Source organism: Brevibacillus sp. HB1.3 (assembly GCF_013186635.1).
GTDB classification, from domain to species: Bacteria; Bacillota; Bacilli; order Brevibacillales; family Brevibacillaceae; genus Brevibacillus; species Brevibacillus brevis_D.
Map to the genome: position 1 here is coordinate 459,340 of NZ_JABMIT010000003.1, position 57,671 is coordinate 517,010.

At 46.2% G+C, this 57,671-nt stretch carries 58 protein-coding genes (2 of these 58 only partly in view); all 58 read left to right on the forward strand.

Translation table 11 applies throughout. The features are described from left to right. Positions 1-826: the 3' portion of an AlbA family DNA-binding domain-containing protein gene (locus HPY31_RS09895; protein WP_015891771.1), read on the forward strand. It extends 68 nt beyond the left edge of the window; only the last 826 of its 894 coding nucleotides appear in the window; the start codon falls outside the window, past its left edge; it ends in the stop codon at positions 824-826. A 36-nt stretch (positions 827-862) separates the two neighbouring features. Beyond that, the gene (locus HPY31_RS09900) at positions 863-1,918 is read left to right on the forward strand and encodes a hypothetical protein (RefSeq protein ID WP_172140478.1); all 1,056 of its coding nucleotides are present in this window, start codon (positions 863-865) and stop codon (positions 1,916-1,918) included. 186 nt (positions 1,919-2,104) lie between these two features. After that, entirely contained in the window at positions 2,105-3,265 is a 1,161-nt protein-coding gene (gene sucC / locus HPY31_RS09905) for an ADP-forming succinate--CoA ligase subunit beta (RefSeq protein WP_016743310.1), read from the forward strand. A gap of 152 nt (positions 3,266-3,417) precedes the next feature. After that, complete coding sequence (gene sucD / locus HPY31_RS09910; RefSeq protein WP_015891769.1) at positions 3,418-4,320, forward strand: succinate--CoA ligase subunit alpha; 903 nt, start codon at positions 3,418-3,420, stop codon at positions 4,318-4,320. 140 nt (positions 4,321-4,460) lie between these two features. Beyond that, positions 4,461-5,579 (forward strand): DNA-processing protein DprA, encoded by a 1,119-nt coding sequence (gene dprA, locus HPY31_RS09915; protein WP_172140480.1) that lies wholly within the window; start codon positions 4,461-4,463, stop codon positions 5,577-5,579. A 106-nt stretch (positions 5,580-5,685) separates the two neighbouring features. Beyond that, complete coding sequence (topA, locus tag HPY31_RS09920) at positions 5,686-7,764, forward strand: type I DNA topoisomerase (protein WP_172140482.1); 2,079 nt, start codon at positions 5,686-5,688, stop codon at positions 7,762-7,764. Positions 7,765-7,803: 39 nt separating this feature from the next. Further along, positions 7,804-9,117, forward strand: a complete 1,314-nt coding sequence (trmFO, locus tag HPY31_RS09925; protein ID WP_172140484.1) for an FADH(2)-oxidizing methylenetetrahydrofolate--tRNA-(uracil(54)-C(5))-methyltransferase TrmFO — start codon at positions 7,804-7,806, stop codon at positions 9,115-9,117. Positions 9,118-9,178: 61 nt separating this feature from the next. Then, positions 9,179-10,123, forward strand: a complete 945-nt coding sequence (xerC, locus tag HPY31_RS09930) for a tyrosine recombinase XerC (protein WP_172140486.1) — start codon at positions 9,179-9,181, stop codon at positions 10,121-10,123. Positions 10,124-10,138: 15 nt separating this feature from the next. After that, the gene (hslV, locus tag HPY31_RS09935) at positions 10,139-10,681 is read left to right on the forward strand and encodes an ATP-dependent protease subunit HslV (protein WP_015891764.1); all 543 of its coding nucleotides are present in this window, start codon (positions 10,139-10,141) and stop codon (positions 10,679-10,681) included. A gap of 20 nt (positions 10,682-10,701) precedes the next feature. Further along, positions 10,702-12,099, forward strand: a complete 1,398-nt coding sequence (gene hslU / locus HPY31_RS09940) for an ATP-dependent protease ATPase subunit HslU (RefSeq protein ID WP_371811699.1) — start codon at positions 10,702-10,704, stop codon at positions 12,097-12,099. Between the two features lie 40 nt (positions 12,100-12,139). Further along, positions 12,140-12,919 (forward strand): GTP-sensing pleiotropic transcriptional regulator CodY, encoded by a 780-nt coding sequence (codY, locus tag HPY31_RS09945; protein WP_016743316.1) that lies wholly within the window; start codon positions 12,140-12,142, stop codon positions 12,917-12,919. Between the two features lie 372 nt (positions 12,920-13,291). Further along, positions 13,292-13,702: a flagellar basal body rod protein FlgB gene (gene flgB / locus HPY31_RS09950; protein WP_172140488.1), complete on the forward strand. Its 411-nt coding sequence runs from the start codon at positions 13,292-13,294 to the stop codon at positions 13,700-13,702. A gap of 2 nt (positions 13,703-13,704) precedes the next feature. Next, a complete protein-coding gene (gene flgC / locus HPY31_RS09955) occupies positions 13,705-14,163 on the forward strand; it encodes a flagellar basal body rod protein FlgC (RefSeq protein ID WP_172140490.1) in 459 nt (152 codons plus the stop codon). A gap of 18 nt (positions 14,164-14,181) precedes the next feature. Further along, positions 14,182-14,478 carry a flagellar hook-basal body complex protein FliE gene (gene fliE / locus HPY31_RS09960; RefSeq protein ID WP_172140492.1) on the forward strand — a complete coding sequence of 99 codons (297 nt, stop codon included), beginning with the start codon at positions 14,182-14,184 and terminating at the stop codon, positions 14,476-14,478. A 30-nt stretch (positions 14,479-14,508) separates the two neighbouring features. After that, a complete protein-coding gene (gene fliF / locus HPY31_RS09965) occupies positions 14,509-16,098 on the forward strand; it encodes a flagellar basal-body MS-ring/collar protein FliF (RefSeq protein WP_172140494.1) in 1,590 nt (529 codons plus the stop codon). Positions 16,099-16,110: 12 nt separating this feature from the next. Further along, positions 16,111-17,124 (forward strand): flagellar motor switch protein FliG, encoded by a 1,014-nt coding sequence (gene fliG, locus HPY31_RS09970; RefSeq protein ID WP_007719331.1) that lies wholly within the window; start codon positions 16,111-16,113, stop codon positions 17,122-17,124. Continuing rightward, positions 17,108-17,926: a FliH/SctL family protein gene (locus HPY31_RS09975; protein WP_172140496.1), complete on the forward strand. Its 819-nt coding sequence runs from the start codon at positions 17,108-17,110 to the stop codon at positions 17,924-17,926. The genes fliG and HPY31_RS09975 overlap by 17 nt, the downstream gene beginning before the upstream one ends. Continuing rightward, positions 17,923-19,242 carry a flagellar protein export ATPase FliI gene (gene fliI / locus HPY31_RS09980; protein WP_016743320.1) on the forward strand — a complete coding sequence of 440 codons (1,320 nt, stop codon included), beginning with the start codon at positions 17,923-17,925 and terminating at the stop codon, positions 19,240-19,242. Before HPY31_RS09975 ends, fliI begins: the two co-directional genes overlap by 4 nt. A 1-nt stretch (position 19,243) precedes the next feature. Continuing rightward, on the forward strand, positions 19,244-19,690 hold the full coding sequence (fliJ, locus tag HPY31_RS09985; RefSeq protein ID WP_016743321.1) for a flagellar export protein FliJ: 447 nt from the start codon (positions 19,244-19,246) through the stop codon (positions 19,688-19,690). A gap of 12 nt (positions 19,691-19,702) precedes the next feature. Beyond that, on the forward strand, positions 19,703-20,611 hold the full coding sequence (locus tag HPY31_RS09990; protein ID WP_172140498.1) for a MotE family protein: 909 nt from the start codon (positions 19,703-19,705) through the stop codon (positions 20,609-20,611). A gap of 62 nt (positions 20,612-20,673) precedes the next feature. Next, a complete protein-coding gene (locus HPY31_RS09995; RefSeq protein ID WP_172140500.1) occupies positions 20,674-21,891 on the forward strand; it encodes a flagellar hook-length control protein FliK in 1,218 nt (405 codons plus the stop codon). A gap of 24 nt (positions 21,892-21,915) precedes the next feature. Next, positions 21,916-22,311: a TIGR02530 family flagellar biosynthesis protein gene (locus tag HPY31_RS10000; protein ID WP_172140502.1), complete on the forward strand. Its 396-nt coding sequence runs from the start codon at positions 21,916-21,918 to the stop codon at positions 22,309-22,311. Between the two features lie 101 nt (positions 22,312-22,412). Then, complete coding sequence (gene flgG / locus HPY31_RS10005; RefSeq protein ID WP_172140504.1) at positions 22,413-23,228, forward strand: flagellar basal body rod protein FlgG; 816 nt, start codon at positions 22,413-22,415, stop codon at positions 23,226-23,228. 69 nt (positions 23,229-23,297) lie between these two features. Next, positions 23,298-23,519 carry a flagellar FlbD family protein gene (locus HPY31_RS10010; RefSeq protein WP_172140506.1) on the forward strand — a complete coding sequence of 74 codons (222 nt, stop codon included), beginning with the start codon at positions 23,298-23,300 and terminating at the stop codon, positions 23,517-23,519. 15 nt (positions 23,520-23,534) lie between these two features. Continuing rightward, complete coding sequence (locus tag HPY31_RS10015; protein ID WP_015891748.1) at positions 23,535-23,990, forward strand: flagellar basal body-associated FliL family protein; 456 nt, start codon at positions 23,535-23,537, stop codon at positions 23,988-23,990. A 39-nt stretch (positions 23,991-24,029) separates the two neighbouring features. After that, a complete protein-coding gene (gene fliM / locus HPY31_RS10020) occupies positions 24,030-25,025 on the forward strand; it encodes a flagellar motor switch protein FliM (protein ID WP_172140508.1) in 996 nt (331 codons plus the stop codon). Continuing rightward, positions 25,018-26,385 carry a flagellar motor switch phosphatase FliY gene (gene fliY, locus HPY31_RS10025; protein ID WP_172140510.1) on the forward strand — a complete coding sequence of 456 codons (1,368 nt, stop codon included), beginning with the start codon at positions 25,018-25,020 and terminating at the stop codon, positions 26,383-26,385. Before fliM ends, fliY begins: the two co-directional genes overlap by 8 nt. A 36-nt stretch (positions 26,386-26,421) precedes the next feature. After that, positions 26,422-26,784 carry a response regulator gene (locus tag HPY31_RS10030; protein WP_007719294.1) on the forward strand — a complete coding sequence of 121 codons (363 nt, stop codon included), beginning with the start codon at positions 26,422-26,424 and terminating at the stop codon, positions 26,782-26,784. After that, positions 26,784-27,464 (forward strand): flagellar biosynthetic protein FliO, encoded by a 681-nt coding sequence (locus HPY31_RS10035; protein WP_172140512.1) that lies wholly within the window; start codon positions 26,784-26,786, stop codon positions 27,462-27,464. The genes HPY31_RS10030 and HPY31_RS10035 overlap by 1 nt, the downstream gene beginning before the upstream one ends. Continuing rightward, positions 27,461-28,222: a flagellar type III secretion system pore protein FliP gene (gene fliP, locus HPY31_RS10040; protein WP_016743328.1), complete on the forward strand. Its 762-nt coding sequence runs from the start codon at positions 27,461-27,463 to the stop codon at positions 28,220-28,222. Before HPY31_RS10035 ends, fliP begins: the two co-directional genes overlap by 4 nt. A gap of 30 nt (positions 28,223-28,252) precedes the next feature. Then, positions 28,253-28,522 carry a flagellar biosynthesis protein FliQ gene (fliQ, locus tag HPY31_RS10045; protein WP_007719290.1) on the forward strand — a complete coding sequence of 90 codons (270 nt, stop codon included), beginning with the start codon at positions 28,253-28,255 and terminating at the stop codon, positions 28,520-28,522. A 3-nt stretch (positions 28,523-28,525) separates the two neighbouring features. Then, entirely contained in the window at positions 28,526-29,308 is a 783-nt protein-coding gene (gene fliR / locus HPY31_RS10050) for a flagellar biosynthetic protein FliR (RefSeq protein WP_016743329.1), read from the forward strand. Continuing rightward, positions 29,305-30,402 carry a flagellar biosynthesis protein FlhB gene (gene flhB / locus HPY31_RS10055; protein WP_016743330.1) on the forward strand — a complete coding sequence of 366 codons (1,098 nt, stop codon included), beginning with the start codon at positions 29,305-29,307 and terminating at the stop codon, positions 30,400-30,402. The genes fliR and flhB overlap by 4 nt, the downstream gene beginning before the upstream one ends. An 18-nt stretch (positions 30,403-30,420) precedes the next feature. Continuing rightward, positions 30,421-32,463 (forward strand): flagellar biosynthesis protein FlhA, encoded by a 2,043-nt coding sequence (gene flhA, locus HPY31_RS10060; RefSeq protein ID WP_172140514.1) that lies wholly within the window; start codon positions 30,421-30,423, stop codon positions 32,461-32,463. Further along, positions 32,460-33,806, forward strand: a complete 1,347-nt coding sequence (gene flhF / locus HPY31_RS10065) for a flagellar biosynthesis GTPase FlhF (RefSeq protein ID WP_172140516.1) — start codon at positions 32,460-32,462, stop codon at positions 33,804-33,806. The genes flhA and flhF overlap by 4 nt, the downstream gene beginning before the upstream one ends. 4 nt (positions 33,807-33,810) lie before the next feature. Continuing rightward, the gene (locus HPY31_RS10070; protein ID WP_172140518.1) at positions 33,811-34,674 is read left to right on the forward strand and encodes a MinD/ParA family protein; all 864 of its coding nucleotides are present in this window, start codon (positions 33,811-33,813) and stop codon (positions 34,672-34,674) included. Positions 34,675-34,705: 31 nt separating this feature from the next. Further along, on the forward strand, positions 34,706-35,821 hold the full coding sequence (locus HPY31_RS10075) for a protein-glutamate methylesterase/protein-glutamine glutaminase (RefSeq protein WP_016743333.1): 1,116 nt from the start codon (positions 34,706-34,708) through the stop codon (positions 35,819-35,821). 21 nt (positions 35,822-35,842) lie between these two features. Beyond that, on the forward strand, positions 35,843-37,867 hold the full coding sequence (locus HPY31_RS10080; protein ID WP_172140520.1) for a chemotaxis protein CheA: 2,025 nt from the start codon (positions 35,843-35,845) through the stop codon (positions 37,865-37,867). Between the two features lie 16 nt (positions 37,868-37,883). Then, on the forward strand, positions 37,884-38,360 hold the full coding sequence (locus HPY31_RS10085; RefSeq protein ID WP_015891736.1) for a chemotaxis protein CheW: 477 nt from the start codon (positions 37,884-37,886) through the stop codon (positions 38,358-38,360). A 5-nt stretch (positions 38,361-38,365) separates the two neighbouring features. Continuing rightward, the gene (locus HPY31_RS10090; protein ID WP_015891735.1) at positions 38,366-38,992 is read left to right on the forward strand and encodes a chemotaxis protein CheC; all 627 of its coding nucleotides are present in this window, start codon (positions 38,366-38,368) and stop codon (positions 38,990-38,992) included. Next, the gene (locus HPY31_RS10095) at positions 38,979-39,464 is read left to right on the forward strand and encodes a chemotaxis protein CheD (RefSeq protein ID WP_015891734.1); all 486 of its coding nucleotides are present in this window, start codon (positions 38,979-38,981) and stop codon (positions 39,462-39,464) included. Before HPY31_RS10090 ends, HPY31_RS10095 begins: the two co-directional genes overlap by 14 nt. A 3-nt stretch (positions 39,465-39,467) precedes the next feature. Further along, positions 39,468-39,851, forward strand: coding sequence for a hypothetical protein (locus HPY31_RS10100; protein WP_172140522.1), 384 nt, complete (start codon positions 39,468-39,470; stop codon positions 39,849-39,851). A 16-nt stretch (positions 39,852-39,867) separates the two neighbouring features. Beyond that, positions 39,868-40,656 (forward strand): FliA/WhiG family RNA polymerase sigma factor, encoded by a 789-nt coding sequence (locus HPY31_RS10105; RefSeq protein WP_015891732.1) that lies wholly within the window; start codon positions 39,868-39,870, stop codon positions 40,654-40,656. A 31-nt stretch (positions 40,657-40,687) separates the two neighbouring features. Continuing rightward, positions 40,688-42,106 (forward strand): flagellar assembly protein A, encoded by a 1,419-nt coding sequence (locus tag HPY31_RS10110; RefSeq protein ID WP_172140524.1) that lies wholly within the window; start codon positions 40,688-40,690, stop codon positions 42,104-42,106. Positions 42,107-42,152: 46 nt separating this feature from the next. Continuing rightward, entirely contained in the window at positions 42,153-42,491 is a 339-nt protein-coding gene (locus HPY31_RS10115) for a hypothetical protein (RefSeq protein ID WP_015891730.1), read from the forward strand. Positions 42,492-42,523: 32 nt separating this feature from the next. Further along, on the forward strand, positions 42,524-43,045 hold the full coding sequence (locus tag HPY31_RS10120) for a DUF6115 domain-containing protein (RefSeq protein WP_216675550.1): 522 nt from the start codon (positions 42,524-42,526) through the stop codon (positions 43,043-43,045). After that, positions 43,020-43,715, forward strand: coding sequence for a DNA polymerase III subunit gamma/tau (locus HPY31_RS10125; protein WP_172140528.1), 696 nt, complete (start codon positions 43,020-43,022; stop codon positions 43,713-43,715). The genes HPY31_RS10120 and HPY31_RS10125 overlap by 26 nt, the downstream gene beginning before the upstream one ends. Before the next feature lie 246 nt (positions 43,716-43,961). Further along, positions 43,962-44,672: a 30S ribosomal protein S2 gene (gene rpsB / locus HPY31_RS10130; RefSeq protein WP_015891726.1), complete on the forward strand. Its 711-nt coding sequence runs from the start codon at positions 43,962-43,964 to the stop codon at positions 44,670-44,672. A 137-nt stretch (positions 44,673-44,809) separates the two neighbouring features. Beyond that, complete coding sequence (tsf, locus tag HPY31_RS10135) at positions 44,810-45,697, forward strand: translation elongation factor Ts (RefSeq protein WP_016743341.1); 888 nt, start codon at positions 44,810-44,812, stop codon at positions 45,695-45,697. Between the two features lie 160 nt (positions 45,698-45,857). Then, positions 45,858-46,580, forward strand: a complete 723-nt coding sequence (pyrH, locus tag HPY31_RS10140) for a UMP kinase (protein ID WP_007719254.1) — start codon at positions 45,858-45,860, stop codon at positions 46,578-46,580. A 2-nt stretch (positions 46,581-46,582) separates the two neighbouring features. Then, positions 46,583-47,140, forward strand: a complete 558-nt coding sequence (frr, locus tag HPY31_RS10145) for a ribosome recycling factor (RefSeq protein WP_015891724.1) — start codon at positions 46,583-46,585, stop codon at positions 47,138-47,140. Between the two features lie 66 nt (positions 47,141-47,206). Beyond that, a complete protein-coding gene (locus tag HPY31_RS10150; RefSeq protein WP_172140530.1) occupies positions 47,207-47,977 on the forward strand; it encodes an undecaprenyl pyrophosphate synthase in 771 nt (256 codons plus the stop codon). A gap of 17 nt (positions 47,978-47,994) precedes the next feature. After that, a complete protein-coding gene (locus HPY31_RS10155) occupies positions 47,995-48,780 on the forward strand; it encodes a phosphatidate cytidylyltransferase (protein ID WP_016743343.1) in 786 nt (261 codons plus the stop codon). A 40-nt stretch (positions 48,781-48,820) separates the two neighbouring features. Beyond that, positions 48,821-49,969 (forward strand): 1-deoxy-D-xylulose-5-phosphate reductoisomerase, encoded by a 1,149-nt coding sequence (locus HPY31_RS10160; RefSeq protein ID WP_172140532.1) that lies wholly within the window; start codon positions 48,821-48,823, stop codon positions 49,967-49,969. Between the two features lie 43 nt (positions 49,970-50,012). After that, positions 50,013-51,278 (forward strand): RIP metalloprotease RseP, encoded by a 1,266-nt coding sequence (gene rseP / locus HPY31_RS10165; RefSeq protein WP_172140534.1) that lies wholly within the window; start codon positions 50,013-50,015, stop codon positions 51,276-51,278. Between the two features lie 55 nt (positions 51,279-51,333). Next, on the forward strand, positions 51,334-52,416 hold the full coding sequence (gene ispG, locus HPY31_RS10170; protein ID WP_015891719.1) for a flavodoxin-dependent (E)-4-hydroxy-3-methylbut-2-enyl-diphosphate synthase: 1,083 nt from the start codon (positions 51,334-51,336) through the stop codon (positions 52,414-52,416). 43 nt (positions 52,417-52,459) lie between these two features. Further along, the gene (locus HPY31_RS10175) at positions 52,460-54,205 is read left to right on the forward strand and encodes a proline--tRNA ligase (protein ID WP_172140668.1); all 1,746 of its coding nucleotides are present in this window, start codon (positions 52,460-52,462) and stop codon (positions 54,203-54,205) included. Between the two features lie 116 nt (positions 54,206-54,321). Next, a protein-coding gene (locus HPY31_RS10180; protein ID WP_172140536.1) for a PolC-type DNA polymerase III crosses the window boundary here: on the forward strand, positions 54,322-57,671 show its 5' portion. 955 nt of this gene lie beyond the right edge of the window; 3,350 of the gene's 4,305 nt are visible here — the first part of the coding sequence; it begins with the start codon at positions 54,322-54,324; its stop codon lies off the right edge, out of view.

The window sequence follows — 57,671 nt, forward strand, 5'->3', positions numbered from 1 at the left end:
TTACCAAGAAATCAGACGACGCAAGCCAGAACGTCAGATATTAAAGCATGATGTACGATTACCGCGTCATTATTTCGATTATTTAATTCATTCAGGAGTATTGGAAGTGGAAACAGATGCCCCTTACCAGCCGGGGAAGACCATGCCTGCTTCCATTGGTATGAACATACGCTCGCTCGGTGGAAACGTATTGTTTGACATGTGCTTTGCTCCGCAAACATATAAATTGTGGCAAAACACAGATGCAAGCATAGAAGACCTTTCTCTACCTGCTGATATATTTGAAGAGTATGTCTATCGCTTAGGCGCCATCAGTCGTTTTCGCTATTTAGGCCGAATTGATGATCCTGTAACAGCAACAAAGCTTGGTGAGAACGACATGATTGAATTCAAACGCGACTTTCTTTATTCGAAGACGGGAATTATTAAGTCTATTGTGGCGTTTGCGAATTCAAACAATGGGAATTTATTTTTAGGCATTACAGATGAGGGGACAGTGTGCGGGATTGATCATGAGATCGAGCAGTACGGAGACCCGGACAAATACATTCTAGCTATTACCCAATACATCCAAGATAAGACATCACCGTTTGTGACCCCATTTCCAAAAATTTCATTGAAAAAAATAGATGGGAAAACAGTGGTAGCTATCTTTGTAGAAGCCTCATCTGATTTGATCTGTGGTTTGGACAAAAACAATGAAAAGTATGTGGTAATTCGTACGAACAATCGCTCCGTTATCGTGAAAGATCCGCACCAAATTGGTGAAATTTACGTGAAACGAAAGCTAGGCAGTGAGATCAGCCGTCGATTGGGACTTCTGTAGCGTTATCTTACAGGAATACACGAGGAGGGTTGCTGCGTGATATCGTCTTTACGTACTTGTCTACTGGTTATGATGGTGAGTAGCTTGTTCATCACGGGCTGTGCACAGTCAGGCAAGGTTTCTGATGACATGAAAGATCATATCGAGACAGAGCTTGGTACGGTTGAAAAAGTAACAGTGATGTCAACGGATGGACAGGAAGTATTATTGGACTTGCGCTTGTTTTTGCAAGAACTGTCCGGACAGGGACAAGATTTACAAATATCATCCGAGCCTTTAAAGCAAGAAGATGTACGTTTTACGCTCGTCCTTTATCGAACACAGCAGGCTCCACTTATCGTGACGGTGGGTGAGTCGGCAAGTGAGTTTGGGGGACACACGTATCGTGGAGCGGGTGCCAGCTATTTTTATCAGTGGGTAAACAAGTTAACTGGCAAAGGAGTGCTCTCACAAAAAATTCAAAGCGTTCGTTTAGCTGCAGAGGACCTTGGGCAGGCGCGCGTGTTGAACGAATCAGAAGCAGAATACATCAGGAAAGTAATGGGATCGGCAGTCCCAGAGGTGGACAGTCGCAATAAGCAGTATCCACTCTACCCGAACTATCGGATGAGAATGAATTTTGCTGACAAGCCGGTCGAAGTGGCCATTTTAACGCCAACGCTGATTGCAGTTCCTTTTGGGAGAGAAACGTTTTTCTTTCACGTAGAGGGTAGCCTCTTTTCGCGGTTAACGGAATGGATGCCGCCAAGCAATCGTAAGGATGACAGGATTGACCCGTTATTTAAATCGACACGGATTCGCATCACAGCAAATGGCGAAATGAACGTCCAAGATACAAAGTTGGATGTCACCCAAACAACGATCGAGCAAGGAATTGCCCATCAATCTGTCCGATTTTTAAAAAATGCAGATCCACTCATTGTTCCACCAAAAGAACCGGGCAAAAAACAATATGAACTTCATTTTTTGGTCAATGATAAAGAACAGAGAATTGAACTATATCCACGCTATTTTAAGTACGAACAAACTTGGTACATTCACGATGAACTCGCTGAAAACGTGTGGAAATTGTTTCAATCTCTACGAAAATGAGGAATTTCCTCATGAAGTTTCGCATTTCTGGTCACGATAAAACGAACATATTACTACCACTTTTGCAGTTTTTGTCGTAGAATAGTTACGTTGCACTGATAGTGGAGGTTAAGACCGGAAGAAGACAGACGTCTTTGAACCGGTCTAAAAGCCTGCCGATCTTTATCTGCCATAGGAGGATGGAGAATGAACATTCATGAGTATCAAGGTAAAGAGATACTTAAGCAGTACGGTGTAAAAGTTCCTGAAGGACGCGTAGCTTTCACAGTGGAAGAAGCTGTTGAAGCAGCGAAAGAACTGGGCACCCAAGTAAACGTAGTAAAAGCGCAAATTCACGCTGGTGGCCGTGGTAAGGCTGGCGGTGTAAAGGTTGCAAAAAATCTTGATGAAGTTCGTACATATGCCAGCGAAATTCTTGGCAAAGTACTCGTTACTCATCAAACAGGACCAGAAGGTAAAGAAGTTAAGCGCCTTCTGATCGAGCAAGGCTGCGACATCAAGAAAGAATACTACGTTGGTGTAGTTGTTGACCGTGCTACTGGAAGTGTTGTAATGATGGCTTCCGAAGAAGGCGGTATGGACATCGAGGAAGTAGCAGCAAACACTCCAGAAAAAATCTTTAAAGAAGTAGTTGATCCAGTAACAGGTCTGAATGGCTTCCAAGCTCGTCGCCTGGCTTACGCAATCAACATTCCAAAAGAATTGATTAACAAAGCTGCCAAGTTCATGATGAGCTTGTACCAAGCTTTCGTTGATAAAGATGCTTCTATCGCTGAAATCAACCCACTGGTTGTAACTGGCGACGGTGAAGTAATGGCACTGGATGCGAAACTGAACTTCGACAGCAACGCTCTCTATCGTCACCCTGACATCGTAGCTCTGCGCGATTTGGATGAAGAAGATGAGAAAGAAATCGAAGCTTCCAAGTTCGATCTGTCCTACATCGCACTTGATGGTAACATCGGTTGCATGGTAAACGGTGCAGGTCTGGCGATGGCAACAATGGACATCGTGAAATTCTACGGTGGAGACCCAGCTAACTTCCTTGACGTTGGTGGCGGAGCTACTGAAGAGAAAGTAACGGAAGCGTTTAAAATTATTCTCCGTGACGAAAAAGTAAAAGGTATTTTCGTCAACATCTTTGGCGGCATCATGAAATGCGACGTTATCGCAAACGGCGTAGTAAATGCAGCAAAACAAATCAAATTGGACAAACCTCTCGTTGTACGTCTCGAAGGTACAAACGTAGATTTGGGTAAGAAAATCCTCAATGAGTCCGGTTTGAACATCGTAGCTGCAGAATCTATGGCGGATGGCGCTGAGAAAATCGTATCCTTGGTGAAGTAAGTTATTTCGAGTAGATACGTTAAGAAAACATCTATCGATGTAAACTCAGTGCTGAGCGACCGCGACTCTTCGGAAAGTTTTCATGCGCTCCGGAAATTTATAAGCTGAGCTTATAAATTCCTACACGTTAAAAAAGGTGGGAAAATTACGCGATGAGTATTCTCGTTAATAAAAATACAAAAGTAATTACGCAAGGGATTACGGGTGCAACTGGTCTGTTCCACACTCGCGGAGCCGTTGAATACGGTACACAAATGGTGGGCGGTGTAACACCTGGTAAAGGTGGAACCGAAGTTGACGGTATTCCAATTTTCAACACAGTAAAAGAAGCGGTTGAAGCAACTGGTGCAACTGCATCTGTTATCTACGTTGCTCCTCCTTTCGCTGCTGACGCGATCATGGAAGCAGTTGACGCTGAGCTGGATCTGGTAATCTGCATTACTGAAGGTATCCCAGTTTTGGACATGGTGAAAGTTAAGCGCTACATGGAAGGCAAGAAAACCCTTCTCGTAGGTCCTAACTGCCCTGGCGTAATCACTCCAGGTGAGTGCAAAATCGGTATCATGCCTGGTTACATCCACGTTCCAGGTAAAGTGGGTATCGTATCTCGCTCCGGTACCTTGACTTATGAAGCAGTTCACCAAACTTCTACTCGCGGCCTTGGACAATCCACAGCTGTAGGTATCGGTGGAGACCCAGTAAAAGGTATGGAGTTCATCGACGTACTGAAAATGTTCAACGAAGATCCAGACACAGAAGCAGTTATCATGCTGGGTGAAATCGGTGGTACTGCGGAAGAAGAAGCAGCAGAGTGGATCGCTGCTAACATGAAAAAACCAGTTGTAGGCTTCATCGGGGGACAAACTGCTCCTGAAGGAAAACGTATGGGCCACGCTGGTGCGATCATCTCTGGCGGTAAAGGTACAGCTGCTGAGAAAATCGCGAAGCTCGAAGAATGTGGTATTCGCGTAGCGAAAACACCTGCAGTTATCGGTGAAACACTTGTTGAATTGCTGAAAGAGCGCGGTATGCTCGAGAAAGTAATGGGCAAGTAAGCAGATCAGACAGAAGTGGACAGGCTTTAGGCTTGTCCACTTTTTTTATTTTTTTTGAAGCTGCCTCTTTCTTTCGATAGAATAAATTTCAGAAGTTGTCCGCTGTGACAATTGTGATCGGGATAAAGGAGGATTTTGGAGTGGAAAAGGCGAAGCTCGACGAGAGAGACTGGGTATATGTGTTAACGATGGTCTCAGGTTTGGGAAGAAAGAAAATCCGAGAAATCTTTGAAATCACAGGTTCTTTTCAGATTGCCATCGAGAACTGGCATGAACTGGCACGTGAGCTCAGATTGACTTCCTTGATCACTGGGCAGGTTGACAAGCAAAGCAATGAAGCTTCTGCTACGGCACTATTGGAAAAGCGTGAAGAAGAGGCAACGCGCTTCTTATGTCCTTTTGACGATGCTTATCCTGCTTCGCTCCGCAATATCCCCGATTCTCCCTGGACGTTGTTTTATCGTGGCGACCACACATTATTGGATAAATTGTCGATTGGCGTCGTTGGTTCGCGCAAACCGACACCATATGGAAGAGCGAGCTGTAGCTTTTTTGTCCGAGAACTGGTACAAGCAGGTCTTGTCATTGTCTCAGGGGTAGCGTATGGAATTGATGCGGAGGCTCACCAAGCAACCTTGAAAGCAGGTGGTAAGACTATAGGCGTACTCGGTTGCGGAATGAATCACGTTTATCCTTCTCGGCATCGAGAGCTTTATCACGAGATTGAATCTTTTGGCCTACTACTCAGTGAGTATCCTCCTCATATTCCACCTATTTCTGGATTGTTTCCAGAGCGAAATCGTATCATAAGTGGTCTTTCTATCGGTGTATTAGTGGTGGAAGCAGCAGAAAAAAGCGGATCCTTGATTACGGCAGACTGTGCACTTGAGCAGGGCAAAGAAGTTTTTGCGATTCCTGGTCCTATTTTTTCATTGATGAGTGCCGGGCCGCATAACTTGATCAAACAAGGTGCAAAGCTAGTAACGTGCAGTAACGATATATGGGATGAAATCAAACATCATCTTCCAGAAGCCAAGCAGATGCAGCAGGTCAAAAAAAGCAATGCAACCGATGTTATTCCCTTATCTAATGAAGAAAAAGCGATTGTGGAAGCTGTAACCTATGAAGGAATTCATTTGGATGAGTTAATGAGTAGCCTGGAAAAAGACCAACGCAAGATGCTACATCAGCTGGTCATTCGTTTGGAAGCAAAAGGAGCTATTGTGGCACTTCCTGGCGGTTATTTTGCGCGGAGATAGCATATCCGCTAGCTTTTTGGCAACGCCTAGAGGCACAAGTGTTTGACAAACCGGATGAGGGTATTTAATAATAGGGAAGATTCCTTACTAAAAGGGGAGGAAAAAAATGGCTGATACGCTAGTAATCGTAGAATCCCCTACGAAGGCCAAGACCATTGGAAAATACCTGGGTAGTAAATATATCGTGAAAGCGTCTATCGGGCATGTACGCGATTTGCCGAAAAGTCAAATGGGTGTAGACGTTACACATAATTTTGAACCCAAATACATAACCATTCGCGGCAAAGGCGATGTATTGAAGGGCTTAAAAGATGCCGCTAAAAAAGTAAAAAAAGTGTATCTCGCAGCCGACCCGGATCGCGAAGGGGAGGCAATTGCTTGGCATTTGGCGCAATACTTGGGTCTCGATTTGAATCAACCGCTTCGTGTGGTATTTAATGAGATTACCAAAGACGCCATTAAAGAAGCGTTCAAGCATCCACGACACATAAACATGGACTTGGTAAATGCTCAACAGGCACGTCGTATTCTCGACAGACTCGTTGGCTACAATATTAGTCCAATTCTATGGAAAAAGGTTCGAAAAGGCTTGAGTGCTGGACGTGTTCAATCAGTTGCGGTAAAGCTTATCATGGATCGTGAGCGGGAGATCCAAGAGTTTATCCCGGAAGAGTATTGGACAATTGCAAGTACATTAATTAGTGATGGAAAAGAAATTAACGCGAAGTTCTATGGTTATGGCGATGAAAAGGTGGAGCTTCATTCGGAAGATGATGTAGCAGCGGTATTGAAACGAATGAAGAACAAACCATATGTAGTACAAAAGGTAACCAAGCGTGAGCGCAAGCGCAATCCTGCACCTCCTTTTATCACGAGTTCTTTACAACAAGAGGCAGCGCGTAAGCTGAACTTCCGCACTTCTAAGACCATGCGAATTGCTCAAGAGCTCTATGAGGGGATCGACGTTGGCAATAAAGAAGGCGCAGTTGGTTTGATTACCTATATGCGTACGGACTCTACCCGCCTATCTGTAACTGCACAAAACGAAGCAAGAGATTACATACTTGAGAAATACGGTCCAGACTATGTGTTAACTGAGCCACGCAATCAGGCGAAAAACGAAAATGCTCAAGATGCTCACGAAGCGATTCGTCCAACTGGTGTGATGCGTACACCGGATGAAATCAAGGAATACTTGTCGAGAGATCAGTTGCGTTTGTATCGATTAATCTGGGAGCGTTTCCTTGCCAGTCAAATGTCATCTGCTGTTCTTGATACGATGAGCGTAGATATTGACGCAGGTGGAGTTACCTTCAGAGCAACGGGATCAAAAGTGAAGTTCCCAGGATTTATGAAGGTATATATTGAAGGAAACGATGATGGCACGGAGGAAGAAGGCTTCCTTCCGCCCATTGAAGAAGGACAAATCCTCGATCAAAAAGAAATCGAGCCGAGTCAGCACTTTACACAGCCACCACCGCGATTCTCCGAAGCACGCATGCTTAAATCGATGGAAGAGATGGGGATTGGACGTCCATCTACCTATGCGCCTACATTAGAAACCATTCAAAAGCGGGGCTACGTGGCATTAGAGGAGAAGCGATTTGTCCCAACCGAGTTGGGCGAGATTGTGATCACGCTTGTCGAGGAGTTCTTCCCGGAGATTCTTAACGTAGAATTCACTGCGCATATGGAATCGGGCTTGGATAACATCGAAGCAGGAACCACCAATTGGGTGCAGGTGCTGGACGATTTTTATCAAGACTTTGCGAAGCGCGTAGTTGTTGCAGAAGAAGAAATGAAGGAAGTAGAGCTGAAAGTCGAAGAATCGGATGAAACATGTGAGCTTTGTGGCCGTGTGATGGTTTATAAGCTTGGTCGATTTGGCAAGTTTTTAGCTTGTTCCGGATTCCCAGATTGCCGTAATACGAAGCCAATTGTAAAAGAAATCGGCGTAAAATGTCCGCAGTGTGAAACCGGAGAGATTATCGAACGTAAATCTAAAAAGAGCCGTATTTTTTACGGTTGCAATCAATATCCGGAATGCGATTTTGTATCGTGGGACAAACCGATTGCCAGACCTTGTCCAAAATGCTCCAGCATGCTCGTGGAGAAAAAGCGCAAGAAGCAAGGAGTTAGCATAGTTTGCACCAAGTGTGATTATCAAGAAGAGGCAGACTCTTAAGCAGCCTGATTCGATTTTGTAGTTTGGAGGATTAACAGCATGTCACAACCAACAATTACAGTAGTGGGCGCTGGTCTCGCTGGTAGTGAGGCAGCATGGCAAATCGCGCAGGCGGGTGTAAAAGTAAAGCTGTATGAAATGAGACCGAAGACACAAACGCCTGCACATCATACCGATAAATTTGCAGAGTTGGTATGCAGTAATTCATTGCGTGCTAATACGTTGACGAATGCAGTGGGTGTATTAAAGGAAGAAATGCGTCGACTGAACTCTGTCATTATCGAATCGGCAGATCGTTGCGCGGTTCCAGCTGGAGGCGCGCTTGCCGTAGACAGACACGAATTCGCGGCTCATGTTACAGATGCCGTTCGTAATCATCCTTTAGTTGAGGTCGTTTCGGAAGAGATTACCGAAATTCCTGATGGGATTGTCGTAATTGCGACCGGGCCACTAACTTCTCCAGCTTTGTCTACAAAGTTAAAAGAGCTGACGGGTGAAGAGTATCTGTACTTTTACGATGCAGCAGCACCCATTATCGAGAAAGACTCAATCGATATGAACAAGGTATTCGTTGCTTCCAGATATGATAAAGGTGAAGCAGCCTACCTGAACTGCCCGATGACAGAAGAGGAGTTCAATCGCTTCTATGATGCGTTGATTTCTGCGGAAACTGTTCCATTGAAGGAGTTTGAAAAGGAGATCTTCTTCGAAGGCTGCATGCCGATTGAAGTATTGGCAAAGCGTGGGCACAAAACCATGACATTTGGTCCCATGAAGCCTGTGGGTCTGGTTGATCCGCGTACAGGTAAAAAGTCTTATGCAGTTGTTCAACTCCGCCAGGACAATAGTGCTGCGACGTTGTATAACATCGTAGGCTTCCAGACCCATCTGAAATGGCCAGATCAAAAAAGAGTCTTTTCACTCATTCCTGGGTTGGAAAACTGTGAAATCGTTCGTTATGGTGTCATGCACCGAAACACCTTTATCAATTCGCCAAAGCTGTTGAAGCCCACGTATCAGTATAAAGATCGGGAAACACTTTTCTTTGCTGGTCAAATGACTGGTGTCGAAGGATATGTAGAGTCAGCAGCATCTGGCTTGCTTGCTGGGATAAATGCAGCACGACTCGCAAAAGGGGAAGAATTGATCGAGCTTCCGCCAGAAACAATTATGGGCAGTATGGCTCGTTATATTACAACGGCAGATCCAAAGCATTTCCAACCGATGAACGCAAACTTCGGGCTTGTACCGGAATGGCCAGAAAGAATCCGAGACAAGCGTTTGAAAAATGAAAAGCTCGCTGAGCGGGCGCTAGATACAATTCAGAATTTTACACAAGAACGACACAATTAACATTGATATCCGATTTTCGTCTGTGTTACTATATAGGTGCTTCGAGGAGGGTGCATCCCGTATGGACTTTTCGCAACAAAATTCTGCGGATATTGAGATGTTTACCCGCTATTTGCGAGTTGAAAAAAACGCCTCTCCTCATACGGTGAAGCAGTATGTGGCAGATATCAGCGAATTTGTCTCCTTTATGGAACAGCACCAAATCACCGTATTTGCTGCTGTTTCTTATTTGCATGGTCGCTCCTTTCTCGCGCAATTGGCTGGTAGGGGGCTTTCCCGGCGAAGTATTGCCCGCAAGCTATCTAGTTTGCGTAGCTTGTACCGATTTCTGTTGCGTGAAGGTCAACTGGAACAGAACCCATTTCAACTAGTCTCCACTCCCAAAATGGAGAAGAAACTTCCTTCCTTTTTATATCCGCAAGAAGTTCAAGCTTTTTTCGATCTGCCTGATACAACCACTCCGTTAGGAATTCGTGATCGGCTGATTTTTGAACTGTTGTATGCAAGCGGCATGCGCGTTACGGAGCTCACCACTTTATCTGTGAGTGATGTGAATCCGAGCATGGGAGTCGCCTTGGTTTATGGAAAAGGAGCGAAAGAACGATATGTGCCGGTTGGAAGTTATGCCTGCGACGTTCTTCGGCAATACCTAGAACATGGAAGAGAAAAACTGTTGGCTGGAAAAGTAGAACACGGCAATTTGCTGGTTAACTATCGGGGAGAACCGTTATCCGACCGTAGTGTTCGGCGGATTGTAGACAAATACGTAGAAACGTACGCTCTTCAATTGCGGGTTTCACCTCATACCTTTCGTCATACGTTTGCGACCCATATGTTGAATGGCGGCGCGGATCTGCGTACCGTGCAAGAATTACTGGGGCACGTTAATGTTTCGACGACACAGGTGTACACGCATGTGACCAAAGAGCGACTTCGGCATGTATATGACACCGCTCACCCACGAGCAAACCCGGGCAATACAGGTTCCGCCAATCGGACGACATAACGGGAGGAATCAGTGATGGAACAGTTTCACGCAACAACCATATTTGCTGTACAGCACAATGGGTCTGTAGCGATGGCCGGAGATGGTCAGGTTACTTTTGGCAACAGCATGGTAATGAAGCACGGTGCCAAAAAAGTAAGACGTCTATATCGCGGCGAAGTTTTAGCAGGATTCGCCGGCTCTGTTGCTGATGCCATTACGCTTTTTGAGAAGTTTGAAGGAAAGCTGGAGGAGTATCACGGCAATCTGCAGCGAGCTGCTGTAGAGCTGGCGAAAGAGTGGCGCATGGATAAAATTTTGCGTCGTTTGGAAGCTATGATGATTGTTGCCAATAAGGAGCATTTGCTGCTTATTTCCGGAAATGGCGAAATCATTGAGCCTGATGATGGGATTCTTGCAATTGGTTCTGGCGGTAGCTTTGCCCTTGCAGCAGGTCGTGCATTGAAAACATATGCGCCTCATCTCGGCGCACGTGAAATTGCGGAAGCATCGCTTCGTACCGCTGCTGAAATTTGCGTGTTCACAAATAACAATCTTGTTGTGGATGAGTTGAATTGAGCGAAAGGGAGGAACCTACTGTGCTGAATCTTGAGCAATTAACCCCGCGTACGATCGTAGAGCATTTGGATAAATACATTGTCGGGCAGGCACAAGCCAAGAAAGCCATTGCTGTTGCGCTTCGCAACCGCTACCGTCGCAGTCGTTTGCCAGAGCAAATGATTGACGAGGTTGTTCCAAAAAACATCTTGATGATCGGACCTACTGGTGTTGGAAAAACGGAAATTGCACGTCGGATTGCAAAACTGACAGGTGCTCCTTTTATTAAGGTAGAAGCAACGAAGTTTACGGAAGTCGGTTATGTAGGACGAGATGTGGAATCGATGGTCCGTGATCTGGTGGAAGCTTCTATCCGTACGGTCAAACAGGAAAAAGTAGAGTCGGAGAAAGAGAAAGCCGAAAAGCTTGCGAATGAAGCCATTGTGAACGTACTCGTTCCATCTCGCAAGCAGTCGAACTCATTCAAAAATCCGTTGGAGATGTTCTTCGGTGGACAGCAGCAACAGCAACAGGATACCACTGATCAAGAAGACGTATCGATTGAGCAGCAACGCAGACAAGTCATGTGGCAATTGACGAATGGCCAGTTAGAAGAGCAAATGATTGAGATTGAAGTCGAAGATCAATCACCTTCGATGTTTGACATGTTCCAGGTTCCGGGTACAGAACAAATGGGGATGCAAATGCAAGATATGCTCGGTAGCCTGATGCCTAAGCGGATGAAGAAACGAAAATTGCGAATAAAAGATGCGCGAAAGGTATTAATTCAGCAGGAAGCGCAAAAACTGGTGGATATGGACGAAGTTACGCAGGAGTCAATTCGTCGAGCTGAACAACACGGGATTATCTTCATTGACGAAATTGACAAGATTGCGGGTAAGGATGGGCGTGGCCCGGACGTATCTCGTGAAGGAGTCCAGCGTGATATTTTACCCATTGTGGAAGGCTCAACTGTCATGACCAAGTATGGTCCAGTCAAAACAGATTATGTTCTGTTTATTGCAGCTGGTGCTTTTCACATGGCAAAACCATCAGATTTGATTCCGGAATTGCAAGGTCGTTTTCCGATTCGGGTGGAGCTGACTAGCTTGCGTGTTGAAGATTTTGTCCGAATTTTGACGGAGCCTAAAAACGCGTTGCTTAAGCAGTACGTAGCCCTCTTGGAAACGGAAGGTGTGCAAGTTGAATTTACACCGGAAGCCATTCAGGAACTCGCTCGTCTCGCTGCTGAGGTCAATCAGAGCACAGATAACATCGGTGCTAGACGATTGCACACTATATTGGAGAAGCTGCTGGAGGATCTCTCTTTTGAAGCCCCAGAAATCCACCTGGAAGTTGTACAGATTACCCCCGATTATGTTAAACAGAAATTAGGAACAATCGCGGGGAACAAAGACTTGAGTCAATATATTTTATAAACATTGGATAGGCAGCACATATAATTAGGAGGAAATACAGATGGATCTACTGTCAAAAACAAGAAGAATTAACCGCATGTTGCAAAAATCCGCGGGTCATGCCGTGAACTTCAATGAAATGTCCCAAGTTTTGAGTGACGTTATTGAAGCAAATACTTATGTTGTAAGCCGCAAAGGAAAACTTCTCGGCTTTGCGATTCACCAAGAGATGGATAACAGCCGTATGCGCAAAATGCTGGAAGAGCGCCGCTTTCCAGAAGAGTACAGCATGGGGTTACTGAAAGTAGATGAAACATCTGCGAACCTGGATGTAGATAGCCCATACACAATTTTCCCTGTTGAGATGAAAGAAGTATTCCGCACAGGTTGGACGACGCTTGTTCCAATCATGGGTGGAGGGGATCGTCTCGGTACGCTGATTTTGGGTCGTATTAACGATCAATTTGTCGATGACGACCTGATTCTTGCAGAAGTAGGGGCAACCGTAGTAGGCATGGAAATCTTGCGTGAGCGTTCTGAAGCAATCGAAGAAGAAGCGCGTAGCAAAGCAGTTGTACAAATGGCGATTGGTTCCCTCTCTTATAGCGAGTTGGAAGCAGTTGAACATATTTTTGAAGAGCTCGAAGGCAAAGAAGGCTTACTTGTTGCCTCTAAAATCGCGGATCGCGTAGGAATTACCCGCTCCGTCATTGTAAACGCACTGCGTAAGCTAGAGAGTGCGGGTGTTATCGAATCCCGTTCGTTGGGAATGAAAGGTACCTTCATTAAGGTGCTGAATGAAAAGCTGTTGCCTGAGCTGGAGAAGCTCAAAACCTCGTAATATACCTTGCCAAAAGTTACAAGAAAGTAAACAAAAGGTGTAGCAACTCAGGTTGCTGCACCTTTTCTCATGGGACTATAGTCCTAGTGAAAGTAAAAAACGACACATTATTACCATAAAATATATATTGATTTTTAATGCATGCTTCGACAATTGCAATGGTTTGAATATGGTTTCCTTGTAAAATGCAGTAAAAAAACAGGAAGTATAAGGGATTTAGTCCCATTGAATCATTTTGAAAAACGTCATGAAAAGGGGCTTTTTTGTCCAAAATGATTTTGCTATGATTGAATCGTATTAGGGTGTCGAAAATACAGGAAATATAGGTGGTTTTAGGGAAAAGAATTGACTCATATTGGGGGAGAAGGAAAAATGCTGGATAGTTACCATCTGCAGGTCCTGGAGAGATCACTCGACGCTGCAACATTGCGACATAGAACGATCGCAAACAACCTTGCCAACATAGACACCCCTCAATTCAAAAGTCAGCAAGTCATCTTCGAGAGCTTTTTGCAAGATGAGTTGAACTCACGAGCGGGAAATGGCAAGTTAGAAGCGTATCGGACCAATCAAAGACACCTTCCCTTTGGAAATGCAGGCGTTGCAGCACCACAAGTTGTGTCCAATCCGAATTACTTCGTGCAGAACAATGGAAACAACGTGGATTTAGAAACAGAAACATCAGAACTGGCTAAAAACCAAATTTGGTACAGTGGATTAACGCAGTTGACTGCAGGGCATTTCCAAAAATTACGCAGTGTAATTGAAGGTGGAGGTAAATAAGAATGAGCTTGTTTCAAGGAATTAACACAAGTGCTTCTGCCTTAACAGCTAACCGCTTGCGATTGGATACGATTTCTTCCAATATTGCGAATGCGGAAACCACTCGAGCAAACTTCGTAGATGGGGCCTGGCAGCCATATCGCAGGAAAATGGTGGAGTTGTCACCTCAAACAAATGGAACATTTGATAACTTCCTGCAAGCAGCCGTTGGGATCGTCTCAGGAAGTCAGGGTGGACAAGGTGTGAAGGTCACAGCAATTCAAGAAGACAATACTCCGTTTAAACGAGTATATGATCCATCTCATCCAGATGCAGATCAAGACGGATATCTCTTGATGCCGAATGTCGACCCGATGAAAGAAATGGTGGACATGATCTCCGCATCAAGATCATACGAAGCCAATGTGACAGCACTGAACGCTTCCAAAGCGATGATGCTAAAAGCATTGGAAATTAAGTAAAGCGGGTGACAGTAAGGAATGGAAATGAGTGCAATCTCCCAACTAACGCCAATTCGTACACCGAGCGTGAACAAGCCAACCCCAGCTGAAGTTTCCCAAGAATTCTCATCGTTTCTATCGGATGCCATGGATAAAGTGAATCAGGCGCAAGTAGAATCGTCGAATCTTGCCGACAAGTTTGCAGCGGGAGAAATTACCGACGTGCACCAATTGACTGTTGCAGGTCAAAAAGCTACCGTGATGCTACAAATGACTATGCAGGTCAGGAACAAGATGATTGAGTCTTATCAAGAAATCATGCGCATGTCGATTTGATCGTTGTTGGTATCCTTTGAGAGGTGAAACATGAACGAACGTTTAGCAGTATACAAAGACCGGATTACGTCAAAATGGAACCAATTTTCCAAGAAACAAAAATGGATGATTCTCGGTATTTCGCTTTTCCTCTTGATCTCTCTAGGCCTATACATATACATCGCTTCTCAGCCGGTGTACAAACCACTTTACAATCAAAAATTGAGTGAACAAGAAATCGGGACGATCAAGCAAGAGCTGGAAGCTTCACAAATCCCATACCAGATCACGGGGAATGGTACAAGTATCGAGGTTCCAGAAAAAATGGCACAGGATGTCATTGTCGATTTGGCTGCACAAGGTATTCCGAGTCAAGCAGGAATAAATGCAGAAATTTTCTCCAGCACCCTTGGAGTGACGGATCGTCAATTTGATGTCATGAAGAAAGAGGCATTGCAGCAAGAGCTACGCAAGATGCTGGAACGTGTAAAAGGTGTACGCTCCGCACAAGTAATGATTACGTTGCCGCAGGAAAGCGTTTGGGTAACGGAGACTCCGGCTACAGCGACGGCTTCTGTTATCGTGGATGTTGAACCTGGAACAACGCTTGATCAAAAACAAATTAACTCACTTTATCTGCTTGTTTCCCGAAGCGTTCCGAAATTGCCGATGGAAGCGATCGCGATTACAGACCAGTATTCCAATCCACTGGAACGTTCCGAAGGTAATGAAAGCGAAGGAACATTGAGTAGCTTTAAACAACAGGAAACAATCAAAGCAGATGTTGAAAAGAAAATTCAACAGAACCTGTACAACTTGTTGGGTACAATCATGGGACGCGATAAAGTCATCGTCCATACGTTCCTCAAAATGAACTTTGACAAAGAAAACCGCGTAGAAAACATCGTTGAGGCACCCGACAAAGAGAATAACGAAGGACTTATCATTTCTTCTCAAAAATTATCAAAAGCCTTCTCTGGACAAGGTCAACCTCCAGGGGGAATTGCAGGGACTAATAACAATGCAGTTCCGAATTACCAAGGAAGTAGCCCACAAGGAAGTAACAGTCAATACGAAGAGTTGAATGATACGATTAACCGTGAAGTAAATCGCATCACGCGAAATGTTACATCAAGTCCTTACAAGATCGAAGACATCACAATCAACGTTGGCGTAGAACCGCCAGCTGGTGGAACGTTGGATGCTGCTACACTCGAGAGCATTAAACAAGTGTTGCGCAATGTTGTTCGTGTCACTTTAAGTGATCAGGTTACTGATTTATCGGATACTGAGTTGGACAAGCATATTTCTGTACTCCCTCGTCAGTTCTCAGGAAAAGCTGAGATTGAGGATTCCAGTGCGCTAAGTCCTGCTGTTCTTTGGACAGTCGGTGGTATTGCAGTCTTGGCACTTGCCGCTGTTGCCTTCCTCGTTTATCGCAGACGCAGTCAAGCGAAGCAGCAACAAGAAGAAGAGGAATTGCCAGATTTGCTGACACCGTTAAACGCGGGCGAAATACCAGACTTGATTTACCAAGAAGACGGAGACCAGGTAGTGGTCAGAAAGCAACTTGAAAAATTGGCGCGAAGCAAACCAGATGAGTTTGTTGTTCTGCTTCGTACATGGTTAGCAGAAGATTAAGGAGTGAATGGTATGGCTCGCGGCGCTAAAGAGTTGTCAGGACGACAAAAAGCAGCTATCCTCCTCATCTCACTCGGGCCGGAAGTTTCTGCCCAGGTGTTCAAGCATTTGCGTGAGGATGAGATCGAGCAACTGACATTAGAAATCGCCAATGTGCGAAAAGTGGATACGGATGAAAAAGATAAAATTTTATCTGAATTTCACCAGATTGCGGTTGCCAAAGAGGTAATTGCACAAGGCGGGATTACTTACGCCAAAGAAATCTTGCAAAAAGCTTTGGGTGAGACCAAAGCAATGGACATTATTAATCGCTTGACGGCAAACCTTCAAGTTCGACCGTTTGACTTTGCTCGAAAAGCTGACCCAGGTCAAATCCTCAACTTTATCCAAAATGAGCATCCACAGACGATTGCCTTGGTGCTTTCTTATCTGGAGGCTCAACAAGCAGCTATGATCCTGTCGGCTCTTCCGCAAGAACGTCAAGCGGAGGTTGCGAAAAGAATTGCGACTATGGATAGTACTTCACCGGAAGTAATCGCTCAAGTAGAACAAGTATTGGAGCAAAAGCTCTCTGCCACTGTTACCCAAGATTACACACAGGCAGGCGGGATCGAAGCGATCGTGGCTGTACTCAATGGTGTCGATCGTGGAACCGAACGCACGATTCTGGATTCCCTCGAAATTCAAGATCCAGAGCTGGCAGAAGAAATCAAGAAGCGTATGTTCGTCTTCGAAGATATTGCTACACTCGACAACCGTTCGATTCAGCGCGTTATCCGCGATGTGGAAAATGCCGATCTGCAACTTTCTCTCAAAGTATCCAGCGAAGAAGTTCGGGAAGTTATTTTCCGGAACATGTCCAAACGGATGGCGGATACCTTCAAAGAAGAAATGGAGTTTATGGGCCCAGTTCGCCTTCGCGACGTCGAAGAGGCACAATCTCGCATCGTTGCAATTATCCGTCGCTTAGAGGAGGCTGGTGAGATCATCATCGCCCGCGGTGGAGGAGATGATATCATTGTCTAGGATCATCAAAAGCGCCAATTATCGGCCTTCTGAGGAATCTTTTCTCCTCGCGGTAACGCCTGTACCACTTAAGACGGAAGAAGTTGCCGAAAGGTTGCAAGAAAATCAAGAAATTTTTAATCAAGCTGAGATTGAGGCGAAAGCGATCATCTCAGATGCAGAAGAAACCGCGCAAAACATCTTGCAGCAAGCTGCGGAGCAAGCAGAGCAACTAAGACAAGAGACGCTTGCTCAGATGGAAGAATGGTGGGAACAAAAACGTCAGGAAGCTGCGCAACTGTTTCAACAAGTGCAAGAGCAGGCTATGACGGAAGGGCAAGAAGCAGGTTTCGAAGCGGGTAAACGTGAGGCATACGAGGAGCAAACAGCTTCACTCGTCCAAGCAAAAACCATTTTGGAACAAGCATTTGCCGAGAAAAAACAAATTATCGCTGAGGCGGAGCCTTTTGTAGTGGAACTCAGCATAGAAATTGCGAAAAAAATCATTGGACAGGAAGTGCAACAGCATCCCGAGCAGGTCCTGGAAATGACCAAAAAAGCACTCCGTCGCTCCCGTGTTCATGGCGAGATTACAGTGTGCGTCAACCATAAGTACTTCGATTATGTGCTCGAGCATCGTGCTGGTTTTCTTGAATTGTTAGATGGACAAGCAGAGCTATCCATTTATCCTGACTATACCGTACAAGATGATGGATGTGTCATCCGTACAGCTTTGGGGAGTGTCGATGCTCGCATCGATACACAAATGGAGGAGATTAAGCAGGCGTTGCTTACGATTGCTAGAGGAAGTGAGGCTCCATGAGCATCCTAGATCTCTCGAAGTACAAGCACATGCTGCATGGATTAGATCCGATGCGCGTGAATGGCAAAGTGACACAGGTTGTTGGGCTCACTATCGAGTCGCAAGGGCCAGAAGTGAAATTAGGCGAGATATGCCATCTATATCCGGCTAACACAAAGGAACCGATCATCGCTGAAGTGGTTGGCTTTCGAGAAAACAAAGTGCTGCTAATGCCATTAGGCGAATTGACCGAAATTGGTCCAGGTTGTGATGTGGTCGCGACAGGACGTTCGCTAGATGTAAAAGTTGGACCTGAAATATTGGGTTCGATCCTCGATGGATTGGGGCGACCCTATCAAGGCTCACTGCCATTTGGGCTGACGTCCTATCCTACCAACAATATGCCGCCAAATCCTATCCTCCGACCGCGCATTCAAGAACCATTGAGTGTGGGAGTGAGAGCGATAGACGGTCTTCTTACCATCGGGAAAGGTCAGCGGGTCGGCATCTTCGCTGGATCAGGGGTAGGAAAAAGTACATTGATGGGAATGATTGCTCGAAATACTACGGCAGATATCAATGTGATTGGTCTCATTGGAGAACGCGGCCGTGAAGTCATGGAGTTTATCGAGCGGGATCTTGGGGAAGAAGGACTAAAGCGGTCTGTCGTTGTCGTAGCTACTTCCGATCAACCTGCCATGATTCGAATCAAGGGCGCGATGATTGCGACTTCCATAGCGGAATATTTCCGCGATCGAGGAATGAATGTCATGCTCATGATGGATTCTGTTACGCGCTTTGCCATGGCACAACGTGAGGTAGGCTTGGCGATCGGTGAACCGCCGGCTACGCGTGGTTATACGCCATCGGTGTTTGCGATGCTGCCAAAGCTGATGGAGCGCGCAGGAACAGCGGATAAGGGAAGTATTACGGCCTTTTATACCGTATTAGTTGATTCTGACGACATGAACGATCCGATTGCGGATGCAGCGCGGGGGATTTTGGACGGTCACATTGTTCTTGACCGGAAAATCGCTCACAAAGGTCACTTTCCTGCCATTGATGTGATGGCGAGTGTGAGTCGTGTCATGAATGAAATCGTCGATAGTAACCATTTGGATGCTGCTCGTCAGTTGAAAAAACATTTGGCTACGTTTCGTGAAGCGGAGGACCTCATAAATATTGGGGCGTATAAGCCGGGCAGCAATCGGGAAATCGATGCAGCCATCCGCTATCGTGATATCATTTCTGGTTTTACGGCACAAGGAACGCATGAACCGTCTACTTTGCAGGGCGCTATCCAAGCATTGACAGCTCATTTCGGAGGAGTGAACTAATGTGCGTGTGTTTCAGTTTCATCTCCAAAAGGTTCTTGATTTAAAGGAAAAAGAAAAAGAACAAGCAGAGTGGGCTTTCGGAAAGTCGATCCAGCGTAAAAACGAAGAAGAGTGGAAGCTTTCTCAACTAACCGAGCATCATGACGAGATGACGATGAGGCTCCAGGAAGTACAGATGCAGACATGCAGTGCTGCGCAGCTCATTTCCATTACGCAATATCAGCAATCTGTTGCGAGATCCATTCAAAATCAGCAACGTACCTTGCATGGTTGCGAACAGGATGTGGAACGCTGTCAGTCACGATTGACGGAACGTATGAAAGAGTCCCAACTATGGCAACGCCTTCGGGAAAAGTCGCTCCACCAATTTCTGGACGACCAGAAGCAAAGAGAGCAAAAAGAGTTGGATGAGATCGGTACGCAGCTCTATCTTCGCCGAAGCTACTGAGGGAGGTTCCAAATGGAAGAAATCCAAGAAGAACGGGAATACGGCAGGTGGGAATGGTTCTTTTATATGATTGTCATTCCTGCACTGTTTGCCAGCCTCCTTGGCGGTGTGCTCCTGAGCTTGCTCGGAGTAAACGTGTTAGGGACTGTTCTCCACTGGGCTAACTCCATACCGTACGTGGAAAAATTAGTCCCGGACGACTATGCAGCAACTCCCGGCTCAGAAGAACAACCTAACATGGACAAACAAGTGGCAACCCTACAGCAAGATCAAGCAAAAAACCAGCAGCAGATTACCGCTTTAAAAGAAGAGTCAGCAAAGAAAGATGCCACCATTGCGGCGCTGGAAAAGCAACTCGATGATGTAAACAAGGCAATGGAAGACAAGCGTGCTACTGAGGAAGAACGTCAAAAGCAGTTTGCGGATTTAGCGAAAGTGTACACAACCATGTCTGCAAAGAATGCAGCGGCCATCATCGGAAATCTAAAATTGCAAGAGTCAGTTGCCGTCATGACAAAAATGAAGCCTGCACAACAGGCTGACATTTTGGCCAAGATGGAACCGAAGAAAGCTGCTGATATTTCCATCTTGTTAAAAGATTCAGTAGTGAACAAAGATGATGACATCGCAGCTCTGCAACAACGTGTTGATGTTCTGACAAAGGCGTTAAGTGATACGCGTGATGGGTCTGAATCGAAAGAGGATCTAATGAAAACATTCACTCAATTGCCACCTGCGGATGCTGCTGCTATCATTCGTTCCCTCATGGTTACCAACAGTGGTCAAGCCATTGCCTTAATGAAAGATTTGCCTGCGGATAAACGGGCACAAACTCTCTCAGCGATAGCCAATGATGACAAGAAACAGAAAGAACCAGATAATCTGGCGGCTCGCATCACGACAGAGTTGCTTCGAAAATAGATGGAAATAATCATCTGTTTTCGTTCCTATAAGCAACAAATCAAAAAGAGGAGGTGAACGAGATGAATGTAGCCAATTTGACCCCCGCAGTAGGATCAGCAGGATCTGTTACCGCTACACCTGTAGCAAATGCGGAAGGAACGGGTTTAGGTCAAATGTTTTCTATGCAATTGATGCAGGTGTTGGATCAGAACCCAGAAGATACGACGGTGGCTCCAGAGGATTTAAGCGAAGAGGACATGCCAGCATTAGCTGATCTCATGGCATTATTTGCCCAACTGCTTGGCACTGGTCAAACTACGCAAGACGAATTACCGTCTGACGCTCAAGAAAAATTTGCAACTGCAATGGAACAACTCTTGGGCAAAGCGCAAGGAAATGCTGGTCAAGTGAGTGAGGATCTAAAGCAGATTCTAGCTAACCTGAAAAAAGGGGAAGCAACTCCAAACGAAATGGACAAGCTGGCAGCTCTTCTCGAATCCCTGAAGAATCAAAAAGGAAATGCTGAGGAGTCAAAACGAAGTGGACTGAACTTGCGATCCGATGTAATGACAAACATGAACACCACCCAACAGGATACGTTTAAGACAATATCTCCACTGCGGTTGAATCAAGGTCTCTCGGCTTACAAGCTAGAAGCAGGGATTCAGTCCCAGACAGTACAGTCAACCCTTCAAAGCGGCCTTTTGAATCAAGAGGGCAATCCAGAAGACGGAATGTTGAATGGTAATGGTCAGACACCAATTATTGCTTCATCTAATACACAGACACAATCTGTACAGACCTTTCAACAACAGTCTGTTCCAACACACCATGTAAACGCCAACCAACTGACACAGCAAGTCACACAGCTTTTCGTGTCCAAGATGCAGTTGACCCAACATAATGGCGTACATGAGGCAAAGCTGATTCTGAATCCACAATCTTTGGGTCAAGTAGATGTAACGATTACTTCCCAAAATGGCGTGATTACAGCACAGTTCCATGCTGAAACACAGGCTGGAAAGGATATGCTGGACAATCAGCTTCCACAGCTTCGAGCTGCTTTGACACAACAAGGCTTACAGGTGGATCGCTTGGAGGTAAACCAGCAGCAGGATACCGCTTTTAACTTCCAACAGCAGCGTGAACAAGCACGACAGCAACAAGAGAATCGACAACAGCAAGATAAAGACGAGCAAGAATTTGCTCTCGATGCCCTGGTAGACAGCAATGAATCATCAGAAGTGCTATGGAATCGATTGCGGGACACGGCTCGCGGCATTGACGACATCGTCTAGGATTGGCTATAAGGAGGAAGCGCCATGAACCATTTTCGTGTGGGGCAACCCTATTTTCCTCCGAAAACGAATCACGCCGCAAAAGCTACTACCCAAACCGCTCCGGGAAACAACGTGTTATTTCAGCAGTATTTGACGGAATCGATTGGCGCTGCAACCAAGACGGAACCACTCAGTTTTAGCCAGCATGCCGTCAATCGCTTGCAGGAGCGGGGCATTACGCTAGAGCGACAACAGATGGAGCGTTTGGAATCCGCTGTGCAAAAAGCAGCCGCCAAAGGCGCCAGAGAGTCTCTCGTTATGATGGATAATGTGGCCTACGTCGTGAGCATCGTAAATCGGAAAATTATTACCGCCGTAGACGATGGCAGCATGAAGGACAACGTATTTACTAACATTGACAGTGCCATTTTCGTGTAGGTGGCTGTTTACTGGGCTGGACCTCCTTTTGAGGAAGCCCATTCGGCTACCGACTGACAGAGGTAGCCGCTGTAAATGAGAAGGTAAAGGAGGAAGTTAGTATGCTTCGATCTATGTATTCAGGTATTTCAGGCTTGCGTGGATTTCAAACTAAGTTGGACGTTATTGGTAATAATATCGCAAACGTAAACACCGTTGGTTTCAAAAAGGGACGCGTGATGTTCCAAGATATTTTGAGCCAAAACGTTCAAGGGGCAGGGGCTTCATCAGATACAAAGGGTGGTACGAATCCAGTCCAGATTGGTCTTGGATCATCCATTGCCTCCATTGATACTGTATTTTCAGCAGGTAGTCCAATGACAACAAACTTGCCTACAGACCTTTCGATTGAGGGGGACGCCTTCTTTATGGTGAGGGCAAGTGATGACTCGCCTATTTACTACACACGTGCAGGGAATTTTACACGTGACTCTTTGGGATTCTTGGTTAATCCACAAGGATATAAATTGCTAGATTCAGGTGGACAGCCAATTCAAATAGATCAAGAGGCAGGGATTGTCTCCTACTCAATTGGAAAAGATGGTCTAATTACAACAGTAGATGAAGCAGGGCAACTTAACTCAGATGCTACGATTGGCGTCATTACGTTTAATAACCCTGGTGGCTTAAAGAAAGTCGGAAACTCCCTTTATGAAAATACAGTCAATGCTGGCCCGAGAGGTGGAGCTGCGGATACACCAGTTACACCAGGAGAGGCAAAAGTAAGCATCATCGCAGGACAACTGGAAATGTCCAACGTTGACCTTTCTGAAGAATTTACAGAAATGATCGTGGCACAGCGCGGTTTCCAAGCAAACTCACGGATCATCACGACATCTGACACAGTATTGGAAGAACTGGTGAACCTGAAACGATAATTTCGTTTAACGGAAAAGCCGGGGAAGTGTTCTAAGCCTTCCCCAGCTTGATCCGGAAAGGAGCAGCCAATGATTAAGTTAACGCGGTTTAACGGTTCTGCTTTTTATCTGAACATTACTCACATTGAAACTGTTGAAGGAACTCCGGATAGCGTAATTACGCTGTTCAACGACAGAAAGTACATCGTGAAGGATTCGGTGGAATCCATCGCTGAACGTGTTCAGGCTTTTTATCATAATGTTCCTCCGGCAACATCTGTACCGAAAATGCCGGGTGATTCAAATGAATAGCGGGAGGCATTAGCGATGTTTCAAAATCGATTGTTTAACATGGCTCTAATCATTATCATCGCGATATCGCTACTGGGAGTGATCTCGTTTGTTCTCTGGCAAACCTATCTCTCTCCAGCTGCGCAAACAGCTTCGACGGAAGAGCAAGAAGTGAAGCCGCTCACGGCAGGGGAAATAAAAGAGTTCTCCGTTGACACTGGCGAAATTACTACGAACTTGCTAACGAATAATTACATGATTGTACGCTTTAGCATTACGGCTGACAGTTCTGCTGCCAAAACAGAGTTGGAACAGCGTTTGCCGCAAGTCAATCAGGTGATTATTAAAACATTGGCGGGGTTGACACCAGAAGACATTAAAGGAACTGAAGGTGTGAACAAGCTGGAAGCAAAAATCATGAATGAAATCAGCTCCCTGATGCAAGAGGGTAAGATTGTTCAAGTAGTGACAACCAAACGCGTCTTGTCATAGGAAGCGATTATGGTATACATAGCAAGGAGGTGACGACATATGGCCGAGGTTCTCTCACAGAGTGAGATTGATGCGCTGTTGGCCGCCCTATCTTCGGGCGAAATGGATGCCAACGAGCTGAAAAAGGAAGAAACTGAGCGTAAAGTCAAAGTATATGATTTCAAACGCGCCCTGCGATTCTCGAAAGATCAGATCCGTGGTTTAACGCGAATCCATGAAAACTACGCGAGGCTGTTGACTACGTATTTTTCAGCTCAGCTCCGTACCTTCGTGCAAATTACGGTTGCCTCCGTCGATCAATTGCCGTATGACGAATTTATACGTTCTATTCCCAAGATGACCATCTTGAACATCTTTGAAGCTCCTCCGCTGGAAGGACGAATGGTTTTGGAAGTAAATCCAAACATCGCCTATACCATGTTGGATCGACTTCTGGGAGGACAGGGGGCGATTCCAGAAAAAATGGGCGCCCTTACGGAAATTGAAACAACGGTGATGGAACGCGTATTCGGCAAAGCGCTGGATACTTTCCACGAGGCATGGAAGCAAATTATTGAACTGGACCCGTATCAGGAAGGCTTGGAAATGAATCCACAGTTCATGCAGATCGTCTCACCTAATGAGATTGTCGTGGTAATCTCTTTTAGTACCAAAATCGGCGATACAACAGGAATGATCAATCTCTGTTTGCCTCACGTGGTACTGGAGCCAATCATGACAAAGCTGTCTGGACAATACTGGTTCTCCAAACAGAAGAAAACGCGGGATGAAGAAGAGCGCCTGCGTGTAGAAGAGCGAGTAAAAGTTGCAAAATTACCGATTGTTGCTGAGATGGGAACAGCTACGATTACAGTAGGAGATTTCTTGCAGCTACAAAAAGGCGACGTCATTCAATTAGATCAATCGATCGACAACAAGTTGAAAGTTAAAGTTGGCGACCACTTAAAGTTCTTGGGTCAGCCAGGAACACATAAAGGAAGAGTCGCCGTACAGATTGATGAAGTCATAGAGGAGGGGGAGGAACAAAATGAGTAGAGATATGCTTTCTCAAGACGAGATTGACGCGCTGTTACGTGCGAACAACTTGGTTGAGGACGAAGAGGAAGCTGTATCGGCAGTGACCCAGGATGTTGCCGATTTTCTGTCCCCATTTGAACAGGATGCACTCGGAGAAATTGGTAATATCTCCTTTGGGAGCGCAGCTACTGCGTTATCTACTTTGTTAAGTCAAAAGGTAGATATTACAACCCCTACTGTTTCCGTAGTCAATGTTGATGAATTGGAAAGCGAATTTCCGATTCCTCACGTGGCTGTCCACGTGGAATATACAGATGGATTCAAAGGAATTAACCTGCTCGTCATTCGCATGGAAGATGCTGCGGTTATCGCGGATCTGATGATGGGCGGAGATGGTAGACCAGCGAGCACTGAAATGTCTGAGCTTCATATCAGCGCGGTTCAGGAAGCAATGAATCAGATGATGGGCTCCGCTGCTACGTCCATGTCGACGATTTTCAACCAGTTCATTAATATTACGCCACCAGGCATCGATGTAATGGATCTGGCGCAAGGCAAGGGTGGAGACAGCTTCTCTGATGATGACAGTCCTCTGGTGAAGGTATCTTTCCGCTTAAAGGTAGGAGAACATGGCGAACTTATTGATTCAAATATTATGCAGCTTCTCCCTCTTTCCTTTGCGAAAAAGATGATTGATCGACTGGTTGGGGGTGCAGGGGATGAAGAAGCAGCAGCGGCCCTCATAGATGAGATAGAGATGCCTTCTCTGCCTGCTATGGGTCTGTCGGCTCCTTCTGTCCAGTCAAGTGTGCAAGAACAGCCACAGGGCCATGTACCGCCTGTAGCGCAGCCGCCACAGGCACAGCAACAGCCGATGTATCAGCAACCGCCGGGTTACGCACCGCCAATGGGCTACCCAGGACAGCCGCCGATGTATCCTGACGCGTATGGACAACAAATGATGCCACCTGGCTACGCTCCGTACCCAGGAATGTATCAGCAGCCTCCAATGGCTGCGCCAACACCACAGCATTTCGGAGGTCCTGCCGCAAATCAGGCGAATGTAGTACCAGCACAATTTGCTCCACTTGGAGGTGCTCCTATGTATACAGGAGACATACAGAATTTGAACTTGCTTCACGATATTCCATTACAAGTAACAGTTGAGTTAGGACGTACGAAAAAGCTTATTAGAGAAATCCTTGACTTGTCCGCTGGATCGATTATACAGTTGGACAAGCTGGCAGGTGAGCATGTAGACATTTTGGTGAACAACAAATTAATTGCCAAGGGCGAGGTTGTCGTCATTGATGAGAACTTTGGGGTTCGTGTTACAGACATCATCAGTCAGATAGATCGTGTTCAAAAATTACAATAAACCAATCAAGTGGGAAGCATTAGGGAGGAGCTATTCATGTCTAACAAAGTTTTAATCGTAGACGATGCAGCATTCATGCGTATGATGATCAAGGAAATTCTTTCGAAAAACGGGTACAGCGTCGTAGGGGAAGCAAGTGACGGTGCACAAGCAGTTGAAAAATACAAAGAATTGGGACCTGATCTCGTGACCATGGATATTACCATGCCAGAGATGGATGGGATTTCTGCATTGAAAGAAATTAAAAAGTTGGATCCTAACGCGCGCGTGATCATGTGCTCTGCGATGGGACAACAAGCGATGGTAATCGATGCGATCCAGGCGGGCGCAAAAGACTTCATCGTAAAACCATTCCAAGCGGATCGCGTTTTGGAAGCGATCAAAAAGACAATGAGCTAATGATGATGATCCGGAATGCAGGGGCAAGACTCATTTTAGCCTTCAGTCTGATCCTGTTGCTTTTCGTCTCCTCCCTGCCGAGTACCGCTTTTGCGGAAGGTTCAGTAGCGGATGCGTACAACCAGGGAAAAGTGCCAACTAGCAATGCGCCCGCCGGCAGTGAACAGCCGGCGGCCATTCCGGGCAGCGGAACAGGAAGTATGATCGGGTATCTGGTTCAAGTCATCTTTTCGCTTGGCTTTATTGCAGTATTGATCTTTTTATTGCTCCGTTTTCTTGGTCGACGTCAAGGGGCTCAAAGTCATGGACCGATTAAAGTGATAAGCGCAACTGCGCTAGGTAATGGCAAAACACTGCAGGTTGTTATGATCGGTGAGTCATTGTACATCGTGGGAGTAGGAGAAAACGTTCAATTGCTTCGTAGAATCGAACCGGGTGAAGAGGTAGATTTGATTTTGGCTGACGCTGAGATCAAACCGATGAAAAGCCCATTCACGCTAGAGTGGCTTCCGTTCGGTAAGAAAAAGCAGGCAGAAGAAGAAATCTTGTTTTCTTCTGAAATGGACGGGAAAAGCTTTCAAGATCTGTTGCAAGGTCAATGGAACGACTTGAAAAACCGTCCAAACCAAACAGAACATTGGAAGAACGAGCAAGCTCAGGACAGAGGGGACCAAAAATGAAATATTTTTTGCAGGTGCTGATGCTTGTCGGAGTGTTGCTATCCGTACCTGATATGGCCATGGCGGCGCCAGTGGGGACACCGCTTGTTCCAAGCATTGATTTGAAGATAGGCGGCGGAACAGGAACACCGCAGGAGACATCGACGGCCATTCAGCTGTTACTGATTTTGACAGTATTATCTGTAGCTCCAGCGATTTTGCTTTTAATGACTAGTTTTGCGCGAATTATCATTGTCTTGTCTTTTGTACGAAATGCGTTGGCAACTCAGCAAATGCCACCGAATCAGGTATTGATTGCTCTTGCGTTATTTATGACATTTTTCATAATGGCTCCAACACTCGGACAAGTAAACGAAACAGCCGTGCAGCCATTTATGCAAGGAAAGCTAACGCAACAGCAGGCATTTGACGCAGCAGTTATACCCTTTAAGCAATTTATGGCAAAACAGACGCGTGAAAAAGATTTAGCACTTTTTCTGGAATACACAAAAGCCGAACGACCAAAATCGATCCAAGATATTCCTTTAAATGCGCTGGTACCTGCTTATGCCATCAGCGAATTGAAGACGGCATTTCAGATCGGCTTTATGATATTCATTCCTTTTCTCGTAATTGATATGATCGTCTCCAGTATTTTGATGGGGATGGGGATGATGATGTTACCGCCGGTGATGATTTCATTGCCGTTTAAGATTTTATTGTTCATCATGGTGGACGGCTGGTATCTCATTGTGAAATCACTTTTGACCAGTTTTTAGCGACATTCCGAATGCCTCAGGAGGTAGAGCATGACACAAGAATTACTTATGCAGATTGCCCAAAGCTCTGTTTATACCATCCTGCTGATTTCGGCACCCGCACTTGGGGTCGCCTTACTGGTCGGTTTGATGGTCAGTGTCTTTCAGGCAACGACACAAATTCAGGAGCAGACACTCGCTTTCATTCCGAAGATCGTGGCCGTATTTGTTGTGATCTTGGCTGCTGGTCCATGGATGCTTCGGGTACTGCTTGATTTTACGATGGGGATCTTCGGTAACCTTCATCGTTTTGTTGGGTAGCATATGAATCTTTTTCTGATGTATTTACCCATATTCATGCTTGTTTTTGTCCGAATGAGTGCTTTTTTTGTAACGGCTCCGTTCTTTTCCATTCGTGGAGTACCGAATCAGTTTAAAATTGCTCTCGCGTTTATCATTGCCGTCATCAGCTTTCAATCCTTGCCAGTACAAGGCGAGATTCCAATGGATTTGACATTTGTTATGTATGTCATAAAAGAAGCGCTTGTTGGTGTCATTCTTGGTTACATCTGTGAAATGATGTTTATTGCCATTCAGGTTGCCGGCGGACTGATGGACATGCAGATGGGTCTTGCCATGGCAAACGTGATTGACCCGAAAACGGGTGCGTATATCCCAGTGACAGGTAACTTCAAAAACATTCTCGCTGTCTTGTATTTTTTCAGTATTGACGGGCATCACATGCTGATACGAGGTGTGATAAGCAGTTACCAGGTTATACCGGTGGACGTCATGTGGGCGGCTTTCGGAAGCGAAAACGTCATGATGACAGCAGTAAAGACATTTCTAACGATGTTTACGAGTGCGTTTATGATTGCGGCACCGATCGTCGTTGCATTGTTTCTGGTTGATCTCTCTCTTGGTATTATCGCCAAATCTGTCCCGCAGTTTAATATCTTTGTAGTGGGTTTGCCCATTAAACTGCTTGCCGGCTTTTTACTACTTATCGTAGTGATGCCTGCGTTCTTGCTGACCCTGAACGGATTGTTTGGGAATATGTTCCGGGCACTTGCAGAAATGATGAAATCGCTCGGAGGATCACCATGAATCAATTGAGGCTTTCTTATCAAGTAGATCTTCAATTTTTTAATGGGGAAAAGACAGAAAAAGCTACGCCCAAGAAAAAGCAAGACGCACGAAAAAAAGGGCAAGTTGCCAAAAGTCAGGATCTTTCCCCAGCCCTATCTTTGACAGCATTTTTCTTTCTGTTAATGATGCTTGGCTCTACCATGCTAGGCACCTTTCAAGATTTGATGCGGGAGTCATTGATTACATACACTACGTGGCAATTAAATGAAGAAAATTTAAAAGTCATGGTGATGCAACTCGTATTTGAAGCGATAAAAATTGTAGGACCTATCTTAGGCTTGAGTTTTCTTGTCGCGTTTGCGGTGAACTACATGCAAGTAGGTTGGCATATTAGTACAGAGCCCCTTCAAATGAAGTTGGAAAAGATCGATCCGATTAAAGGGGCAAAAAGAATTTTTTCCTTACGCTCGCTCGTAGAGCTGCTGAAGTCTTTATTAAAAATAAGCGCAGGCATATACGTCGCGTACGTCATTTTGTGGAATGCAAAGGAACAAGTTGTACAGCTTTCCTTATTGTCTCTCGGAGCAGTCCTATCGTTTACTGCCGAAGAGGTGACAAAGCTAGGAATCTATCTAGGGTTATTGCTTTTCATTCTCGCGGTTCTGGACTATGCCTATCAACGTTATGAGCATGAAAAGAATCTGCGGATGTCCAAACAGGATCTCAAGGACGAGCATAAGCAAGCGGAAGGTGATCCGCTCATAAAAGGGAAGATTCGTGAACGGCAAAGAAGTATGGCCATTCGCCGTATGATGCAGGAGCTTCCCAAAGCGGATGTCATTATTACGAACCCGACTCACTTTGCCGTTGCCGTTCGCTATGACGCAAGTGCGATGAGTGCACCGACGGTAATCGCCAAAGGGCAGGACTATCTAGCATTAAAAATAAGGGAAGTAGCGAAAAAGCATCGTATCGTTACCATGGAAAACAAGCCCTTGGCCCGGGCTCTCTATAGTCAAGTTGAAGTTGGGCAACAAATTCCCGAAGAGATGTTTAAAGCGGTCGCGGAAGTTCTCGCGTACGTCTACAAGCTGCAAGGGAAAGTGAAATAAATGGAAGGAGGATAACCAGTGGGATTCAAATTTAAAGAAGTTGGTACGATCCTTTTTGTCATAAGCATTGTTGTCATGATGGTAATCCCACTTCCTTCAGCGCTTCTTGATTTGCTGTTGATTTTGAATATCTCCCTTGCATTGACCATCTTGCTTGTGTCGATGTATACAAAAGAGACTTTGGAATTCTCGATCTTTCCGACGGTTTTGCTTATTACAACACTTTTTCGACTAGCTCTAAACGTGTCGACGACGAGAAATATTCTCTCGCACGGTGAAGGCGGTAAAGTTATTGAGACGTTCGGTAGCTTTGTAGTCGGTGGTAATCAAGTCGTCGGTTTCGTCGTGTTTCTGATCTTGATCATCATTCAGTTTATCGTAATCACCAAAGGTTCTGAGCGTGTCGCTGAGGTAGCAGCACGTTTTACGCTCGATGCGATGCCTGGTAAGCAGATGAGTATCGACGCGGATCTGAATGCAGGAATGATCACAGAAGCTGAAGCACGTGTCCGAAGAAAAAAGATTGAGAACGAAGCTGATTTTTATGGAGCAATGGATGGTGCCAGCAAATTCGTAAAAGGGGACGCCATCGCGGGTATTATCATTTTTATCGTAAATATTATTGGTGGTTTTATCATCGGGATGCTCATCCACGATATGAGCTTTGCTGAGTCTGCCTCTCGTTTCACTACCATGTCTGTCGGTGACGCATTGGTGAGTCAGATTCCAGCGCTCTTAATCTCGACTGCTGCGGGTATTATTGTAACGCGTTCCACTTCTGGTGAAGGTTTGGGAGAAGACATCGTCAAGCAAATGTTCAGCTTTCCGCGTCTTCTTTATATCGTATCCGGATGTATGCTATTACTGGGACTCTTTACACCGATTGGAATTCTGCCTGTGCTTCCGGTTTCCGGGATCATGGCATTTGCTGCTTGGAAAATGGAGAAGAACCAAAAGATGCAAATCCAAGAATCCGCCGACCAGGTGGAAGAGCAGCAATTGGAAGAGGTACGCAGTCCAGAAAGCGTCGTGAACTTGCTACAGGTCGATCCGATCGAATTCGAGTTCGGTTATGGCTTAATCCCGCTTGCTGATGTGAAGCAGGGAGGAGATTTGCTAGATCGAGTTATTATGATTCGAAGGCAAATCGCACTCGAGATGGGGATCGTTGTACCGGTTATTCGTATACGTGACAACATCCAGCTTCGACCGAATGAATACATGATCAAAATAAAAGGCAACCAGGTCGCTAAAGGGGAAATCATGCTGGATCACTATCTAGCGATGAGCCCGGGGATTGAAGATGATTCCATTGTTGGGATAGAAACCGTAGAACCTGCGTTTGGATTGCCCGCATTATGGGTAACAGAAGAGAATAAGGAGATTGCTGAGCTGTCTGGCTATACAGTTGTCGATCCGCCATCTGTTGTGGCTACACATTTGACAGAGGTCATCAAGCGACATGCCCACGAATTGTTAGGTCGCCAAGAGACAAGGGCCTTGATCGACAATGTTCGGGAGACAGCACCAGTTCTCGTAGACGAGCTGATTCCAAGTTTGCTCGCCATTGGGGACGTACAAAAAGTATTGCAAAAGCTGTTGCGTGAAAAAGTCTCTGTTCGAAATCTCCACGTCATTCTCGAGGCACTTGCGGATCATGCCTTGTATACAAAAGATCCGGATGTACTGACAGAATATGTGAGACAAGCGATGGCGAGACAGATCACACTCCAATTTACGGAGCCAGGACAACCACTTCGCGTGCTTACAGCTGGAGCAGGATTGGAAAAAGCAATCTCCGAACGTGTGGAACAGTCTGAGCAAGGAAGCTATCTGGCGATGGATCCGGAAACGTCTCAGCGAATTTTCCAAAACATGTCGACTGAAGTGAGCAAAATGATCAACTCGGGTCAACAGCCGATCATTCTATCATCACCAGCAGTTCGAATGTACTTGCGTCAATTAGTAGATCGCATGATGCCAGACGTTCCCGTTTTGTCGTACAGCGAGCTCGAACCACATGTTGAAGTGCAAAGCGTAGGGATGGTGAACATTTCGTGAGGGTAAAACGTTACATTGTCGATTCGATGCCAGAAGCAATGGAAAAAATCAGGACGGACTTAGGAATGGATGCAGTGATTCTGAATTCTAAGCCGATCAAAACAGGTGGATTGTTCGGGATGTTTGGCAAACAACGAATCGAAGTAATCGCTGCTGTCGATGAAAAGGCATCCGAGCGAGAAAATTCCACAGTAGCAGCTGAACATCGAACCAACAACGTTTTGCCCAAATCGCAGACGGGTACGTACACGGCTGCTCAAGCGTATCGAAGACCGACTGTGACCAAACCATCAGAGAATCAACAAGCTGAAACTACAGGTAGGGAGCAGGTCGTAGCCGCGATGACACAAACCGCGGTTGCGACGCTTCCAAAGGAAGAGATCACAGATACGAGAGCTATGCCAAAGCAAGGCGAGCCAACTGAGCAGCATGCTCCTGTCACGACTTCCCAAGAAAGAGCTTTACCCGCAAGCAATCATGACGCGATTGCCACTGAAATGCGAGATATGCGTCAAATGTTTCAAAAGCTGTTGGTGAATGACTTAAGTGAACAACTTCCTCCAGCGGTACAGTCTATTCGTGCACAGCTATTGAAGCAGGAAGTGACTGAAGAGCTGACAGCGGAAATCATTCGCAAAATAATGGAAAAGTCGCAACCGGGTGAAAAGTGGACGGAGGAAGAAGCGTTTACAGTATGCCGAACAATCATCACATCCATGATTGAGCCGTATACAGCATCTTCGCCAAGGCTGGGTAAGAACGTGCGGTATGCTTTCTTTTTCGGTCCGACAGGGGTAGGAAAAACAACGACCATTGCCAAGCTTGCGGCGAACAGCATGTTGAAGGAAAAGCGAAAAATCGGCTTTATCACGGCGGATACGTATCGAATGGCGGCTGTAGAACAACTGAAGACGTATGCAAACATCCTGAATGTCCCGCTGGAGGTTGTCTTTTCTCCGAGAGAAATGGCGGCAGCGATGGAGCGCTTAAGTGATTGTGACCTCATTTTTGTAGATACGGCTGGACGAAATTTTCGCAACGATGAGTACGTCGAAGGCATTCGTGAATTGCTGGAGCATGGAAAAGACAGCGTGAACTACCTGGTACTTAGCTTAAGCTCCAAATTCAATGATATGAAAGCAATCGTCCAAAATTTTGCGGAAGTTCAAGTGAAACAAGTCATTTTTACAAAAGCGGATGAAACGAACAGCTTTGGCACGATGTTGAATGTTTGTCAGGAGATGAATCTACAGCTCTCCTATGTAACGACAGGTCAAAATGTACCAGATGATATCGTTGTAGCTACACCCGAGCTGGTTTCAACGATGATTATGGGAGAGTAAACAGATGCGTGACCAAGCAGAGCAACTCCGTGAGAGGATGCTACAAAACAAGAAGACACGGCCGACTAGACTGGTAACAGTGACGAGTGGAAAAGGTGGTGTCGGCAAGTCCAATTTCAGCCTGAATTTTGGACTTGGTTTGATTGAGAAGGGTCATAAGGCGGTTTTGTTTGACTTGGACCTGGGTCTGGCAAATCTGGATGTATTAATGGGAATTACCCCAAAAAAGCATCTGTTTCATTTGTTAGAGCCAGATACGACTGTTTGGGACATTATCGAGCACGGGCCTGGAGGCTTAGAATTCATCGCGGGTGGTTCTGGATTTACGCAGATCATGCAGTTAGATGATGAGAAGCTTGATCGCTTATTCTCACATCTGGACCCATTGCAGGGCTATGCTGACACTATCATTTTTGACACGGGAGCAGGTTTTTCAAAAGAATCCATGAGATTCATGCTCTCCTCAGACGAGGTCATCCTTGTTACCACTCCCGAACCACCAGCGATAACGGATGCATATGCAGTCATCAAGATGCTTCACTCACGTAACCCCGCTGTTTCCATTCGATTGGTGATAAACAGGGCGTCGTCGGAGAGAGAAGGGAAAATGACGGCAGACAAGCTTGCGATGGTTTCCAAACGTTTTTTGAATATGGATATTCAGTCGCTTGGATATGTTTCGGATGATCCTTATGTTTCTAAAGCTGTTAAACTGCAGCGTCCTTTTCTACTTACATATCCACAATCGCAAGCTGCGAGAAGCATACGAAATCTGGTAGAGAAGTATCTGGATCGTCCGGTTACTACAGACGATTCTATCAGTGGTCTCAAAGGTTTTCTTGCGAGGTTGAGGCACTTCATACGATGAGACACAAAAGTAGGAAGGGAGCGACATTCGAATGAGCAAAATCCGCGTTCTCGTCACCGACGATTCTGCATTCATGCGTAAAGTGATTTCGGACATTTTATCTACGGATCCTGAGATTGAAGTGATCGATCGAGCCAAAAATGGACTCGAATGTATAGAAAAATGTAAGCAGCTGGCGCCGGATGTTCTCACACTCGACATTGAAATGCCAGTCATGAACGGTTTGGACGCTCTGGAAAAGCTGATGAATGAGTGCCCGGTTCCGATCGTCATGTTGAGCAGCCTGACGAAAGAAGGGGCAGAAGCTACGATTCATGCGTTGGAACTAGGTGCGTTTGACTTTGTAACGAAGCCTTCTGGACCAATTTCTCTCGACATCCACAAGGTGGGCGATCGTCTTATCGAACGCGTGAAGGCGGCGGCAGCATCGAAGGTACGTTTGAAAAAGCAGATGACTCGGGTAGCCAAACCTGTATCCTCTGAATCAAAAGCAGCACCTGTTACACCGGCAACCCCAGTAATACGTACGAAAATACCGAGCCCACCTGCTGTGATGCGGTCACAAGTGGGTGGAAAGGCAAGACTGGTGGTTTTAGGTACTTCCACAGGTGGTCCTAAAGCATTGCAAAGTGTACTAACTGCAATTCCGGCGAATTTTCCGGCACCAATTGCCATCGTTCAGCATATGCCAGCAGGTTTCACAAAATCGTTAGCAAATCGACTAGACTCGTTATGCCAAATTCGAGTAACTGAAGTTGTCGATGGCGAGTATTTGGAAAATGGGACAGCGTACATCGCTCCAGGAGGTTTCCATTTCGAAGTTCGTCAAGTGAATGGGAGACTACAGGCCTATTTGCATCAAGAAGAGCCACGAGGCGGACACAGACCATCTGTCGATATCCTGTTTGAATCAGTCAGTCAATTGACAAATGTAGACAAATGGGCAATCATCATGACAGGTATGGGGAATGATGGGACTAAAGGGCTAAAGCTCATGAAGGAGCTTGGCCATGTCACAAGTATTATCGAAGATGAGTCGAGCTGTGTCGTATACGGAATGCCACGAGCAGCCATTCAAGCAGGCTTGGCAGACAACGTGGCCCCATTGGAAAAGATTCCAGAGCTGTTGTGCAAGCTCTTGCACTGATTTTTGGGAGGTGGATCACCTATGGATATGAATCAGTATTTGGACATGTTTATTGAGGAGTCAAAGGAACACCTACAGGCGATCAACGCCAACTTGTTACTCTTGGAAAGTGATCCGGGTAACATTGGCCACGTCAAAGAGATTTTTCGTTCCGCACATACATTGAAAGGTATGTCGGCAACAATGGGCTTTGAAGACATGGCGAGTTTGACTCACGAAGCGGAAAATGTATTGGACCTGATTCGCAATCAGAAGTTAACGATTACCAGCGACATTATGGACGCTATTTTCCAGAGTGTAGATTTGATTGAAGGCATGGTCATCGATATCACAGAAGGCGGAGACGGTTCCTCGGATGTAACCGCTATTGTAAGGAAGCTGCGAGCGATTGTAGCGGGAGACTTTTCAGCTGAGCAGGAAGTAGCAGCTGCTACGATGGCTGTGGAAGCACCACAAGAGGAAAGTACACCAGCTGAAGATCATGAGCTGGATGACTATGCCATGATGGTCTTGAAGCAGTCTCAGGAGCTCGGTAACAACGTTTTGTGGATCAAAGTGACTTTGAATGAAAACTGCTTGCTCAAAGCCGCTCGCTCTTACATGGTTTTTGATCAATTGGAATCCATGGGTGAAGTGATCAAAACGAAGCCAGCTGTTGAAGATATCGAGAATGAGCGATTTGAACAATCGTTTGAAATCGCCTATGTGACGGAGCAATCGATTGAAAAAATACGTACCACGATTCTTAACATTTCGGAAATCCAAGATGTGACAATCGAAACGATTCAAATGAAGAGTGAAGCTCCACCTGCTCCTGTAGTGCAACAGACACCAGCACCAGCTGAAAAAGGAGCAGCAGAAGCTCCTCAAGCACCCGTGAAGAAGGCGACGGCTGGTGGTAAAACCATTCGTGTGGATATCGAACGCTTGGATATCTTAATGAATCTGTTTAGCGAATTAGTCATTGACCGCGGTCGTCTGGAGCAGTTGGCGCGGGAGATCGGAAAGAACGAACTACAGGAAACCGTGGAGCACATGAGCCGGATTAGTGGCGATTTGCAAAACATCATTCTGACCATGCGCATGGTACCGGTGGAGCAAGTATTCAATCGTTTCCCACGTATGATTCGTGATCTGCAAAAAGATCTGAATAAAAAAGTGAATCTGGAGATCATCGGTGCGGAGACAGAATTGGACCGTACTGTCATCGACGAAATCGGGGACCCACTCAACCACTTGCTGCGTAACTCGCTTGACCACGGAATTGAGTCTCCAGCAGATCGGAAAAAGGCAGGTAAACCAGAAGAAGGAAAAATCGAGCTCCGCGCTTTCCACAGTGGGAACCACGTATTTATTGAAGTAAAAGATGACGGTGCTGGAATCAATAAAGATAAAGTCCTCAAAAAAGCGCTTGAGAGAGGTATTGTCAATCCTGCTACCGCAGATAGCATGAGCGACAAACAAATCCACGAATTGCTTTTTGCAGCAGGCTTTAGTACAGCGGAAGTTGTTTCTGATATTTCCGGTCGTGGTGTTGGACTGGATGTCGTGAAGTCCAAAATTGAATCGTTGGGCGGTAGTGTCGGCGTAGATTCTGTGCGCGGCCAGGGCACGACTTTCCTCATTCAATTACCACTTACGCTCTCTATCATTTCCGCGATGCTGGTACAAGTGAAAGATGAGAAGTACGCTGTCCCACTCAGCTCCATCATTGAGACGGCTGTATTTAAAAAAGATCAAATCATGATGGCTCACCGCCAAAAAGTGATCGACTTCCGGGGACGTGTAGTTCCGCTCGTTTCGCTGCAGGACATTTTCCAAGTGCCTGATAATGGGGAAACGTCGGAAGATGAAGTGGCAGTCGTCATCGTACGTAAAGGTGAGAAAATGGCAGGCCTTGTCGTCGATTCGTTCATCGGTCAACAAGAGATTGTTCTAAAATCTCTCGGCAAATATCTGGTTAATGTATTTGCCATTTCAGGTGCAACGATTCTGGGAGACGGTCAAGTCGCGCTCATCATAGATTGTAACTCGCTGATTAAGTAGAAGGAGGGGCAGCCACATGCTCGATCAAAAAGAAGTCATTAGCGAAGTCAAAGTGATTGTCTTTCGGTTGAAGGACGAAGAGTATGGCGTAGAGGTTCATCAGGTCAAATCTATTGAAAAGCTGGAGCACATTACAAGAGTTCCTCGAACGCCTAGTTTCGTCAAAGGGGTTATTAATCTGCGCGGCGTTGTGACACCGATTATTGACCTGCGCAATCGTTTTAGTCTTGAAGAAAGCGTCTATTCCGAAACCACTCGAATCATTATCGTGGCCGTAGGTGAATTGGAAGTGGGTCTTATTGTAGACGCTGCAAACGATGTTATCGATATACCAGTTGATGCGATTGAACCGCCTCCAGAGGTTGTTGGTGGTGTGGAAGCTGCTTATTTGCGAGGCGTCGCTAAGCTGGATAAACGACTGTTAATCCTCTTAAACCTCGATAAAGTATTGAGTACTGAGGAAATCAAGCAGTTGGACGCAATTGAGGGGTAAGTAAAATGGGCGATTTTACGAAGTTTGGGGATTTCCAATTTGACGTTTTACGGGAAATCGGGAACATCGGTGCTGGTCACGCTGCCACGGCTCTCTCCAAGCTCATACAAAAAGAAATCGATATGAAAGTTCCACAAGTCAAGATTATCTCCTTCGACGAAGTGGCAGATTTTGTAGGAGGAGCGGAAACTGTAGTAGTGACCGTCTTCCTCCGGGTTGAAGGCGATTGTCCGGGTAACATGTTTTTTATCCTTGATTTGGAGTCTGCCAAGCACCTGCTCGAACAAATTACAGGAATTAATAAAGATGTGTACGAGTGGGAAGAGTTGGAGATCTCGGCGCTGCATGAGATTGGCAACATCTTAACAGGTTCTTATTTATCATCGTTAGCTGATTTTACACGCTTAAATTTACAGCCGTCCGTACCTGCACTCGCTGTGGATATGGCTGGAGCTATTCTAAGTTACGGATTAATAGCGTTGGGTCAAGCGGGTGACTTTGCCCTCACGATTGACACCGCTTTTTTCGAAGGCAATGATCAAGTAAAAGGGAACTTTTTCTTAATTCCTGATCCTGAATCGCTCCCAATACTATTTCGTTCATTAGGGGTTCCGTTCGATGGAGATTATTAAGATAGGGATGGCTGATCTCGGTGTGGCAAAGCCGCCGAGCAAGCTACGTACTACCGGTTTAGGTTCTTGCGTAGGGGTAGTGCTCTACGATCATATCCATAAAATTGCAGGTATGGCACATGTTATGCTCCCGGAATCGTCTTTGGCTAAAGGCGGGGAGTTAACGATAGGCAAGTATGCGGATACAGCAATCCCTCATCTGATTCAGTTGATGGTGAAGGCTGGTGCGGAGACCAGACACACAGTTGCGAAATTGGCTGGAGGCGCACAAATGTTCGCGTTTTTGGGGAATAATGACACCATGCGGATTGGGCCTCGAAATGTAGAGGCGTGCAAACTTGCATTGAAGGATGCTCATATAAAGATCGTGGCAGAAGATACAGGGGGAAACTGCGGTCGGACAATAGAGTTAGATGCCACAAACGGCATTCTTCAAATCAGGACCGTAAATCAAGGTGTGAAGGAAGTATAACAAATGTTAGGAACCATTTGGATTAATTTTGGATTAGGGATGCTCGCATTTCTTGTAACGCTGGGTACGGCTGTGGCTAGTAATGTCTGGCTCGTATCTCTGGAGAGGGCAGGTATTGCATTTGTCCTATTCTTCCTCGCTGCATTTCCAATTCGTTGGCTGCTCGCAACGTTCATACAGTCATCTACTCCACCAATGGTTACGGATTCGCTAGAGGGGACAAGCTCTCCTCTAGCTGAAGGTGGGGTTGTTCTGGAAATTGGACAACAATTGGAACAGGAAGATGAAACATTTGCACCAACCTCAATCGACAAGATGGAAAGGATTCGTCCTACTGAGGATCCAGCCACCGTTGCAGAGGTCGTTAGGCGCTTATCAGATGAGTAAAGGTTGGTGACTATTCGTGGCACGGCTAACCAGTCAAGAAAAAGCAAAAGAGTTCGATAAATGGGTCATGTGGAAGCAAGAGGGAAGTCGGGAGGCCGAGGTTGACTTGATCACGCGTTTTTTGCCACTGGTAGATAAGGTGGCAAATCGGTTGGCAATTAATCTGCCAGCCAATGTGGACAAGGATGACTTGATTAGTTATGGGCGCTTTGGGCTATTGGACGCTTTGGCTAAATTCGATCATACCCGGGGTCTCCAATTTGAGACGTACGCCATGTGGCGGATTCGTGGTGCAATGATCGATGGACTACGCGAGAACGACTGGATCCCTCGTACTGTTCGTGACAAGGCCAAAAAAATCGAAGAAGCATACACCACCTTGGAACAGCAAATGCTGCGAATGCCAACCGATCAAGAAGTGTCTGATTATCTGGGAATAAGCAAAAAGGAGCTTCAACAGGTTTTCTTGGAAACCTCTCTTGCCAGCATGGTTTCTATCGATGAGGCAGTAGGGGATGAAGATGAACAAAAAACAGCAAGACATTCGTATATCATCGACGAGCTCACACCTCGCCCTGATAATGTGGCGGAAGTATCCAGCTTAAAAGAAGTTCTTGTAACGGTCATCGATAAGTTGCCTGAAAAGGAACGACTGGTTATCTCCTTGTTTTATTTTGAAGAAATGACCTTATCAGAAATTGCGGAAATCATGAGCTTGTCACCTTCAAGAATATCCCAGTTGCACTCCAAAGCTCTTTTCCGACTTCGTTCTGCGTTGTCCAGATGGAAATCGCAATTGATGTAAGGGGCCATTACCCAAGCTTGAGAGGGGTAGAATGATGGAAGGGATCGGGAAATATAAAATAGACGTAAAAGTTTCGGCTGATAAATTGGAGGCTGAAGTATTTCTACGTGTTGACGAACAAGATATCGATGAAATCGTCATCTTGGAAACAGATGTATATAAAGCATTGCAAGCAAGCAATGTGAAATTTGGAATTCTTGATGAGGTAGTTCGGGACGTGTGTACCTTACCCGCGAAGTATGCAAACGCGAGAGTAAAGGTTGCTCAAGGGGTTGCGCCTGTGGCCGGAACAGATGGGACTATCGAGTACCCTTATTTAGCATCTATTAATGAAGGGGAAGGTCCTAAAGAGCTAGAGGATGGCCGAGTTGATTTTTATAATGTGACGACAATCCCTAATGTAGCAAAAGGACAACTCTTGGCACGTAAAATACCAGCAAGCCAGGGAGAACCAGGCACAGCAGTTACCGGAGAGCCCATCGCTCCCAAAGCCGGCAAGGAAATAAACATGAAGCCTGGGAAAAATGTTGTGCTCAATCAAGAGCGGACGATGCTATACGCAGCTATTGACGGACAAGTCTCCTTTACGGAACAGTCAAAAATGAACGTGTTTCCCGTATTTGAAGTAAACGGCGATGTTGATTTTGGTGTTGGCAATATTGATTTTGTGGGAACGGTGGTCATTCGCGGGAACGTATTGAATGGCTTTCGCGTAAAGTCATCAGGAGATATTCGCGTACTTGGCAGTGTAGAAGGCGCCGAGTTGTACGCGGAAGGCTCCATCGAGATCAAAAGTGGAATTGTTGCCCAGGACAAAGGCTGCATTGTTGCAGGGAAAGATGTCCGGACATCGTTTATCCAAAACGCAAATGTAACAGCTGGCAATCAAGTGATTGTTTCACAAAGCATCATGTTCTCAACGGTACGAGCCGGAAAGCAAATCATTTGTAAAGGGTCAAAAGGCTTTATTATTGGCGGCGTGCTACAGGCTGGGGAAAAGATTGTGGCAAGAGTATTTGGGAACAGCAGCGCCACTCCTACGATACTCGAAGTAGGAGTAAAACCGGAATTAAGACAAGAACTGGCGAACATTCAAAAAGAACTACAAAATGTGTATGAAAATTTACGCAAAACAGATCAAGGTCTTGGCGTTATGAATCAGATCCTTCAAGTCAGCAAAGAACTTCCAGCAGACAAACGTCTCATGCAAATTAAGCTAACCAACACTCGTTTGGTTCTGGAAAAAGAAAGCAAGGAATTGGAAGCACGCAGAAATGATATTGAACTCGAGCTGAAAGGGGAAGGCCCAGCAGCTATTGAGGCATATCATGTGATGTATCCAGGAATTAAAATGACGTTCGGAAAGCTGGTGCACTTTATCAAGCACGAGTATGCGAGAACGCGATTTATCGTGCTGGACGGTGAAATTAGCACAGCAACTCTTATCTAATCCAGGATGCGTACATACTTAGTGTGACAAAGGGAGTTGTGGCCATATGAGTTTGAAAGCGGTTGAATTGCAGGTGGCAATACCACGCACGTTAGAAGTCAGCCGAATTCAGGAGCATCAGCAACAACGAACCATGCATGAACAACAATCAATGATTGATCAGCGAAGAGACCTGGATGAACATATGCGCCAGCGCCCGAGCGATCTTGAGCAATCACAAAAAAACCAGATACGCGAACGGGAAAAAAAACAGGGGCAGCAAGAGCATCAGGACAAAAAAGAATCCACTGGGAGCCAATTGTCCGAATCGAGCGAAGGTGTATCTACGAATGCTGACCTCATGAGAGATCCACTGCGTGGACGGATTATAGATATTTCTTTATAAATAAAGTCAAGCCAGAAATAAAGGTGGACAACATGGACGTAGTGTATCCCATCCTGATTGGAGCAGGAATGATCAGCATGCTTCTTGCTTTTGTCATTAATAAGAAGCAGCCTGTTGACTCCTTTTCCTCATTACCGACACAACGCACGACGGACAAGGACGAGCTAGAAAAAAGCGTGCAGCGTCTTCAAAAACAGGTAAAGCAAGAAACCAATCTTCTTGCGGCAGAATGGCAGGAAATGAGAGCGGATCTCCTCGAGGATATCGCTGGTTTGCGCACACGCTTAGATAATATGGAAGAACAATGGGAAAAAAATGCGAGTCACAAACCAGAAGCTCCAAAGGATACGAATAGGATAGAACCAGCGCCTCTGCCTCAAGTTCAAGAGGTAGATATGCTGGCCTTGCGAGAACGTTATCGCCGTGCCTTTGAACTGAGTAAAGAAGGTTTGTCTCGGGATGAGATCGCAAAACGACTCGGTGCCGGCAGAGGGGAAATCGATTTGATCTTTTCCTTGGCTGACAGGCATGAGCGAGGTCTTGCCGATGCGTAAACAAGAGCTATTATTTGGATTTGGAGCAGGACTAATTGTGGCTACCTCCATTATCGGACTGATAGCGCCTAAGCAGACTGCGCAAGCCCCAACCATGTCTGTAGATCAAATGAAGGTAGCTGCACAAGAGCTGAAAATGGTCGTACTTACAGCAGAAGAATACAAACAGTGGCAGGAAGAGAAGAAAGTAAACGTACAGCCAGCTCCTGGAGTGCCTAAAGCGCCTGTTACGCCAAAGGTAGGTCAAACAGTGACGCCTGTGACAAAGCAACCACAAACGCCAACTGTACAGCCAACGACACCTGAAGCTACATCGGCACAAAAGGTGAATCCGCCAACAAATCCAGTGAGTAAGGACGGCCAAGCTATTCCAACCGTACCGAATACGCAGACACCAACGTCACCCAATACGGTGACACCTACAGCACCGACAGTGGGAGCACCTGTAGCAGATAAAAAGGTTTCTTTCACCGTTCCTTACAAAGCAACTGCAGAGGATGTAGCGCAGATTCTCGTAAAGGAAGGAATCCTTCCTGCCGAAAATCAATTTGTGTCCCAGCTACGAGCGAGCGACAAGCTAAATCGTATTCGTGTTGGTACCTATGAAGTGTCGACTGCCGCTAAGGAAGCAGATATCGTCAAGTTGATAACAACGCCGCCTAAAAAATAGGCGGTTTTTTCAATGGAACCAAATGTGTCCATTTGTCGTCAGCCAAGAAGAGTCAAAACTTTTTTTACGAAATAAATGGAATTCGTTTGTTGCAATTGAAACTATCATATGATATATTCATTTACGGTGTTGAAATCGCACGTCCACCAATTCCAGCAACGGTGCTGCCAATGGCAGAATTGCTTGGAACATGCGGTGAGGCGGAGGTACGCATCACAAAAACCATCTTTGAAGGAGGTGTGAAATATGGCAGTAATTTCGATGAAACAATTGCTCGAGGCTGGTGTACACTTCGGTCACCAAACTCGTCGTTGGAACCCGAAAATGGCTCGCTATATCTTCACCGAACGTAACGGAATCTACATTATCGACCTGCAAAAAACCGTTAAAAAAGTAGAGGAAGCGTACAACTTCGTACGTGAACTCGCTCAAGACGGCGGAAAAATCCTCTTCGTTGGTACGAAGAAACAAGCACAAGAATCCGTTAAAGAAGAAGCAGAACGCACAGGTCACTACTTCATCAACCAACGTTGGTTGGGTGGTACTCTGACAAACTTCACAACCATCAAAAAACGTACTGCTCGTTTGGCTGAGCTGAAGCGTATGGAAAACGATGGTACTTTCGCAGTATTGCCTAAGAAAGAAGTTATCGTTCTGCGCAAAGAAATGGATCGTCTGGAAAAATTCTTGGGCGGTATCGCTCACATGGATAAACTGCCTGACGCTCTGTTTGTCATCGATCCTCGTAAAGAGCGCATCGCTGTAGCAGAAGCTCGTAAATTGGGTATCCCAATCGTAGCGATCGTAGATACTAACTGCGATCCAGATGAAATCGATTATGTGATCCCAGGTAACGATGACGCAATTCGCGCTGTGAAATTGCTCACTGCTAAAATGGCAGACGCTCTCCTGGAAGGAAACCAAGGTACAGAGCAACAAGCAACAACAACTGCGTAAGCATGTGTGTTAAAGGGTGGACTGAGGGTGTCAGAACCCCCGTCCATCCTTTTTTGCTGAATAGCGTCGCCGAGGTTAACAGGTGACTTGCTTTTCGATTATAATAGGATCGTAACTTTTCGAGGAGGTTTCACTCAATGGCAATTAGTGCACAAGCGGTTAAAGAACTGCGCGAGCGTACAGGCGCAGGTATGATGGATTGCAAACGCGCGCTGGAAGAAACAGCAGGCGACATGGAAAAAGCAATTGACTTGCTCCGTGAGCGCGGTGTAGCGAAAGCAGCGAAAAAATCCGGACGTATTGCAGCTGAAGGTTTGACTGCGACAGCGGTAGCTGGAAACGTAGCAGCGGTTGTAGAAGTAAACTGCGAAACTGACTTCGTTGGTAAAAACCCTGAGTTCCAAACACTTGTGAAAGACATCGCTGAGCACGTTGTATCCCAACGTCCTGCATCTGTTGAAGAAGCTTTGGAGCAACCTTTCAAAGGTGCTGGCGAGACTTTGGGCCATGTAATCAACGAGAAAATCGCGACTATCGGAGAAAACATCTCCTTCCGTCGTTTTGCACTCTCCGAGAAAACAGACAACGGCGTTTTCGGTGCTTACCTGCACATGGGTGGCCGCATCGGCGTTCTGGTTACTTTGGAAGGTACACAAGACGAAACACTGGCTCGCGACCTGGGCATGCACGCAGCAGCGTCTAACCCTCGTTTTGCTAACCGTGATGAAGTTTCCGCTGATGAGATCGAGCGTGAGCGTGAAGTTCTGAAAAACCAAGCACTGGCTGAAGGCAAACCTGCTAACATCGTTGAGAAAATGGTAGAAGGCCGCCTCTCCAAATTCTTCGAAGAATACGTACTGGTTGAGCAACCATTCGTAAAAGATACTGACAAGAAAGTAGCTGTACTTCTGAAAGAAGCAGGTGCTACCTTGAAAGAATTCGCTCGCTTCCAAGTTGGCGAAGGTATCGAGAAGAAACAAGAAGACTTCGCAGCTGAAGTAATGGCTCAAGTTAATAAGCAATAATAAAGGTTATAGGGAACACCTTCGTGTTCCCTATTTTCAAAGCGAGAGTTTCACTTTGTGTGAAACTTTCTGCATGTAAATAGCAAGTGTGTACCTGTTCCCAATGAGAAGGAATGAAGACTGGGCACAGAGAATGATTCATGAATGGAGGCCGTTTCACATGCCACTTCCTGCCTATAAACGGGTTGTGTTAAAGTTGAGTGGGGAAGCTTTGGCGGGGGACTTAGGGTATGGAATTGACCCAAAGGTAATCTTCTCCGTCGCTAACCAGATCAAGGAAATCGTAGAATTGGGTGTACAAGTCGCAGTAGTCGTCGGAGGAGGTAACATCTGGCGCGGACTTTCCGGCAGCTCAAAAGGAATGGATCGGGCAACAGCCGATTACATGGGGATGCTGGCCACAATTATGAACTCACTCGCCTTGCAGGATGGGTTAGAAAAAGTGAACGTCCCGACTCGTGTTCAAACCTCGATTGAGATGAGACAGGTAGCAGAACCATACATACGCCGTCGTGCCATTCGTCATTTGGAAAAAATGCGTGTGGTCATCTTCGCAGCCGGTACTGGTAACCCTTACTTTTCAACGGATACGACTGCTGCTCTGCGTGCAGCTGAGATTGAAGCTGAAGTGATCCTGATGGCGAAAAACAAGGTAGACGGTGTATACTCTGCAGACCCAAGCCTTGACCCGAACGCTAAGAAGTACGACCAGCTGACATTCCTGGAAGTGCTGAATAAAGGCTTAGGTGTCATGGATTCAACAGCGTCCAGCTTGTGCATGGATAACAGTATTCCGTTGATCGTCTTTAACATTTCTGAAGAAGGCAATATTCGTCGGGCAGTAATGGGCGACAAAATCGGTACTCTAGTGAAAGGGGAATAATTATGCCACAAACTGTGCTAAATGACATGGAAGATCGCATGAATAAAGCGATCAATGCTTTGAAAAGAGATCTGTCCAGCCTGCGTGCAGGTCGTGCGAACCCAGCGATGCTGGATCGTGTTACAGTAGACTACTACGGCACTCCAACACCGATTAGCCAATTGGCAAACATCAGTGTACCAGAACCACGTATGCTGACAATCCAGCCTTGGGATAAAACGGCGCTTAAAGAAATTGACCGTGCGCTGCAACAATCGGATTTGGGAATTTCTCCATCCAACGATGGCGTGATTATCCGCCTGATCATTCCTCCACTCACAGAAGAGCGTCGTAAAGAGCTCGTGAAGCTGGCAGGAAAAGGTGGAGAAGAAGCAAAGGTAGCGATTCGTAACATCCGTCGTGATGCAAACGATGAAATCAAAAAGCTGGAAAAAGCTGCTACCATTTCTGAGGACGATTCCCGTCGTCATCAAGAAACCATTCAAAAAACGACGGATAAATTCATCGCCGAAGTTGACAAGATCGTTAAGGACAAAGAGAAAGACATTTTGGAAGTATAGGTAATGGTAATCCCCCTCGTTTGAGGGGGATGTACGTCTATATCTCTCATTACGGGGGAACACTTTATGTTGGAACATCTGGCGCGCAAATGGGGCCGCAAAGAAAAGCAATCGGAGCCAGCCGAGTTGGATCGTTCCGGTAAGATTCCGGAACATGTGGCGATTATTATGGATGGTAACGGTCGTTGGGCCAATAAGCGCAGTTTACCCCGGGTTGCCGGGCACCGTGCAGGAATGAAAGCAGTAAAAGAGGTCGTCAAGGCTGCTGACGAGATTGGCGTGCGTTATATGACGATGTACGCATTCTCTACCGAAAACTGGAAGCGTCCACGCGATGAAGTGGATTTTCTCATGAAACTTCCGCAGGAATTTTTGTCGACAGAATTGGATGAATTAATTGAACGAGGTGTCCGCATACGCATGCTGGGCAGTAAAAACGAGCTGCCTTCTCATACGTTGAAAGCGCTACTGGAAGCAGAAGAGAGAACGAAGGACAATAGCGGTTTGCAATTGAATTTTGCCCTGAATTACGGCGGGCGAGATGAACTTGCAAAAGCATTTTCAATGATGGCAGCACAAGTAAAAACAGGCGAGCTTCAACCAGAACAACTGACTGAGGAATTGATATCGAGCTACCTGTACACAAGCGAAATTCCCGATCCAGACCTCTTGATTCGTACAAGTGGAGAGATTCGCTTGAGTAACTTTATGCTGTGGCAATTAGCATATACAGAATTATGGTTTACGGACGTGCTATGGCCTGATTTTACCCGTGAACATTTTTATCAAGCAATCGTGGAATACCAAGGCCGAGCTCGTCGCTACGGGGCGGTATAGCCGAGAGGTGGAATCAGTTGAAGCAACGTATAATTACAGGCCTGATTGGTGGGGCTGCATTTCTATTATTGATGTATGCTGGTGGAGTTTGGTACTCACTATTGGTGTTTTTACTGGCTGTCATTGGCTATTTTGAATTTATGAGAATGGCTGGCATTCAGTCATTTTATTTGGCAGGATTGCTCGGATATGTATTGATGTTAAGCATTTTGTGGCCGTCTCTTTTATTTTCGGATTGGCTCAGTATCAGCATGCCGGATCTGATGCTGCCCGTCATCCTGCTCTTGTTGATTTACTCCGTTTTACGGAAAAATCAGTTTCACATTGAACACGTCGCCCTTACGTTGGTGGGGGCGTTATACATAGGCTACGGTTTTACTTATATGGCCGCTACCCGAAACCTACCTGAGGGATTCATGCTTACGGTCATGGTCATTATGGGAATCTGGTCGACTGATTCGGGCGCCTATTTTGTTGGAAAAGCAATAGGTAAACGCAAACTGTGGCCAGAAATAAGTCCAAACAAGACGGTGGAAGGGGCCTTAGGCGGTCTCGTCGCTTCTGTCTTGATTGTTCTTTCCATCAATGCAAGTTTTGGACATTTTGCGATTGATCAGGCTTTGACCATCGCACTTGTTGCGGGGATCGTCGGGCAATTGGGTGATTTGGTCGAGTCGGCTTTCAAGAGACATTTCCATGTAAAAGATTCAGGACAGCTGATCCCAGGTCATGGGGGCGTTTTGGATCGCTTTGATAGTTTTTTGCTCGTCTTTCCGGTTCTACATCTATTAGGTATTGTCTAAAACCTTTTGCATATAGAAAGAGATATAGAGGGTGAAATCCGTGAAAAAAATAGCGCTCTTAGGTTCAACGGGGTCAGTTGGAACGAGCACACTTGAAGTCGTAGGCCAGCATCCTGAGGATTTTTCGGTGGTGGCTATGGCTGCTGGAACAAACATCGATCTATTGACACGCCAGGTGGAAACATTCAAGCCCGAGCTCGTTTCTGTGGGAAATGAGAAGGCTGCCGTTGAACTGCGAGATAGATTGGCGGGCAAGTCTCAACCAGAAATCGTTTACGGGGCGGAAGGTTTGGAACTGGTTGCCCGTCATGAAGCTGCCAATTTCGTTATGACCGCTGTTGTCGGCAGTGTAGGGGTCACACCTACACTCGCTGCGATTGAGGCGGGAAAAACAATTGGACTGGCCAACAAAGAGACACTGGTGAGCGCTGGCCCTGTCGTCATGAAACGAGCGAAAGAAAAAGGCGTATCCATTATTCCAGTAGACAGCGAGCATTCAGCTGTCTACCAATGTCTGCAAGGCGAACGTATGGAAGATGTGGCAAAGATTATTTTGACCGCATCAGGAGGTTCCTTCCGTCACCTCTCACGCGAGGATCTAGAGCAAGTGACGGTAGAGCAGGCATTGGCTCATCCGAATTGGAGCATGGGTGCCAAAATTACCATCGATTCTGCGACCATGATGAACAAAGGTTTTGAGGTGATCGAGGCTCATTGGCTGTTTGATCTACCTTATGAGCAAATCGAATGCGTATTGCATTATGAAAGTATCATACACTCTATGGTAGAATACAAAGACAGAGCGGTCATGGCCCAACTGGGTACACCGGATATGAAGGTTCCAATTCAGTACGCCATGAGCTATCCCATAAGAAAAGAACTGCCTACGGAACCACTTGATTTGGTCAAGATCGCTACGCTTCATTTTGCAGCCATGGATTATGAGCGTTATCCTCTGTTAAAATTAGCGTATGAGTGCGGCATGGCAGGAGGTACGCATACTGCAGTACTGAATGCAGCCAATGAGGTCGCGGTTGATATGTTCTTGAAGGGAGCGATCCGTTTTTTAGACATCGAAAAGGTCGTCCGAAAAACATGCGAAGCTCACCCTGGTGTAGCGAGTCCGGAGCTTGCAGATATTTTTGCAGCTGATGAATGGGCACGCTCTTATGCGCTCGTCTCCATCTAAGGAATATGAGTGTTAGATACTTGACAGAAAGGTGGCTGTTCACTTGCCTTTGCCCAACCTGGATTCCGTTGAATCAATTCTCGCGATTGTCGTTGTATTTGGGGTACTTGTCTTTGTGCACGAACTAGGACACTTCCTTCTGGCCAAGAAGGCAGGAATCTTATGTCGTGAATTTGCACTGGGAATGGGGCCAAAAATTTTTCGCGTGAAGCGGGGAGAAACGGAATACACCTTACGCCTGTTACCCATCGGTGGTCTCGTTCGTATGGCGGGAGAAGACCCGGAGATGGATATGTTAAAACCGCACATGGAAGTTACCGTGGAGCGGGATGCGTTAGGAAAGGTCACACATATTTTGCTCGATGGGCCAAGTTCTGGTTCTGCTCGTGCGATTACTGGTACGGTGGTACAATTCGATTTGGAGCAAAATTTAAATATCGTACTGGAACTGGACGGAGAGCAGAAGACGTTTGCTGTTCATCCACAGGCCCAGCTGGTCAAGGATGGACAAGAAGTACAGATTGCCCCTCTGAACAGACAGTTCAAAGGCAAGACAATTTCACAACGTTTTTGGGCGATTTTTGCAGGACCTGCAGCCAACTTTTTGCTGGCATTTGTTTTGTTTATCGTGATCGGCTTCTTGTACGGCGTGCCGAATGGCAGCATTCTGGGGAATGTGATCCCGGGAGGACCTGCTGCTGCTGCTGGATTATTGCCAGGTGATAAGGTGATTGCGATTCAAGGTCAGCCTGTATCCTCGTGGAAAGACGTTGTAGAGAAGATTAGCAAAGCGCCGGACCAACAATTAACATTTGAGTACGAGCGCAATGGCCAGCGTATGACTGTGCCTGTGAAAGTAGGGAAAGACGAGAACAACGTGGGTAAAATTATGGTCACTAATGCAACCACGTTTGCTCCAGGGGAAGTTCTGAAATCCGGTGCAACCAACACTTACGATTTTACGGTGATGATCCTGAAAAGCTTGGGAATGCTCGTAACCGGGGAATACGGATTGAAGGACTTGAGTGGTCCAGTCGGTATTTTCAAGATGACGGGAGAGGTTGCGCAACAAGGTATGGCGATTCTGTTGAAATGGGCTGCTGTATTGAGCATTAACCTTGGGTTGTTCAATCTGTTGCCACTGCCAGCCTTGGATGGCGGACGTCTCGCATTCTTGGGAGTAGAGGCGCTGCGCGGTCGACCTGTTGACCCGCATAAAGAAGGAATGGTCCATTTCTTGGGCTTTGCCTTTTTGATGTTGCTGATTTTGGTAGTGACTTGGAATGATCTGCAACGATTGTTCTCCTAATCACGTACTAACACGATAGAAAGAAAAACAGACATACGTAAAAGGATGGTGCAAAATGTTCAAGCGCGAGGAGACGAAACCGGTTTTTGTAGGTGGAGTGCAAATCGGGGGCCAAAAAAGCGTAGTCATCCAGTCGATGACGACAGCAGACACACGTGATGTAGAAAAAACTCTGGCCGAAATTCAGAGACTGCACGATGTCGGTTGCCAAATTGTTCGCTTGGCCGTCATCAATGAAGATGCAGCACGTGCCATCAAAAAAATTAAAGAACGCTCCCCATTGCCGCTTGTTGCCGACATTCATTTCGACCACAAGCTGGCATTGATTGCACTGGAGAGCGGAATTGATAAAATTCGGATCAACCCAGGAAACATCGGTTCGAAAGAAAAAACGCAACGCGTAGTGGAAGCATGCCGTGAGCGCAATGTTCCGATTCGTATCGGGGTCAACTCCGGTTCTGTCGAGAAAAGACTTTTGGATAAATACGGTTACCCTTCTCCGGAGGCAATCGTAGAAAGTGCGATGGACCACGTGCAAATTTTGGAAGACCTGAACTACGACAACATTGTTATTTCCTTGAAGTCTTCCGATGTTCCAACGATGATCCAAACCTATTCGTTGATGGCACAGAAACGCAACTATCCGCTACACGTTGGTGTAACAGAAGCAGGTACACAGTTCTCCGGTAGCATTAAGTCTTCAGTTGGAATCGGAACGGTATTGTCGATGGGAATCGGTGACACGATTCGCGTATCTCTGACGGCTGATCCTGTCGAAGAAATTAAAGTAGCGAAACAAATCCTTCGCAGCTTGGATATCGTGAACAACGATCCAGTGGTAATTGCATGCCCATCTTGCGGTCGATGCGCAATTGACCTGATCGGCTTGGCAACCAAAGTCGAGGATGCCGTTTCCACGCTGAAAGTACCGTTAAAAGTAGCGGTAATGGGCTGCGCGGTAAATGGCCCTGGTGAAGCTCGTGAAGCAGATGTAGGTGTAGCCGGCGGAAATGGCGAGGGCTTGATTTTCCGTAATGGTGAAATTGTTCGGAAAGTAAAAGAAACCGAGTTGTTTGAAGAACTGATGAAAGAAATTAACGAAATAGTAAACGAGCAAAAACCTACGACTGTAGGATAATGCACGTTGATTGCTGATAAGGCATAAGGAGGACACGCACGTGTTGAAGCAAAGTCAAATGTTGATCCCTACCCTGCGGGAAGTGCCATCCGACGCGGAGATTGCCAGCCACAAGCTGCTGCTTCGCGCTGGTATGGCCCGCCAACTGGCTTCCGGTATTTATACGTACCTGCCCCTGGCGCTCCGTTCCCTGCACAAAATCCAAGCGATTGTGCGTGAAGAAATGAATAATGCTGGGGGACAAGAGCTGTTGATGCCAGCGATGCAACCAGCTGAGCTGTGGCATCAAACGGGTCGCTGGGATGTATACGGTCCCGAGCTCGTTCGCCTGCGTGATCGTCATGATCGTCCTTTTGCCTTGGGTCCAACCCACGAAGAAGTCATTACGAGTCTCGTGCGTGATGAGATTAACTCTTACAAAAAACTCCCGATCAACCTTTATCAAATTCAAACCAAGTTCCGTGATGAAGTGCGTCCACGCTTCGGTTTGATTCGTTGCCGCGAGTTTATTATGAAGGATGCTTACTCTTTTGATACGTCCCAAGAAGGCTTGGATCGCAACTTCCAGGCGATGTACGATGCGTACACAAACATCTTTACCCGTGTAGGCTTGAACTTCCGTGCAGTAGAAGCGGATGCAGGTGCAATCGGCGGAAAAGGCACTTACGAATTCATGGCGTTGTGCGACATTGGGGAAGACACGATTGCTTATTCGGAAGAAGGCGATTATGCGGCCAACTTGGAAAAGGCAGAAGTCGTGTACAAGCCATCTGCGAAGCCAGCAACAGAAGCGCCGGCTCGAGAAAAATTGCATACACCTGGCACTAAAACGATCGATCAATTGGTACAAGCACTGCAAATCGAAGCAAAGCAAATCATCAAGAGCCTTATTTATCGCGTAGACGACAAGCTGGTTATGGTTTTGGTGCGCGGTGATCATGAGATCAATGAAGTGAAGCTGAAAAACTTCTATGATGCGACGATCGTTGGACTGGCTTCTGAAGCGGATATCGTTTCCGTAACAGGAGCGCCTGCAGGATTTGTTGGCCCAGTTGGCATTGATCCTGAAAAAGTGGAAATCATCGCGGACAATTTTGTTCAAGATGTTTATGATGGTGTTGTCGGTGCCAATGAAACAGACTATCATCTGACTCACGTAGTTGTTGGCCGTGATTTCACGGTTTCGAAGTACGCTGACCTGCGCAACATTACGGAAGGTGACGAGTGCCCTCGTACAGGTGGGGTTATCAAGTTTGCACGTGGTGTTGAAGTCGGTCACGTATTCAAGCTAGGTACGAAATACTCTACAGCGATGGGTGCTACGTACTTGGATGAAAACGGACGCAGTCAACCGATGATCATGGGTTGCTACGGAATCGGTGTATCTCGTACAATTGCGGCAGTGATCGAGCAGAACAATGATGAAAATGGTATCATTTGGCCAGTGTCTGTTGCACCTTTCCATGTGCATGTGATTCCGGTCAATGTTAAAGTAGAAGAGCAACGTCAAGCTAGTGAACAAATTACAGAAGCACTGCGTAAGGCTGGCATCGAAGTATTGTTTGACGATCGTCCTGAGCGTGCTGGTGTGAAGTTTAAAGACGCCGATTTGATCGGATTGCCTCTGCGTATTACGGTTTCCGATAAAGCGGCACAAGAAGGAACAGTGGAAGTGCGTATCCGCAAAAACGGTGAAACACATGATGTGAAGCTGGATCAATTGGTCGATGAAGTGAAAGGTCTCCTATCTCGTGTTGACCAAACCGGAGCTGCTTTGTTCGGGAACTAGTTGCATGCAGGAATAAGAAGGATTTTGTCGAATTTTTACGGGGTGCTCCCCTAGATTAAAGGGGAGTGCCTCTTTTTCTTGTTTGAACGCTCACTTATGGGGAAGGTGGGAAAACCGTGGACCGTTTACAAGAGCAAAAACATCGCTTCTCCCTATTGGTCAAGCAAATGGAAGTTCCTGACGAATGGGTGGAGCGATTTTTTCTTGATGCTCAGATTGAAAAGCTAGAGCTGTATAAGCAAAACAAAGAATGGGTTTTTCACTTTGCCCTCCCGAGAATGATACCAGCGGATGTTTATGCTGCTTTTACCAAGCGATTAACGCATACATTTTCACATCTAGCCAAAGTAGATACCCGATTTCGCTATCACCAAAAGCCCGCTCTCGATCACGTAGTCGAAGAGTATTGGGATGTCTTGCTGGCTGGGCTGGAGCCAACGCTGAACTCCTTGGCAGTAACGATGCGTCAAGCGCGTAAACAAGTCGACCAACAGGAAGTCAAGGTGTACTTGCCAACGGAGATGTCCGTTGAGGTTGCCAAGCGAAAACGAGCGGATAATGAGCTTTTGGCTGCTTTCCAGAAAGCTACCGATTGTTCGATGCGTTTTTCTTTCCATGGGGAAGAAAGCGATGACGCGTATAAAGCCTTCGAGGAGCAACGTAAAGAAGAAGAACGTGCTCTCGTCGAAGTTGTCATGACGGCTGTCCAACAAGAGAGCAAATCGTCTGATAAAGCTGAGGCTGTCACTACGCTCATGATGGGTTATGAAATTAAAGATGCGCCGATCCCGATTTGCGAGATTCAAGATGAGGAACGCCGAATTGTCATCCAAGGAACCGTGTTTAACGTAGAGGTAAAAGAGCTCCGTAGTGGGCGTCATTTGCTCACGTTTAACATTTCTGACTATACGGATTCTCTCACGGTGAAGATGTTCTCTCGCGATAAAGAAGATGTGAAAATGCTCGAATTGCTGAAAGACGGCATGTGGGTGAAAGTGCGGGGAAGTGTACAGCATGACACATTTGTACGCGATCTCGTTATGAATGCCAATGATTTGAATCAAATTGAGCAGGTTATTCGGAAAGATCAAGCGGAAGAAAAACGTGTCGAGCTTCATTGCCATACGCCGATGAGTGCGCTAGATGCTGTTGCATCTGTAAAATCACTGGTCTCGACGGCAGCCAAGTGGGGTCATAAAGCCATTGCTGTCACAGACCATGGTGTCGTACAGGCTTTTCCAGAGGCGTATTCCATCGCCAAAAAGAACAACATCAAATGCATTCTCGGTATGGAAGCGTACGTAGTCGAGGATGGTATCGATATCGTTTACAACCTGCAAGCAGACAATAATCTTGCCATTGATGAAAATACAGAATACGTCGTGTTTGATACGGAAACGACGGGTTTAAACGCGTCAGAGCATACCATCATCGAGATCGCTGCTGTCAAAATGAAAGGCGCAGAAATTGTCGACCAGTGGACGGAACTGATTGACCCGCAATTGCAAATTGGGCCAAAGACAACCGAGATTACGGGGATTACCAACGAAATGCTCCGCGGGCAAGAGACACTTGATGTGGTACTCCGCAAGTTCAAGGATTTTACTGGTGACGCCATTCTGGTCGCACATAATGCAGAGTTTGACAAAGCGTTTATCAACGCCTGCGCCAAACGGATTGGCATGGAGCCATGGACCAATCCATTTTTAGATACGCTACCTTTGGCGCGCTTGATGTACAAAGGCATGCGCAATTATCGATTGGGATCATTAGCGAAAAAGTTCAACGTCGAGCTCATCAATGCCCACCGTGCGTTGGACGATACCGTAGCCTTGGCTCACGTGTTCCAGCAAATGTTGAAGGACATAAAAGAAGCGGAAATCAAATCGCTAGCAGAGCTGAATGAAAAAAGTAACGAAGAGGCCGACTATAAAAGCGGACGCCCATTCCATGCGACCATTCTCGTGCAAAATAAAGAGGGCCTCAAAAACCTGTACAAGCTGGTAAGTCGCTCCCATGTGGAAACATTCTTCCGTTGGCCACGAATTCAGCGAAGCCAGCTGACTAAATACCGAGAAGGCTTGTTAATTGGTACGGCGTGCAAAGACGGAGAACTCATGCAATCGATTCTCCGTGGTAAGTCACCTGAAGAATTGAAGGAAGTTGCGGCTTTTTACGACTTTATAGAAGTACAGCCGATCGCCCATTACTCACCCCTGTTGCGGAATGAAGAAATTCCTTCGCTGGAGACGATGAAAGGCTACCATGAAAAGATCGTCCAAATGGGAAAAGAGCTCGGTAAGCTGGTCGTAGCTACAGGGGATGTGCACTTCCTGAATCCCCAGGATGAGATCTTCCGCGATGTTTTCTTACTGTCAAAAGGGGATCCAACCGCTGGCAATCAGCCGCCGCTGTACTTTCATACAACGGATGAGATGCTGGAGGCGTTCTCCTTTTTGGGAGAAGAGACTGCAAAAGAAATTGTTGTGACGAACACAAATGCCATCGCGGATATGATTGAGGATATCAGTCCGATTCCAGACAAGCTGTACACGCCGATCATTGAAGGGGCAGACGATGAGCTGCGTCAAATGTGTTATGACAAAGCAAGGTCGTTGTATGGTGACCCATTGCCCGAACTGGTCGAGCATCGCCTGGAAAAAGAATTGAACAGTATCATCAAGCACGGTTTCGGTGTGATTTATTTGATTTCGCAGCGTTTGGTAACGAAATCGTTGAATGATGGTTATCTGGTAGGTTCACGTGGATCTGTAGGCTCGTCATTTGTTGCGACGATGTCTGAGATTACAGAGGTAAACCCATTGCCTCCTCACTATCGCTGCCCAAATTGCAAGCACAGCGAGTTTATTACAGATGGTTCAATTGCCTCTGGCTTTGACTTGGAGGATAAAGCATGTCCACAATGTGGAACCATGTATGCCAAGGATGGACAGGACATCCCGTTCGAGACGTTCCTCGGCTTTAAAGGAGACAAGGTACCGGATATTGACTTGAACTTCTCTGGTGATTATCAGCCGCGTGCACACAAGTACACTCAAGAGCTGTTCGGAGCCGACTACGTATATCGTGCAGGAACGATTGGTACGGTTGCGGAAAAAACAGCGTATGGCTACGTGCGTAAGTATGCCGACGAACGAGGCATGACGTTGCGTAATGCGGAGATATCCCGTATCGTCAACGGCTGCACAGGTGTAAAAAGGACGACAGGGCAGCATCCGGGCGGTATTATCGTAGTTCCTGACTACATGGAAATCGAAGACTTTTGTCCGATTCAGTTCCCGGCTGATGATAATGAGTCTGAATGGCGCACAACCCATTTTGACTTCCACTCCATCCATGACAACTTGCTAAAACTCGATATTCTGGGACACGACGATCCAACCGTCATTCGTATGCTGCAAGACTTGACAGGAATGGACCCGAAGACGATTCCACTGGATGATAA

Coding starts and splice junctions, on each gene's coding strand:
- sucC (WP_016743310.1), top strand. CDS start 2,105: ATGAACATTCATGAGTATCAAGGTAAAGAGATACTTAAGCAGTACGGT.
- sucD (WP_015891769.1), top strand. CDS start 3,418: ATGAGTATTCTCGTTAATAAAAATACAAAAGTAATTACGCAAGGGATT.
- topA (WP_172140482.1), top strand. CDS start 5,686: ATGGCTGATACGCTAGTAATCGTAGAATCCCCTACGAAGGCCAAGACC.
- trmFO (WP_172140484.1), top strand. CDS start 7,804: ATGTCACAACCAACAATTACAGTAGTGGGCGCTGGTCTCGCTGGTAGT.
- xerC (WP_172140486.1), top strand. CDS start 9,179: ATGGACTTTTCGCAACAAAATTCTGCGGATATTGAGATGTTTACCCGC.
- hslV (WP_015891764.1), top strand. CDS start 10,139: ATGGAACAGTTTCACGCAACAACCATATTTGCTGTACAGCACAATGGG.
- codY (WP_016743316.1), top strand. CDS start 12,140: ATGGATCTACTGTCAAAAACAAGAAGAATTAACCGCATGTTGCAAAAA.
- flgB (WP_172140488.1), top strand. CDS start 13,292: ATGCTGGATAGTTACCATCTGCAGGTCCTGGAGAGATCACTCGACGCT.
- flgC (WP_172140490.1), top strand. CDS start 13,705: ATGAGCTTGTTTCAAGGAATTAACACAAGTGCTTCTGCCTTAACAGCT.
- fliE (WP_172140492.1), top strand. CDS start 14,182: ATGGAAATGAGTGCAATCTCCCAACTAACGCCAATTCGTACACCGAGC.
- fliF (WP_172140494.1), top strand. CDS start 14,509: ATGAACGAACGTTTAGCAGTATACAAAGACCGGATTACGTCAAAATGG.
- fliG (WP_007719331.1), top strand. CDS start 16,111: ATGGCTCGCGGCGCTAAAGAGTTGTCAGGACGACAAAAAGCAGCTATC.
- HPY31_RS09975 (WP_172140496.1), top strand. CDS start 17,108: ATGATATCATTGTCTAGGATCATCAAAAGCGCCAATTATCGGCCTTCT.
- fliI (WP_016743320.1), top strand. CDS start 17,923: ATGAGCATCCTAGATCTCTCGAAGTACAAGCACATGCTGCATGGATTA.
- HPY31_RS09990 (WP_172140498.1), top strand. CDS start 19,703: ATGGAAGAAATCCAAGAAGAACGGGAATACGGCAGGTGGGAATGGTTC.
- HPY31_RS09995 (WP_172140500.1), top strand. CDS start 20,674: ATGAATGTAGCCAATTTGACCCCCGCAGTAGGATCAGCAGGATCTGTT.
- HPY31_RS10000 (WP_172140502.1), top strand. CDS start 21,916: ATGAACCATTTTCGTGTGGGGCAACCCTATTTTCCTCCGAAAACGAAT.
- flgG (WP_172140504.1), top strand. CDS start 22,413: ATGCTTCGATCTATGTATTCAGGTATTTCAGGCTTGCGTGGATTTCAA.
- HPY31_RS10010 (WP_172140506.1), top strand. CDS start 23,298: ATGATTAAGTTAACGCGGTTTAACGGTTCTGCTTTTTATCTGAACATT.
- HPY31_RS10015 (WP_015891748.1), top strand. CDS start 23,535: ATGTTTCAAAATCGATTGTTTAACATGGCTCTAATCATTATCATCGCG.
- fliM (WP_172140508.1), top strand. CDS start 24,030: ATGGCCGAGGTTCTCTCACAGAGTGAGATTGATGCGCTGTTGGCCGCC.
- fliY (WP_172140510.1), top strand. CDS start 25,018: ATGAGTAGAGATATGCTTTCTCAAGACGAGATTGACGCGCTGTTACGT.
- HPY31_RS10030 (WP_007719294.1), top strand. CDS start 26,422: ATGTCTAACAAAGTTTTAATCGTAGACGATGCAGCATTCATGCGTATG.
- HPY31_RS10035 (WP_172140512.1), top strand. CDS start 26,784: ATGATGATGATCCGGAATGCAGGGGCAAGACTCATTTTAGCCTTCAGT.
- fliP (WP_016743328.1), top strand. CDS start 27,461: ATGAAATATTTTTTGCAGGTGCTGATGCTTGTCGGAGTGTTGCTATCC.
- fliQ (WP_007719290.1), top strand. CDS start 28,253: ATGACACAAGAATTACTTATGCAGATTGCCCAAAGCTCTGTTTATACC.
- fliR (WP_016743329.1), top strand. CDS start 28,526: ATGAATCTTTTTCTGATGTATTTACCCATATTCATGCTTGTTTTTGTC.
- flhB (WP_016743330.1), top strand. CDS start 29,305: ATGAATCAATTGAGGCTTTCTTATCAAGTAGATCTTCAATTTTTTAAT.
- HPY31_RS10070 (WP_172140518.1), top strand. CDS start 33,811: ATGCGTGACCAAGCAGAGCAACTCCGTGAGAGGATGCTACAAAACAAG.
- HPY31_RS10075 (WP_016743333.1), top strand. CDS start 34,706: ATGAGCAAAATCCGCGTTCTCGTCACCGACGATTCTGCATTCATGCGT.
- HPY31_RS10080 (WP_172140520.1), top strand. CDS start 35,843: ATGGATATGAATCAGTATTTGGACATGTTTATTGAGGAGTCAAAGGAA.
- HPY31_RS10085 (WP_015891736.1), top strand. CDS start 37,884: ATGCTCGATCAAAAAGAAGTCATTAGCGAAGTCAAAGTGATTGTCTTT.
- HPY31_RS10090 (WP_015891735.1), top strand. CDS start 38,366: ATGGGCGATTTTACGAAGTTTGGGGATTTCCAATTTGACGTTTTACGG.
- HPY31_RS10095 (WP_015891734.1), top strand. CDS start 38,979: ATGGAGATTATTAAGATAGGGATGGCTGATCTCGGTGTGGCAAAGCCG.
- HPY31_RS10100 (WP_172140522.1), top strand. CDS start 39,468: ATGTTAGGAACCATTTGGATTAATTTTGGATTAGGGATGCTCGCATTT.
- HPY31_RS10110 (WP_172140524.1), top strand. CDS start 40,688: ATGATGGAAGGGATCGGGAAATATAAAATAGACGTAAAAGTTTCGGCT.
- HPY31_RS10115 (WP_015891730.1), top strand. CDS start 42,153: ATGAGTTTGAAAGCGGTTGAATTGCAGGTGGCAATACCACGCACGTTA.
- HPY31_RS10120 (WP_216675550.1), top strand. CDS start 42,524: ATGGACGTAGTGTATCCCATCCTGATTGGAGCAGGAATGATCAGCATG.
- HPY31_RS10125 (WP_172140528.1), top strand. CDS start 43,020: ATGAGCGAGGTCTTGCCGATGCGTAAACAAGAGCTATTATTTGGATTT.
- rpsB (WP_015891726.1), top strand. CDS start 43,962: ATGGCAGTAATTTCGATGAAACAATTGCTCGAGGCTGGTGTACACTTC.
- tsf (WP_016743341.1), top strand. CDS start 44,810: ATGGCAATTAGTGCACAAGCGGTTAAAGAACTGCGCGAGCGTACAGGC.
- pyrH (WP_007719254.1), top strand. CDS start 45,858: ATGCCACTTCCTGCCTATAAACGGGTTGTGTTAAAGTTGAGTGGGGAA.
- frr (WP_015891724.1), top strand. CDS start 46,583: ATGCCACAAACTGTGCTAAATGACATGGAAGATCGCATGAATAAAGCG.
- HPY31_RS10150 (WP_172140530.1), top strand. CDS start 47,207: ATGTTGGAACATCTGGCGCGCAAATGGGGCCGCAAAGAAAAGCAATCG.
- ispG (WP_015891719.1), top strand. CDS start 51,334: ATGTTCAAGCGCGAGGAGACGAAACCGGTTTTTGTAGGTGGAGTGCAA.